The following is a 57,185-nucleotide window of genomic DNA, read 5'->3' as shown; positions in this document are numbered from 1 at the left end:
TGCGGCGTGCGCGCTGTTTCTCGGGCAGCGTGGGATCGAGCATCATCGCGTCGGCGCCCGTACGCTCCGAACGGCGCGTGCGGCGCTCGGTGCGGACCGTCTGACGCGAACCGCGCGAGGAATCGGAATATGCGTCGCGACCGGAGTCGTCTTTCTTGCCGAACGAAAAGAGTCCCATGTATCGCTTGGTGCCGACGGCCGACCGTCTGGATGATGCTGCTAGTTATGCTGCGTGCGACGGTAGGCCATAACGCCCGCTACCGTGTAGAAACTGCCGAAGACTAAAATTCTATCATTTTCGGACGCCCGCCTTAGCGCATCTTGAAAAGCCAGGGCCGGCGTCTCAAATCGACAAACGCTGCTGTCGGGGCCCTCGTTGACACCGGCGTCGCGCAACGCGTGCTCGAGTTGCTCCGTCGACGCGGCGCGCGGCGTGGGCAGCGCGGCGAGATTCCAGTGGTCGATCTCGCCCTTCAACTGCTTCACGACGCCTTCGATATCCTTGTCGCCCATCGCGCCGAACACCGCGTAAGTGTACGGAAAGTAGCCCATATTGCCGAGATTCTGGGACAAAACGGCGGCAGCGTGAGGATTATGCGCAACGTCTAGAATGATCTGCGGCTTCCCCGGCAGCACCTGGAAGCGGCCCGGCAGCTCGACGTTGGCGAGCCCGAGGCGGATATCCTGAGCCGAAACGGGCAGGCGCTCGCGCAACGATTCGAGCGCGGCCAGCGCCGCCGCCGTGTTGATCAGCTGATTCGCGCCGCGCAGCGCGGGGTACGCCAGCGCCGGGCGACGCTGCTCGCGGCCGATATAGCTCCATTGCTGGCGCTCGTTGCCGGGCTGCGCTTCGTAGCGGAAATCGCGTCCGACGAGCCACAGGTCCGCGCCGATCGCCTGAGCATGATCGATCAGGCTCTGCGGCGGCGACGGGTCGCCGCACACGGCGGGCTTGCCCGCGCGGAAGATGCCCGCTTTCTCGAAGCCGATCTTCTCGCGCGTGTCGCCGAGATAATCCGTATGGTCGATGTCGATGCTCGTGATCACCGCGCAGTCCGTATCGACGATATTCACCGCGTCCAGACGCCCGCCCAGCCCCACTTCCAGAATCACCGCATCGAGCCCGCGCGATGCGAAGAGATGCAGGATCGCGAGCGTCGTGAATTCGAAGTAGGTCAGCGAAACCGGCTCGGGCAGGCTCGCGCGCGCCTTTTCCACCGCCTCGAAATGTTCGAGCAGATCGGCATCGCTGGCCTCGGCGCCGTCGATGCGCGCACGCTCGTTGAACGAAAGCAGATGCGGCGAGGTGTGGCAGCCGACGCGATAACCCGCGCGCAGCAGGATCGTTTCGATGATCGCGCACGTCGACCCTTTGCCGTTCGTGCCGCCGACGGTGATGACCGGGCAATCGAAGTGCAGGCCGAGCGCGTCCTTCACCTTGCCGATGCGCGCAAGACCCATGTCGATGCCGACCGGATGCGCTGCTTCCAGATGAGCGAGCCAGGCGTCGAGGGTGGAGAAAGTGTTCATTTTCGAGATCGGTAAAGCAAAACGCCGCGCGGAACCTCAGGGCTCTCGCGCGGCGCAGCGCTGCATATCAGCAACTCAGGCGACGGAATCGGCGGGTTGCCGCGTCATCAGCGCCATCAATTGGGCGAGTTCTTCACGCATCTTGCGGCGATCCACGATCATGTCGATCGCGCCTTTCTGCAGCAGGAATTCGGCGCGCTGGAAGCCTTCCGGCAACTTTTCGCGCACGGTCTGTTCGATCACGCGCGGGCCGGCGAAGCCGATCAGCGCTTTCGGCTCGCCGATCACGACGTCGCCGAGGAAAGCGAAGCTCGCCGACACGCCGCCCATCGTCGGGTCGGTCAGCACGGAGATGAAGGGCAACTTCGCATCCGACAGCCGGGTCAGGAGCGCGGTGGTCTTGGCCATTTGCATCAGCGAAAGCAGGCTTTCCTGCATGCGCGCGCCGCCGGACGCCGTGAAGCAGATGAACGGCACGTTCTGCTCGATCGCATTGCGCGCGCCGCGCACGAAGCGCTCGCCAACCACCGAGCCCATCGAGCCGCCCATGAACGAGAACTCGAAGCACGCGACAACGCACGGAATCGTGTGGATCGCGCCGCCCATGACGACCATCGCGTCGGTTTCGTCGGTATCCTCCATCGCTTCCTTGATGCGATCCGGATACTTGCGGCTGTCCTTGAACTTGAGCGCATCGACCGGCACGACTTCCTGGCCGATTTCGTAGCGGCCTTCCGGATCGAGCAGGCGGTCGAGCCGTTCGCGCGCGCCGATGCGCATGTGATGGCTGCACTTCGGGCAAACATGCAGATTCGCCTCGACGTCGTTGCGATACAGCACCGCCTCGCACGACGGGCACTTCACCCAGAGCCCCTCGGGGATGCCCTTACGGCTTTTGGGATCGGTTTGCTTGATCTTCGGCGGCAGCAGTTTGTCGAGCCAGCTCATCGTTTTTCCTTGACTGATCGGTCGCCGCGCGGCGCACGTCCGGATCGGACGGCCCGCGGCGGCGCGTATTTTACTGTGCGGCGTCGAGCGCCTGACGAATTTCGGCGATGAAGCTCGTCAGCGATGCGGCCGCGGCATCCGGCTTCGCCTCCTCGAGCAACTGCACGAGGCGGCTGCCGATGACGACGGCGTCCGCGACATCGGCGACGGCGCGTGCGGTTTGGGCGTCGCGAATGCCGAAGCCGACGCCCACCGGCAGAGGCACATGCGACTTGATGGCCGGGATTTTACTCGCGATGCTGGAAACGTCCAGATTTGCCGCGCCGGTCACGCCTTTCAGCGATACGTAGTAGACATAGCCGCTCGCGATCTTGCCGACTGCCGCGACGCGCTCGTGCGTCGATGTCGGCGCGAGCAGGAAGATCGGATCGATGCCGGCCGCGCGCATCGTCGCACCGAAGCTTTCCGCTTCCTCGGGCGGGTAATCGACCACCAGCACGCCGTCGACGCCCGCTTCCTGCGCGGCTTTCGCGAAGGCGTCGGCGCCCATGCGCTCGATCGGATTCGCGTAGCCCATCAGCACGACGGGCGTCTTGTCGTCGGTCTGGCGGAAGCGTTTGACATCGGCGAGCACGCTTTTGAGCGTCACGCCGCGTGCGAGCGCGCGCTCGGACGAACGCTGGATCACGGGGCCGTCGGCCATCGGATCGGAAAACGGCACGCCCAGTTCGATGACGTCCGCGCCGCCTTTCGCCAGCGCGTGCATGAACTCCACGGTTTGCTCGGGGTTCGGGTCGCCCGCGGTGATGAACGGAATCAGCCCTTTTTTGCCCTGCGCGGCCAATGCCGCAAAAGTATTCTTGATACGGGACATGGGAATTCTCTTGATCGGATTCGTTAGCGTCAGATGCTTCGGTAGTCATCTGACGCGATTAGCGACGAAAAAGACGCTATTCGGTGGTTTGCGCAGCGGCATCGACCGTCACGAGCGCTTTGCGGCGCGAGCGGACCGGCTCCGCTGGCCTTAGTCGCGCGGCGCGGGCTTCGGCGATGCGATTTTCCGCAATCGCGCAATAATCCGCGTTGATCTCGTAGCCAATGAACTGGCGGTCGTGGCGCGCGCAAGCAACCGCCGTCGTGCCGCTGCCCATGAACGGATCGAGCACGCGGCCGCCCGGCGGACAACTCGCAAGCACCATGCGCTCGACGATTTCCAGCGGCTTTTGCGTCGGATGATCCACCCGCTCCGCGTGCTGCCGATGCAGACGCGACACGGACCAGACATCCTTCGGGTTATAGCCGAGTTCGAGCCACTTGCTGCCCTCGAAAATCTTGCGTGAGCGCGCCTTTTTCGTCTCTGCGTCGTAGGGGATGCGCACCGGATCGAGATCGAAGTAATAATCCTTCGATACCGCGAAATAACCGATGTTATCGTGCACTGACGTAAATTTGCGCGTCGTTCCGCCCATGCTCGGCACGCGCCGGTCCCAGACGATCTCGTTGATCATCAAAAGGCGGCGCTTCAGGAACACGAACAGCTCGGGCGAGTATTGCCAGGTGCAGAAGATGTACAGCGAGCCGCTCGGCTTGAGTTTCGGGATCGCCAGATCGAGCCAGCGATACGTCCACTCCAGAAAAGCGTCGCCGGACAGCATGTCCGAATCGTTCCCGTAGTCCTTGCCCAGACCATAGGGCGGGTCCGCGACGATCAGATCGATCGACGCATCGGGAATGTGTTCGGCATCGGCCAGAAAATCGCGGTTGCGAATGTCGCTGCCGGCGCCCTGAAGAGCGCCGACGGACAAGGGCTCGTCGATAACGGTGCGCATCGGTCAGCGGCTCAGAACTGGATGCCCGATCGCTCGGCGACCGTATGCATGTCCTTGTCGCCCCGGCCCGACAGATTCACGAGCAGCACCTTGTCGCGCGGCAGCGTCTTGGCGAGCTTCGCGCCGTAGGCAAGTGCGTGGCTCGACTCGAGCGCCGGGATGATGCCCTCGATGCGACAGCAGTCGTGGAACGCCTTGAGCGCTTCGTCGTCCGTGATGCCGACGTACTCCGCGCGCCCGATGTCCTTCAGCCATGCGTGCTCGGGGCCGACGCCCGGATAGTCGAGTCCCGCCGATATCGAATGCGTCTCGATGATCTGGCCGTTGTCGTCCTGAAGCAGATACGTCCGGTTGCCGTGCAGCACGCCAGGACTGCCGCCCATCAGCGACGCCGCGTGACGGCCCGTATCTATGCCGTCGCCCGCGGCTTCGACGCCGATCAGTTTGACGTCTTTGTCGTCGATATACGGATAAAAGATGCCCATCGCATTCGATCCGCCGCCAACGCACGCGATGACCGCATCGGGCTGACGACCGGCCATTTCGGGCATTTGCACGCGGCATTCGTCGCCGATCACGCGTTGGAAGTCACGCACCATCATCGGATAGGGATGCGGTCCCGCCACCGTGCCGATGATGTAGAACGTGTTTTCGACGTTCGTCACCCAGTCGCGCATAGCTTCGTTGAGCGCATCCTTGAGCGTCTTCGAGCCGGATTCGACCGGAACGACCGTCGCGCCGAGCAGCTTCATGCGATACACATTCGCCGCCTGCCGACGCACATCTTCCGCGCCCATATAGACCACACACTCCATGCCGAAGCGCGCGGCGATGGTCGCCGTCGCCACGCCGTGCTGGCCCGCGCCGGTTTCCGCGATCACGCGCGGCTTGCCCATCTTGCGAGCGAGCAGCGCCTGGCCGATCACGTTATTCACCTTGTGCGCGCCGGTGTGATTCAGATCCTCGCGCTTGAGATAAAGCTGCGCGCCTCCGAGCATCTCGCTCCAGCGCTTCGCGTGATAAATCGGCGACGGACGGCCCACGTAATGCTTGAGCTCGTACTCGTATTCGGCGAGAAATGCGGGATCTTTATGTGCCGCTTCATACGCGACGCGCAGTTCATCGAGCGCGTGGATGAGCGTTTCGGAGACGAACACGCCTCCATATTGGCCGAAGTGGCCTCTTTCGTCTGGCAAGTTGTACATTACGTCACTCTCTCGGTTACGTGGCCGGCAGCGCGGCACACGTCAACATCACCCGGCATCCGCTTCGCGCACCGCGCGTACGAATGCCGCCATTCGGGCGGGATCCTTCACGCCCTTGGCGCCCGGCACTTCGATGCCGCTCGAGACATCGACCGCGTACGGGCGCACACGCCGAATGGCGTCACTGACGTTTTGCGCGTTCAACCCACCACTCAAAACGGCCCGATGCCCGAGATCTGTTGGGATAAGTGACCAATCGAATACCTTTCCACCGCCACCGAAGCCCTCGACGAGAGCGTCGAGCAGAAGGCCGCCTGCGGCTTTGAACTTGATTGACGATTCTATCAAATGGCTTGTCTCCGCATCAGCCCCAATTCGCAGCGCGCGCCAATAGGATAAACCCGCAATCGCGGCGAGTTCCTCGCATTGTTCGGGGGTTTCGTCGCCGTGAAATTGCAGCAGCGAAAGCGGCACGTTGGATGTGACTTCGCGAATCCACTCGGGCGTTGCATTGACGAAGAGGCCCACGGCCGACACCAGCGGCGGCACGTGCCGCGCCAGTTCCACCGCCTGCGCGACGCTCACCGAGCGCGGACTCGGCGGATAGAACACGAAGCCCACAGCGTCGGCGCCCAGCGCGACGGCGTGCTGCACGTCCTCGACGCGCGATAGTCCGCATAGCTTGACGCGGGTGCGATGCAAATCTCGTTCGGTCATTTCGACTCTGCCCAAATGGCGCTCCAGGGCATGCTGGCGACATGCGGCGGCGGCACCGCGAAGTGTTCAGGATAGCCGACCTCGGCCAGATACAGCCCGTCCGGCATGAAGGTCGGCGCGGCGACACGGCGATCGCGGGCGGCGAGGACATCGGCCATCCACGAAGCCGGATGACGGCCGCGTCCGATCGCGACGAGGCATCCCATCAGATTGCGCACCATGTGATGCAGGAACGCGTTGGCGCGAAAGCGAAAGTGGATGAAGTCGCCCTGCTCGCGCACGTCGATCTGATAGAGATGCTTTACCGGCGTCTTCGACTGGCAATCGGCCGCGCGGAACGACGAAAAATCGTGCTCGCCGATCAGGCACGCGATCGAATCGCGCATCGCGTCGACGTCGAGCGGCGTATGCACCCAGCCTGCGCGTTTCGCCAGCATCGGTGAGCGCACCGGATTGACGTACAGAACGTAAAAGTAGGTGCGCTCGAACGCCGCGAAGCGGGCGTGGAAGTCGTCGGGCATCGGCTTCGCCCATTGCACGGCGACGGTATCGGGCAAAAACGCGTTCGTGCCGCGCACCCACGAGAATTCGGTGCGATCGAGCTCGGTGTCGAAATGGACGACCTGGCCGAGACCATGCACGCCCGTATCCGTGCGCCCGGCGACGACCGTCGGGAGCGGCGTCTGCGCGAATTCGGCGAGCGCGCGCTCCAGTTCGTTCTGCACCGTCTTGCCGTGCGGCTGAGACTGCCAGCCGCAAAACGCCGAGCCATCGTACTGAATGCCTAAAGCGATGCGCATCTCAGGAATGCGGGGCGAGCGTCGACAAGAGCGTGGCGGCCTGCTGACGTGTCGCCGGATCGTTCGATTCGATCACTTCCTGCAACAGCGTGCGTGCGCCGGAGAGATCGCCCAGCTCGATGTATTCGGCGGCGAGTTCCAGCTTGTTGCGCGCGATCGTCGCCAGTTGCGCGGGCGTCAGCGCGGGCATCGGCTCGGTCGCGCTCGACGCGCGCCCGAGATCGAAATCGAGGCTCAGCGGCCCGAATCGCGTCGCGCCGAGACCGGCGACCGAGGCCGCGCCAGCCGTTCCCGCCTCGATTTGCGAGGCCACGGACTGAGCTTGCGATTGCGTAGGCCGCGCCGAATCCGGCTGCGCCATCGGCTGCGGAATGAACGGCACCTGTTCGATCGGCTGCGGACCCGTCGGCGGCGGCTGCAAGGCTGCGGGACGCGACTCGCGCGGCACATCGGACGCCACCGACGATGCCGCCGCTGCCGGCTCCGCTGCGCCGGGCGGCTTGATCGACAGTTCCATGCGCGGCGGCAGTTCCATTTCGAGCGAGCCCAGCGCCTGAATCGCGTCCTGAGGGAATTTCGGCATCGGAAAACGATGCGCAAGCACCGGCTCCTCGTCCGGCGCGATACCCGATTTTTCGGCTTCGCGCGCCGCCTGTTCCTCGATGTCGCGCTGCTCCGCGGCGCGTTGCTCGGCGGCCTGCTCTTCGGCGGCACGCGCCTGCAGTTCGCGCAGTTCGGCTTCGCGCGCGATGATCTCGCGAGCCGCGGCCTCGCGCGCCTGATCTTCGCGCTCGGTCACCTGACGCAACTCGGCTTCGCGCTTCCCGGCTTCACGATCCGCCGACTCGCGCGCGAGCGCTTCCCGCGCGGCGGCTTCGCGCGCGCGAATCTCACGCTCTTCGGCTTCCCGTACGGCCGCCTGGCGCGCCGCGGCTTCGCGCTCCTCGTTTTCCCATTTCTCGGCTTCACGACGCGCCGCTTCGCGCGCCGCGATCTCGCGCGCGTGCTCGTCGTGCTGGTCCTGCGTTTCGGTGGCGCCGACCGGCGGCACGAAATCGGGATGGCGTGCCGCGGGCGCAACCGGCGCGAACGACGCTTCCTGTGCAGCGCGGTTCGCCTGGCCGGGCGCGACAGCGGGCCGGGGCTTCGCCTCGGTCGTCGGCGGCAGTTCGTCGTCGGACGGAACGGCGGGCGCGCGAGTCGCGTCGGCGTTGTCGATACTCGCGGCGGCAGCGGCAAGTCCCGACCGGTCAAGCTCGGATGACTTCTTCTCAGCGGCGACGGCCGATGCCGCAGCCGACGCCTCGCGCGCCTTGCGTATCGTTTCATTGCGCGCGTCGGCGTCGGCCTGGGCTTCCTCGAGACTTGCGAACGTCCTAGACGTGCGATCGACGCCTTCGTTGCTTGCAGCGGCACGTCGCTTCTTGCCGCTGCGCATTCTGAGCAGCAGGAAGCCGACCGCAGCGATCACGGCGGCGATGACGAATGGCGAAAGGCCGATAGTCGCCGCTGCCACGCCGTGGCTGCTCCTTTCGCTGCCGCTGGCAGGCGCGGGCGCTGCCAAGGCAGGCTCGCTCGCGGGCGCTACGGTGGCCGATGCGGGCGCGGGCGTCGGCTGCTCCTGCGTCGACGTGGCGCTCGCCTGCGGTTCGACCGCCGACGCAGGCGCGGTAGCGGACGCCATCGCGCTCTCCGATGCCTGCGCCGGCGCGGGCGTCTCGGCGGGCGGATTCGGTTGCGCCTCGGGTACCGAAGCAGCACTGGAAGCCGCTGAACCGATCAGATCGGCAGGCACGTTCAACACCGCGCCGAGCTTCAGCTTGTTGATATCGTGATTTCCGAACGCGTTCGGATTGGCGTCGAACAACGCACGCGCGGCCTTCGCGCGAACGTCACGATCTTTCGATCCGGTGAGTTCGCTCACGACATCGTTCAGCGACTGCCCCGGCTTGACCGCGTATGTCTGCCCCGTCGGGGCGGGGGCGACGCCGCTCGCCTGAGCGAGCGCATCGCCGGGATTCGCCCAGAACATCGCGCAAACCGCGAGACTTGCCGCGGCGCACGCCGCACGCGATGACGAAAGGAGAGACCGGCGTGGTCGTTGGATCATTGAGGCTCCGGGTCCGGCAAAAATTGAAACATACGGCGCAAAACCGTTCGATAAACCCGGTTTTGCAATAAAACTGCACAAAAACAAAAAGCGCCGCGAGAACCGCGACGCTTTTGGGTTTGGCACGCGCTTCCAGGCGCGTAGTTTACTTTACTTGTCGAGCAGAATGCGCAGCATGCGGCGCAGCGGTTCGGCCGCGCCCCACAACAGTTGATCGCCGACAGTAAATGCCGACAGATACTCGCCGCCCATCGCCAGCTTGCGCAGACGGCCGACCGGCACCGTCAGCGTGCCCGTGACGACCGCGGGCGAAAGATCGCGGATCGACGCTTCGCGCTCGTTCGGCACGACCTTCACCCAGTCGTTCGCGGACGCGAGGATGCCGTGCACTTCGTCGAGCGGCACGTCCTTCGTGAGCTTGATGGTCAGCGCCTGCGAGTGGCAGCGCATCGCGCCGATACGCACGCAAAGGCCATCGACGGGAACGGAGCCCGGCGTGCCCATCGCCGGCTTGCCGAGAATCTTGTTGGTTTCCGCGCCGCCCTTCCACTCTTCCTTCGACATGCCGTTGCCGAGATCCTTGTCGATCCACGGAATCAGCGAACCCGCGAGCGGCACGCCGAAGTTGTCGACGGGCATGCGCTCGCCGTTCATCGCGGCGAGCACGCGGCGGTCGATGTCGAGGATCGCCGACGACGGATCGGCCAGATCTTCCTTCGCGGAACCGTACAGCACGCCCATCTGCTGGAGCAGTTCGCGCATGTTCTGCGCGCCCGCGCCCGAAGCGGCCTGATAGGTCATCGCGGTCGTCCATTCGACGAGGTTCTCGCGGAACAGGCCGCCGAGCGCCATCAGCATCAGGCTGACCGTGCAATTGCCGCCGATGAAGTCACGGCCGCCCTTCACGAGCGAATCCTTGATGACGTTCAAGTTGACCGGATCGAGGATGATGACCGCGTCGTCCTTCATGCGCAGCGCCGAGGCCGCGTCGATCCAGTAGCCTTTCCAGCCCGCCGCGCGCAGCTTCGGATACACCTCGTTGGTGTAGTCGCCGCCCTGGCACGTGATGATGGCGTCGCACTTTTTCAGGTCGTCGATGCTTGTCGCATCCTTGAGCTTCGTCTCGTTTTTGGCGAACGACGGCGCGTTGCCGCCCGCATTGCTGGTGCTGAAAAACACCGGTTCGATCAAGTCGAAATCGCCTTCCTGCTGCATGCGCTGCATCAGGACGCTGCCGACCATACCGCGCCAACCAACGAGACCTACGTTCATGACTAACCCTTACTTGTGGAAGCTTCCCCGCATCTTTACCCGGCGTGGCCGCGCGGGGAAGACGCTCGGACACGAGGGACGATCAGCGAATCGTGATCGCTTTGATGGAGATTTTCGTAATGCGCGCGAGTTTGGAAAACCCGGCCGTGGCTTTAATAGCCACGATGCGCGTGTCGATGGCGAGTTCCGTCGCGACGGCAAATGAGCCGCGTCCGATGGAATCCAGAGAGAATTGAGAGTTCTTCGCCATGACCAAAGAATATACACGATAACCCGATGTTTTCGTCACGCGCTTGCGGCGCGCGTATGAAAATCGTGCGGATCGTGCGTGAACATCGGGAAAAAGAGACGATCGGCCGCGCTTTGGCTTGCAACCGCCGATCGTCTTTCCGGCGGTTACAGCGCCTTCAGCACCGCGTCGCCCATTTCCTTCGTGCCGACGATCTTTCCGTCCGCGGTCGCGATGTCGCCGGTGCGGTAGCCCTGCTCCAGCACCTTCTTCACCGCGCTTTCGATGCGGTCCGCCTGCTCCGTCTTGCCGAGCGAGTAGCGCAGCATCATCGCGGCGGAGAGGATGGTCGCGAGCGGATTGGCCACGCCCTTGCCCGCGATATCCGGCGCGGAGCCGTGCGACGGCTCGTACAAGCCCTTGTTGTTCTTGTCGAGCGACGCCGACGGCAACATGCCGATGGAGCCGGTGAGCATCGCGGCTTCGTCGGAGAGGATGTCGCCGAACATGTTGCCGGTCACGACGACGTCGAACGCCTTCGGCGCCTTCACCAGCTGCATCGCGGCGTTGTCGACGTACATGTGCGACAGCTCGACGTCCGGATATTCCTTCGCGACGTCGATCATTGTGTCGCGCCACAACTGCGACGTTTCCAGCACGTTCGCCTTGTCGACGCTCGTCAGCTTCTTCTCACGCTTCTGCGCGGCCTGAAACGCGACGTGCGCGATACGGCGCACTTCGGGCTCGGAATAGCGCATCGTGTCGAAGCCTTCCTTCGCGCCGGCGAACGGGCCGTCCGGCGCTTCGCGCAGGCCGCGCGGCGCGCCGAAATAGATGTCGCCGTTCAACTCGCGCACGATCAGGATATCGAGGCCCGAAACGATTTCCGGCTTCAGCGACGACGCGCCCGTCAGTTGCGGATAGCAGATCGCCGGACGGAAGTTCGCGAAGAGTTGCAGGTGCTTGCGCAGGCCGAGGATCGCCTGCTCGGGACGCAGCGCGCGCTCGAGCTTGTCGTATTTCCAGTCGCCGACCGCGCCGAACAGGATCGCGTCGGCTTCCTTCGCGAGCGCCAGCGTGGAATCGGGCAGCGGATGGCCCTTCGCCTCATAGCCCGCGCCACCGACCGGCGCTTCTTCAAGCTCGAACTTCTCGCCGAGCGCATTCAGCACCTTGACCGCTTCGGCGGTGATTTCCGGACCGATCCCGTCGCCGGGCAATACTGCAATCTTCATCGTCTCTTCCTTCTTGATCGTGTTTCGATTTATCCGACGAGCCGGTTATTCAGCCACGGCTGCTTCGCGAGGCGCTCGGCTTCGTATTGCTTGATCTTGTCCGCGTGACGCAGCGTGAGGCCGATATCGTCGAAGCCGTTCAGCAGGCAGTACTTGCGGAAGCCCGGCACCTCGAACGCGTACTCGGTGCCGTCGCCGGTGCGCACGACTTGCGCTTCGAGATCGATCGTCAGTTTGAAACCGACGAACGCGTAGGTTTCGTTGAACAGCTTGTCGACCTGCTGCTCCGTCAACACGACCGGCAGCAGACCGTTCTTGAAGCAGTTGTTATAGAAAATGTCCGCGAAGCTCGGCGCGATGATTGCACGAAAGCCGTACTGATCCAGCGCCCACGGCGCGTGCTCGCGCGAACTGCCGCAGCCGAAGTTCTTGCGCGTAAGCAGAATCGACGCGCCCTGATAACGCGGCTGATTCAGCACGAAGTCCGGATTGAGCGGGCGCTTGCTGCTGTCCTCGCCGGGCTGGCCGACATCGAGATATCGCCATTCGTCGAACGCGTTCGGGCCGAAACCGGTACGCTTGATCGACTTCAGAAACTGCTTCGGGATGATCGCGTCCGTATCGACGTTCTCGCGATCGAGCGGCGCGACGAGGCCGCTATGCACAACGAATTTTTCCATGATCTTTCTCTGTATCCCGGTTGATCACGCGAGCTTGCGCACGTCGACGAAATGGCCTTCGATCGCGGCGGCGGCGGCCATCGCGGGGCTCACGAGGTGCGTGCGACCGCCCGCGCCCTGACGGCCTTCGAAGTTGCGGTTCGACGTCGATGCGCAGCGCTCGCCCGCTTCCAGCCGGTCGGCGTTCATCGCGAGGCACATCGAGCAACCCGGTTCGCGCCATTCGAAGCCGGCGTTCGTGAAGATCTTGTCGAGACCTTCGCGCTCGGCCTGCGCCTTCACGAGACCCGAGCCCGGCACGACCATCGCGAGACGGATGTTCGACGCGACGCGCTTGCCCAGCGACTTCACGACATATGCGGCCGCGCGCAAATCTTCGATACGCGCATTCGTGCACGAGCCGATGAAGATCTTGTCCGGCTTGATCGATTCGATCGGCGTGTTCGGCTGCAGCGCCATATAGGTCAGCGCGCGTTCCATCGCGTCGCGCTTGACCGGATCCTTTTCCTTCTCGGGATCGGGCACGCGGCCATCGATCGACGTGACCATTTCGGGCGACGTGCCCCACGTCACTTGCGGCACGATTTCGGCTGCATTCAATTCGACGACGCGATCGAACTGCGCGCCTTCATCCGACTTGAACTGGCGCCAGTATTCGACGGCCTGATTCCACTCAACGCCCTGCGGCGAGTACGGACGATCCTTCAGGTAATTGATGGTCGTGTCGTCGACGGCGACCATGCCCGCCCGCGCGCCCGCTTCGATCGCCATGTTGCAGACGGTCATGCGCCCTTCCATCGACAACGCGCGGATGGTCGAGCCGCCGAACTCGATCGCGTAACCCGTGCCGCCCGCCGTGCCGATCTTGCCGATGATCGCCAGCACGATGTCCTTCGCGGTGCAGCCGCGCGGCAGCGAGCCTTCGACCTTGACGAGCATGTTCTTGCTCTTCTTCTGCAGGAGCGTTTGCGTGGCGAGCACGTGCTCCACTTCCGACGTGCCGATGCCGTGCGCGAGCGCGCCGAACGCGCCGTGCGTGGACGTATGCGAGTCGCCGCAGACGATGGTCATGCCCGGCAGCGTCGCGCCCTGCTCCGGCCCGATGATGTGCACGATGCCCTGGCGCAGATCGTTCATCTTGAACTGCGTGATTCCGAAGCTATCGCAGTTTTGGTCGAGCGTATCGACTTGCAGCTTCGAAACCGGATCGGCGATGCCGTGCGAGCGGTCCGTGGTCGGCACGTTGTGGTCGGATACGGCCAGATTCGCGCTGATGCGCCACACCGGGCGCTCGGCCAGCTTCAGGCCTTCGAACGCCTGCGGGCTCGTCACTTCATGCAGCAGGTGACGGTCGATATAGAGGATCGAGGTGCCGTCCTCTTCGGTGTGGATCACATGCGTGTTCCACAGTTTGTCGTAGAGAGTCTGTGCCATGGTGAGCGCTTTCGTATGTGACTGCGGGGATTTTGGGTGTGCAGCTTGTGCGATCGATTATGCCACCTTCGTATGCGGCGTGGGTACTAGGCTGAGAGAAAAAACCTCGTAAAAACAGATAGTTATGGTAGTGGTGTCAGTACCCGGATCAGGAGTACCCGTCTCGACGGACTGCCCGCTACGTCAATGCTGACGCATTGCATTGACGCCGAGTTCTTCGGCGACTTTGTGCAATCGCTTGTCCCGGGTCCAGATCTTTACGCCAGGCTGCAAATGCGCTGACGCCAGAAGAGATGTGTCGACATACCCGATCCCGCGATTGAAGAGTCGTTGTCTTTCGATCAGGAAGAATACTTCTTCGGGCGTCGCTACCGGCGCGACAGGAAGATCGCTCAAAGCGCCCAGCACGACGTCACGTTCGCGCAGACTTCCAAGCGAGATTTCGCCGATGACGAATGGATGAGCAAGCACGCGCTCCTCGCCGAGCAGATTCACCAGTAACGGTTCGGACGCGTTGATATGGTCGATCCACACCGAAGTGTCGACAAGGATCATTCGCGCTCCTGCCGATGACGCGGCGCGCCTTCGATGCCCGGTTGACTGCCGCCGAGATTCGCAAGTCGCCGAGCCGCTTCACGTTGGACGAGCGCTTTCAGTGCTTCGCGCACCAGCGCCGATTTTTCTGTGACGCCTGTATAGGCTTGAGCTTTTGCCAGCAGATCGTCATCGAGGGCGATGGTCGTACGCATATCCGTATCTCCGTTTCATTAGGCATTTATATTAGCATCAAATGATGGCGATTTTCATGCTTTCAACCCGTCGCCCAAAACGCAAAAAGCCCCGGCAGTCACCCGCCGGGGCCTTCACCTACCTTCAACCGTAAAACGGCTTAACGCTTCGCCAGCGGCTTCGCTTCACGCGGCGTCTGACCGATGAACAGCTGACGCGGACGGCCAATCTTCTGCTCCGGATCCGCAATCATCTCGTTCCACTGCGCGATCCAGCCGACCGTACGTGCCATCGCGAAGATACACGTGAACATCGACGTCGGGATGCCCAGCGCGCGCTGCACGATGCCCGAGTAGAAATCGACGTTCGGGTACAGCTTGCGCGACACGAAGTATTCGTCTTCCAGCGCGATCTTTTCGAGTTCCATCGCGAGCTTGAAGAGCGGATCGTCGTGCAGGCCGAGTTCGTTCAGCACTTCGTGACACGTCTCGCGCATCAGCTTGGCGCGCGGGTCGTAGTTCTTGTACACGCGGTGGCCAAAGCCCATCAGCTTCACGCCCGAGTTCTTGTCCTTCACCTGCTTGATGAACTCGGGAATGTGGTCGACCGAGCCGATCTCTTCCAGCATGTTCAAGGCGGCTTCGTTCGCGCCGCCGTGCGCCGGACCCCACAGACACGCGATACCGGCCGCGATACACGCGAACGGGTTCGCGCCCGACGAACCGGCGAGACGCACAGTAGACGTCGACGCGTTCTGCTCGTGGTCCGCGTGCAGGATCAGGATGCGGTCGAGCGCGCGCACGAGCACGTCGTTGACTTTGTACTCTTCGCACGGGTTCGAGAACATCATGTGCATGAAGTTCGCGCTGTACGACAGTTCGTTCTTCGGATACACGAACGGCTGACCGATGCTGAACTTGTACGCCATCGCGACGAGCGTCGGCAGCTTCGCGATCATGCGAATGGCCGACACTTCACGGTGGCGCGGATCGTTGATGTTCAGCGAGTCGTGATAGAACGCCGACAGCGCGCCCACGGCAGCCGTCAACACCGCCATCGGGTGCGCGTCGCGACGGAAACCGCGGAAGAAGAAGTGCATCTGCTCGTGCACCATCGTGTGACGCGTGACCGTGTCCACGAATTCCTTGTTCTGCGCTTCGTTCGGCAGTTCGCCCTTCAGGAGCAGGTAGCAGGTCTCGAGGAAGTCGGCATTCACGGCCAACTGCTCGATCGGGAAGCCGCGGTACAGCAGCTCGCCCTTGTCGCCGTCGATGTACGTGATCGCGGAATTGCACGCCGCCGTCGACATGAAGCCCGGGTCATACGTGAACTTGCCGGTCTGACCGTACAACTTGCGGATGTCGATCACGTCCGGGCCCATCGTGCCCTTGTAGATCGGCATTTCGACGCTCGGCGAGTTGTCGCTGAACGATAGCGTGGCTTTAACATCTGACGGGGTCATAGCACATCCTCAATCGAAGTATGGATACAGGTTTTCGATAATTTGCACGACGGAAGCTGCGCGGCAAAACTGTTCGATCGGCCTGTGTGCACTGCAACAGGCCTATTTTGCAAAAATCCGTGAGTTCCTGCTGAAATCACACGGTGCGCAGCAGTTCCAGCAAGCGGATTACGTCGGGCGTCGCGAGGTCACCCTCAGGCTCCGTGCGCGCCAGCAGCAAGTCCATCAGTTCGTTGTCGCTCAGTTCCAGCAGGCGGGTCAATGCGGCCACGTCGGCGTCACTGAGGTCATGCTCATATCGGCTGAAGAAGCGATCGAAGATCAGATCGTTTTCCAGCAGGCCGCGCCGCGCGCGCCAGCGAAGGCGCGCACGGCGAAGGGGATCGGACTGATGCGAGTTGTCTTGATTGTCGACCATCACATAGTCCATCTCAGACAGCGCGGCGCACCATCAATTCCTTGATCTTGCCGATCGCTTTGGTCGGATTGAGCCCCTTGGGGCACACGTCGACGCAATTCATGATCGTATGGCAACGGAACAGACGGTACGGATCTTCCAGGTTGTCGAGGCGTTCGCCCGTCGCCTGATCGCGGCTGTCCGCGATGAAGCGATAGGCTTGCAGCAAGCCCGCCGGGCCCACGAACTTGTCCGGATTCCACCAGAAGCTCGGGCACGACGTCGAGCAGCTCGCGCACAGGATGCACTCATAGAGTCCATCCAGTTCGTCGCGCTCCACCGGCGATTGCAGGCGTTCTTTCTCGGGCGGCGGCGTATCGTTGATCAGATACGGCTTGATCGAATGATACTGGTTGAAGAACTGCGTGAAGTCGCAGATCAGATCGCGCACCACGGGCAGCCCCGGCAGCGGGCGCAGCACGATCTTCTGCGGCAGTTCATTCAGATTCGTCAGACACGCCAGCCCGTTCTTGCCGTTGATGTTCATCGCGTCCGAGCCGCACACGCCCTCGCGACACGAGCGACGGAACGACAGCGTCTCGTCCACTTCCTTCAGCTTCACCAGCGCGTCGAGCAGCATGCGTTCATGCGTCAGATCGAGCTCGTACGACTGCATGCGCGGCGCCGCGTCCTTGTCCGGATCGTAGCGATAGACTTCAAAAATACGTTTTGCCATTTCGATTTCCTTGCGCTTTCCTTAGAAGGTACGCGCCTTCGGCGGCACCGATTCGACCGTCAGCGGCTTCATCTGCACCGGCTTGTAATCCAGCCGATCGCCCTCGCTGAACCACAGCGTGTGACGCATCCAGTTCTCGTCGTCGCGATGTTCGTAGTCGCTGTGCGCGTGCGCGCCACGGCTCTCTTTGCGCGCTTCGGCCGATACCATCGTCGCGCGCGCCACTTCGATCAGGTTCGCCAGTTCCAGCGCCTCGACCTTCGCCGTGTTGAACACCTTCGACTTGTCCTTCAGATGCACGTGCTTCACGCGCTCGGCCAGTTCCGCGATCTTGCCGACGCCTTCTTCGAGCAGCTTCGACGTGCGGAACACGCCCGCATGCGCCTGCATCGACGCGCGGATATCGTTGGCGATGTTCTGCGTGTACTCGCCCGAGGTCGATTTCTCCAGCACCGCGAGGCGTTCCATCGCGAAGTCGGCGGCATCGGCCGGCAGCGGCTTGTGCTCTTTCAGTTCCTTCGCGTGCTTGATGATGTGGTTGCCCGCCGCGCGCCCGAACACGACCAGATCGAGCAGCGAGTTCGTGCCCAGACGGTTCGCGCCGTGCACCGAAACGCACGAGCATTCGCCCACCGCATAGAAGCCGTTGACCGGATCGTCGTAGCCCTTGGCTGTTCCAACGACCTGACCGTGCATGTTGGTCGGAATACCGCCCATCTGATAGTGGATGGTCGGCACGACCGGAATCGGCTCCTTGATGCAATCGACGTTGGCGAACTTCAGCGCGATCTCGCGAATCGACGGCAGACGCTTCATGATCGTCTCGGCGCCGATGTGCGACAGATCGAGCAGCACGTGATCCTTGTTCGGACCGACGCCGCGGCCTTCCTTGATCTCCTGGTCCATCGAGCGCGAAACGAAGTCGCGCGGTGCCAGATCCTTCAGCGTCGGCGCATAGCGTTCCATGAAACGATCGCCGTTGGAGTTGCGCAGAATGCCGCCTTCGCCGCGCACGCCTTCGGTGATCAGCACGCCCGCGCCCGCCACACCGGTCGGGTGGAACTGCCAGAACTCCATGTCCTGCAGCGCGATGCCCGAGCGCGCGGCCATGCCGAGGCCATCGCCCGTATTGATGAACGCATTCGTCGATGCCGCGAAGATGCGGCCCGCGCCGCCCGTGGCGAACAGCGTCGTCTTGCCTTCGAGGATGTAGACGTCGCCCGTTTCCATTTCGAGCGCGGTCACGCCGAGCACGTCGCCGTCGGCGTCGCGGATCAGATCCAGCGCCATCCATTCGACGAAGAAGTGCGTTTTAGCCGCGACGTTCTGTTGATACAGCGTGTGCAAGAGCGCGTGGCCGGTACGGTCGGCGGCAGCGCAGGCGCGTTGTACCGGCTTCTCGCCGTAGTTCGCGGTGTGGCCGCCGAACGGACGCTGATAGATCGTGCCATCGGCGTTGCGGTCGAACGGCATGCCCATGTGTTCGAGCTCGTACACCGCGTTGGGCGCTTCGCGGCACATGAACTCGATCGCGTCCTGGTCGCCGAGCCAGTCGGAGCCCTTGATGGTGTCGTAGAAGTGATAGTGCCAGTTGTCTTCGCTCATGTTGCCAAGCGATGCGCCGATGCCACCTTGCGCCGCGACCGTATGCGAGCGCGTCGGAAACACCTTGGACAGCACCGCCACCGACAAGCCCGCGCGCGCGAGTTGCAGCGATGCGCGCATGCCCGAGCCGCCCGCGCCGACGATGACCACGTCAAAGCGACGACGCGGCAGGGAAGTCTTGATTGCAGCCATGTTCTTTAAACTCTCCAGAGAATCTGTGCGGCGTAGCCGGCGCATCCGATCAGCCACAGGATGGTCAATACCTGCAAGAGCAGGCGCAAGCTCATCGGCTTGACGTAGTCCATCCAGATGTCGCGAATGCCGACCCACGCGTGGTAGAAGAGGCAAAGCAAGGCCACGAAAGTCGCGAGCTTCATCCACTGGGTCGCGAAGATGCCCGCCCAGCCTTCATAGGAGAAGTTGTGCGCGCCGAAGAACCAGAACAGCAGAATGACGGTATAGACGGCCATCACGACCGCGGTGATGCGTTGCGCGAGCCAGTCGCGCAGACCGTAATGCGCGCCGACGACCAGGCGCTTGGGGCCGACTCGATTTTGCGTTGCCATGTTTAGAACACTCCGAAGATCTTGAGGGCCATCGCGAGCGTGAGCAACAGCGAAACGATCAGCACGATGAGGGCGGTCTGACGGCCGCCTTCCTTGTTCACCGCGACGTGGGTGTCGAGCAGCAGAAAGCGAATGCCCGCGCAGAAGTGATGCAGATACGCCCACGACAGCACGAGCGTGACGATCTTGACGATGGGGTTGGCGAGAAAGCCCTTGAACGCGTCGAACGAAATCTCCGACGTGAGGCTCTGATCGAGCAGGTACAGGATGAACGGCAGACACACGAAGAGCAAGAGCCCGCTCACACGATGCAGGATCGAGACCTTCCCTGCCAGCGGCAAGCGATACTTCGCGAGCTGGCCGATTCCGATGTTCCGGTATTCCGGCCTTGGTTTTTTTACGGCTTCAGCCATGCTAGACCCCAACTTGTTAAAACAACACTAATCCGCGATTTTAGCGCCTTTTTATTTCGCGCTGCAGCGAATAGCCGTCCAAAAGACTGTTGCTGCATGCGCGAAAATGGCCGTACCAACGTGCGTATTCAGCGAGCACTCAGCCAGTGCTCGCGACCCCGCTTCATTCGATCAACTCAAGTCGTTCTGATAGTAATAACCGGTCGTGACATACCATCCGCGCCGCACTTCGACAGGCCGATCGCCATAGGTATAGGACACGCGCTCCACCGATAAAAGCGGAAATCCCTGCGCCACATCGAGAAATTGCGCGACGGTCTCGTCGGCGGCGACGGCGCGGATCTTTTCCGTCGCGCGGATCATGCGCGTGCCGAACTCCGTCTCGAACATCGCGTAGAGCGGGCCCTTGTACTCGGCGAGTCGCTCGGCCGTGAGTCCGCGAAACACCGCGCCCGGCAGCCAGATTTCATCGAATACGGTGGTTACGCCATCAAACTGCAACAAGCGCTTGATAAGAACGACAGGGTCGGCGGGCTTCAGGTCCAGTTGACGCGCAATCTCGGCGGGCGCGCGCAGCCGTCTGCATTCGAGCAGGCGGCTCACATGGGGATGAACGTCGCCGTCGTCGGGCAGAAGGCGCAGGAAGCGGAACTGCACGCGGTCCTCGTTGTGCGTCGCAACGAACGTGCCTTTGCCCTGACGGCGAACGAGGAGGTTGTCGGCGGCGAGCTCGTCGATCGCTTTGCGGACCGTGCCCTGACTCACCTTGTAACGCGCGGCCAGTTCGACCTCGCTCGGGATGATCTCGCCAGGCTTCCATTCGCCGGACTCGAGCCCCTGCGTGATGAGCGCCTTGATCTGCTGATACAGCGGGCTGAACGTCGGCGACGGCGTGCTCGCGGCCTCAGCCGCCGGTGCAGTGCCGTTGGGGGTCGTCGTGCTCGCCGGGTTGGAATTCATGCCGCGCATTTCAACACAAGGGCCGCCGTGCGTCCAGACTTTTCCCGTAGATTCCTATGTCTTATATAAGACATAAGATAGTGTTGACTTTACCTCGGACCGATCCTACACTCTTTGTCGAGCAAGGGTTTGCGGGTCGTTGCGAGAGCGCAGGAACCGTCGGCCAGCGTGTTTTGCATGGCGGTTGTAGCCGCCAGAGCACTCTGGGTCGCGGCAGCCACGCATTGCGCAGCATACCGCCAGGCACGCCCTTTCGCTTTCGCCTCACGCCGATCGGCCACTCGATTCGCGCGCCGCTGCCTGCCCCACGCCTCGCAACGTCAAGCGCCGTCTCGTATGGGCGCGTTGCCGTCAGACCAAGCGAAATCATCGCGTCCTTCCAGATCATCCCGCACGCCTCTCGCTCGAAGAGAAGGATTCATGGCATGACAGTCACGCCGCTCGAACATTCATGCGACGCGAATCCATCAACGAACGCGCGCCACGGCACGTGGCGCCGCGTTCGGCGATTCGCACGCGGCATGGCCGGCATGTCTTCATCAACGCTTTGCGTAACGCGCATAAAATGGCGTTTTTCCCTAGCGTTCCACGCACTGTCCAGGAGAGTTCTCAATGGCTAAGTCCGCAAAGCGCGTTGCCGTAACCGGCGCCGCAGGTCAAATCGGCTACTCGCTGCTGTTCCGTATCGCCAACGGCGATCTGCTCGGCAAAGACCAGCCCGTGATTCTTCAGTTGCTCGATCTGCCGCAAGCGCAAGCCGCCGTGAAGGGCGTCGTGATGGAACTGGAAGACTGCGCGTTCCCGCTGCTCGCAGGCGTGGTCGTCACGGACGATCCCAAGGTCGCGTTCAAGGATGCCGACGTCGCGCTGCTCGTCGGTGCGCGTCCGCGTTCGAAGGGCATGGAGCGTAAGGACCTGCTGTCGGCGAACGCCGAAATCTTCACGGTTCAGGGCAAGGCGCTGAACGATGTCGCGAGCCGCGACGTGAAGGTGCTGGTCGTCGGCAACCCGGCGAACACGAACGCGTACATCGCGATGAAGTCGGCGCCGGATCTGCCGAAGAAGAACTTCACCGCCATGCTGCGCCTGGACCACAACCGCGCGCTGTCGCAACTGGCGGCCAAGTCCGGCAAGCCGGTCGCGTCGATCGAAAAGCTCGCCGTGTGGGGCAACCACTCGCCGACGATGTACCCGGACTTCCGCTTCGCGACCGCCGAAGGCCAGGACCTCACGAAGCTCATCAGCGACGACGAATGGAACCGCAACACGTTCATCCCGACCGTCGGCAAGCGCGGTGCGGCGATCATCGAAGCGCGCGGCCTGTCGTCGGCGGCATCGGCGGCCAACGCGGCCATCGATCACGTGCGTGACTGGGTGCTCGGCACGAACGGCAAGTGGGTGACCATGGGCATTCCGTCGGACGGCTCGTACGGCATTCCGGAAGACATCATCTACGGCGTGCCCGTCACGTGCGAAAACGGCGAGTACAAGCGCGTCGAAGGTCTGGAAATCGACGCGTTCTCGCGCGAAAAGATGGACGGCACGCTTAACGAACTGCTCGAAGAGCGTGACGGCGTCGCGCATCTGCTCGGCAAGTAAGCACGTTTCACAAGGGAAGCTCGCAAGGGCTTCCCGTCAGCGCGAACGCTTCGCCGCGTTCGCGCCTGATCCGATCGCGCTTGAAGTGTTCGAGCGCGGCCGAATCAGAAGCATGAGCAAGATCGAATTCACATCCCTCCAATCGGACCCGATGCCGACGATGCGCGATCTCACTCCCGCCGAAGTGCTGTTTGACGGCGAACCGCAGCCTGCCGTGCTTCCGCCCTGCGATCACTACGCGGGCAGCGAGAAGCTGATCAGGAAATCACTGGCGTTGCAGGCGCAACTGGGCCCGGTGTTCGACATCACGCTCGATTGCGAGGACGGCGCGCAAGTCGGTCACGAGACCGGCCATGCCGAGATGGTGGCATCGTTCGTCGGCGCCGAGGAAGACCGCTTCGGTCGCGTCGGCGTGCGCATCCACGACTTCCATCATCGAGCGTGGCGCGACGACGTGCGCATCATCCTGCGCAACGCGAAGCACGCGCCCGCGTTCATCATGCTGCCGAAGATCCGCAGCGCTTCCGATGCCGCCGAGATGGTGGCCTTCATCGAAGCAACGCGCAGCGAGCTCGGCATTGCGAAGCCGATTCCCTGTCATCTGCTGATCGAAACGCACGGCGCGCTCGCGCAGGCGTTCGAACTCGCCGCGCTGCCGGGCGTCGAATCACTGAGCTTCGGCCTGATGGATTTCGTGTCCGCGCACAACGGCGCCATTCCCGATACCGCGATGCGCTCTCCCGGCCAGTTCGATCATCCGCTCGTGCGGCGCGCGAAGCTGGAGATCGCCGCTGCGTGTCACGCGCATGGCAAGGTGCCGTCGCACAATGTATCGACGGAAGTGCGCGACATGAGCGTCGTCGCGAACGATGCCGCGCGCGCCCGCAACGAGTTCGGCTACACGCGCATGTGGAGCATCCATCCGGACCAGATCAGGCCGATCGTCGAGGCTTTCTCGCCGCGCGCCGATGAAATCGCGCTCGCCGCAGAGATCCTGCTCGAAGCGCAACGCGCGCGGTGGGGCCCGACGCGCCACGGCGACACGCTGCATGACCGCGCGAGCTATCGCTATTACTGGTCGGTGCTGCGTCGCGCGCACGCGACCGGCCAGACGTTGCCCGACCAATGCGCGCCGCTCTTCGACACGCCGGTTTCAGAGACATGAGCGCGGGCGCGTTCTTCAAGCACGACAAGTCACGCCGCCTGGCGAGCGTACGAAAGGAGACTGGAGAGCATGACTGATACCGCATCGACCGAAGCACCCGCAGCCGGTGGTTTCAAGCCGAAGAAATCCGTCGCACTGTCCGGCGTCACGGCGGGCAATACCGCGCTGTGCACGGTCGGCAAGACCGGCAATGACTTGCACTATCGCGGCTACGACATTCTCGATGTCGCGACCACTTCCGAATTCGAAGAGATCGCGCATCTGCTGGTGCACGGCAAGCTGCCGAATGCGGCCGAACTGAAGGCGTACAAGACGAAGCTGAAGGCGCTGCGCGGCCTGCCCGCGAATCTGAAGGCCGCGCTGGAATGGATTCCCGCGTCCGCGCATCCGATGGACGTGATGCGTACCGGCGTCTCCGTGCTCGGCACCATCCTTCCCGAGAAGGACGATCACAACGTGCCGGGCGCGAAGGATATCGCCGACAAGCTGATGGCCTCGTTCGGCTCGATGCTGCTGTACTGGTATCACTACTCGCACAATGGCAAGCGCATCGAAGTCGAAACCGATGACGATTCCATCGGCGGGCACTTCCTGCATCTGCTGCATGGCGTGGCGCCGTCGAAGTCGTGGGTCGATGCGATGCATGTATCGCTGAACCTGTATGCCGAGCACGAGTTCAACGCATCGACGTTCACGGCGCGCGTGATCGCCGGCACCGGCACCGACATGTACTCGGCGATCACCGGCGCGATCGGCGCGCTGCGCGGCCCGAAGCACGGCGGTGCGAACGAAGCGGCCTTCGACATTCAATCGCGCTATGAAACGCCCGACGAAGCGGAAGCCGACATCAAGCGCCGTGTGGAGAACAAGGAAGTCGTGATCGGTTTCGGCCATCCGGTGTACACGATCTCCGATCCGCGCAACAAGGTCATCAAGGAAATCGCGAAGAAGCTGTCGAAGGAAGCCGGCGACACGAAACTGTTCGATATCGCCGAGCGTCTCGAAACGGTGATGTGGGACGCGAAGAAGATGTTCCCGAATCTCGACTGGTTCAGCGCGGTTTCGTATCACATGATGGGCGTGCCCACGGCGATGTTCACGCCGCTGTTCGTGATCTCGCGCACGTCGGGTTGGGCGGCGCACATCATCGAACAACGCATCGACAACAAGATCATCCGGCCGAGCGCAAATTACACCGGACCGGAGAATTTGAAGTTCATCCCGATAAATAAGCGAAAATAGCGGGCTGCGCGATCGGATTTCACGAGGAAGAAGTCCACGCCGCGCGGCAATCGCCATTCAACCCCAATGTTTTTGAAAGGTTTTTTTCGATGAATAAACTTCTGATCGCTGCAATCGCCGGCACGCTGGCTACGACGAGCGTCTTCGTCAGCGCCGACGCCTTCGCTGCGACGGCCACCGATTCGAGCGCGGCCAAGGCCAAGCGCCCCGCTCCGGCTCGCCGCCTGATCAAGCGCAGCCCCAAGGCCGAAGCGGCCGCGGCGGCCAAGACTGATCCGATTCCCGAAGGTGCAGTGAAGTGGTCGTGCAAGGACGGTAACGCTTTCTACCTGAAAGGCGACATGAAGCGTGACGCCATCGTCACCGTGAACTGGGCCAAGAAGGATTACCGCCTGCCGCGCCAGGACACGACGACCGGTGCGGATCGTTTCCACGATTCGGCGTCGGGCATGGACCTCGTCGTGATCCCGTCGAAAGCGATGCTGTTCTCGGATAAGGACTCGTCGCGCCTCGCCGACGAGTGCATGACGCCCGACATGGCTGCGGGCGGCCCGGCTCCGACGCAGTCGAACGCGCTGATCAAGAACGCGGAGTAAGTTAGCTCAGCACTTAAATCAGGAATCCCTCGATGTCCGCACCGATTTCCAACGTCCGGCCCGATCCGGACAAGGTACTGGTAGACATAGTCGACTACGTGCTCGATTACAGCGTCGACAGCACGCTTGCACTCGAAACGGCGCGCAACTGCCTGATCGACACACTCGGCTGCGGACTCGAAGCACTCTCCTACCCCGCCTGCACCAAGCTGATGGGACCGATCGTGCCGGGCACGATCGTCCCCAACGGTGCGAAGGTGCCAGGCACCCCGTTTCAACTCGACCCGGTACAGGCCGCGTTCAATATCGGCGCGATGATCCGCTGGCTCGACTTCAACGACACATGGCTCGCCGCGGAGTGGGGCCATCCGTCCGATAACCTCGGCGGCATTCTCGCAACGGCCGACTGGCTTTCGCGTAACGCGATCGCATCGGGCAAGAAGCCGCTCGACATGAAAGACGTCCTGATCGCGATGATCAAGGCGCACGAAATTCAAGGCTGCATCGCGCTGGAGAACTCGTTCAACAAGGTCGGGCTCGATCACGTGCTGCTCGTCAAGCTCGCATCGACAGCGGTTGTCGGGCAGATGATCGGCCTCACGCGCGATGAACTGATCAACGCGGTGTCGCTCGCCTTCGTCGATGGCCATGCGCTGCGCACGTATCGTCATGCGCCCAACACGGGCTCGCGCAAGTCGTGGGCCGCGGGCGACGCCACCTCGCGCGCCGTGCGCCTCGCGTTGATCGCGAAGACCGGCGAGATGGGCTATCCGTCCGTTCTGAGCGCTAAAACATGGGGCTTTTACGACGTGCTCTTCAAGGGCGAGGCGTTCAGGTTCCAGCGCCCGTATGGTTCTTACGTGATGGAGAACGTGCTCTTCAAGATCTCGTTTCCCGCCGAGTTCCATGCGCAAACGGCCGTCGAAGCCGCGATGACCTTGCACGGCAAGCTGAAGCAAGCCGGCAGATCCGTCGATGACATCAGGAAGATCACGATTCGCACGCACGAAGCGGCGATTCGCATCATCGACAAGAAGGGGCCACTGAACAACCCCGCGGACCGCGATCACTGCATTCAGTACATGATCGCCGTGCCGCTGATCCACGGCCGTCTCACCGCCGCCGATTACGAAGATGCCATCGCGCAGGACCCGCGCATCGACGCGCTGCGCGCGAAAATGGAATGCGTGGAAGACTCGCAGTACACGAAGGATTATCACGATCCGGACAAGCGCTCGATCGCGAATGCGCTGACCGTCGAATTCAACGACGGCACGACGCTCGATGAAATCGCGGTCGAGTATCCGATCGGTCACAAGCGCCGGCGCGCGGACGGCATTCCGTTGCTCGTCGAGAAGTTCAGGACGAATCTCGCGCGCCGTTTTCCGCAAAAGCAGCAGCAGGCGATCCTCGCGGTATCGCTCGACCAGGCAAGACTCGAAGCGATGCCGGTCAATGAATATGTCGATCTGTACGTGATTTAGCCTCACAAAGAAGCAATTTCCTCGTCTTAGTCCAAGGAAAATAACCATGGCCCACAATCTCCACAACACGCTCAAGGAATTCGACAGCGGCTCCGGCAAAGGCAAGCTCTACTCGCTGCCACAACTCGGCGACGCGCTGAAGGTCAAGATCCAGCGTCTGCCGGTCTCGATCCGGCTGGTGCTCGAATCGGTGCTGCGCAATTACGACGGCAAGAAGATTTCCGAAGAGCACATCGAGCAACTGGCGAACTGGAAGCCCAACGCCGCTCGTGTCGATGAAATTCCGTTCGTGGTCGCGCGCGTCGTGCTGCAGGACTTCACGGGCGTGCCGCTGCTCGCCGACATCGCCGCGATGCGTGGCGTCGCCAAGCGCGCGGGCAAGGATCCGAAGGCGATCGAGCCGCTCGTGCCGGTGGATCTCGTCGTCGATCACTCGGTGCAGATCGATCACTTCCGTGAGCCGAACGCGCTCGACCTGAACATGAAGCTGGAATTCCAGCGCAATAACGAGCGCTACCAGTTCATGAAGTGGGGCATGCAGGCGTTCGACACGTTTAAGGTCGTGCCGCCGGGCATCGGCATCGTGCACCAGGTGAACCTCGAATACCTCGCGCGCGGCGTGCACAAGAAGACCGAAGGCAACGACACCGTCTACTATCCGGACACGCTCGTCGGCACGGACAGCCACACGACGATGATCAACGGTATCGGCGTGGTAGGCTGGGGCGTGGGCGGCATCGAAGCGGAAGCGGGCATGCTCGGCCAGCCGGTGTACTTCCTGACGCCGGACGTCGTCGGCGTCGAGCTGAAGGGCAAGCTGCGCGAAGGCTGCACGGCGACCGACCTCGTGCTGACCATCACCGAAATGCTGCGCAAGGAAAAGGTCGTCGGCAAGTTCGTCGAGTTCTTCGGCGAAGGCACGGCCTCGATCGGCGTGCCGGATCGCGCGACCATCGGCAACATGGCGCCCGAGTACGGCGCGACCATGGGCTTCTTCCCCGTCGATGAAAAGACCATCGACTACTTCAAGGGCACGGGCCGCACCGACGCGGAAATCGCCGCGTTCGAGCAGTACTTCAAGGCGCAGAAGCTGTGGGGCGTGCCGAAGGCCGGCGACATCGACTACACCAAGACGCTTTCACTCGACCTGGGCACGGTCGCGCCGTCGCTCGCGGGCCCGAAGCGTCCGCAGGATCGCATCGAAATCGGCAACGTGAAGAGCACGTTCGCCGACCTCTTCTCGAAGCCCGCCGGCGAAAACGGCTTCAACAAGAAGGCCGCCGATCTCGAAGCCGACTACAAAACCGCCGACGGCGTGAACCTGAAGAACGGCGACGTGCTGATCGCCGCGATCACGTCGTGCACGAACACGTCGAACCCGAGCGTGCTGCTCGCCGCCGGTCTGCTGGCGAAGAAGGCCGTCGAAGCGGGTCTGACGGTCGCGCCGCACATCAAGACGTCGCTCGCGCCCGGATCGCGCATCGTCACCGAGTATCTGACGAAGACGGGCCTCCTGCCCTATCTCGACAAGCTCGGCTTCACGCTCGCCGCGTACGGGTGCACGACCTGTATCGGCAATGCGGGCGACCTGACGCCGGAACTGAACGACGCGATCACGAAGAACGACGTCGTCGCGGCGGCGGTGCTGTCGGGCAACCGTAACTTCGAAGCGCGTATTCACCCGAACATCCGCGCGAACTTCCTGGCTTCGCCGCCGCTGGTTGTGGCATACGCGATCGCGGGCACCATCACGCGCGATCTGATGACCGAGCCTGTCGGCAAAGGCACGGACGGCCGCGACATCTATCTCGGCGACATCTGGCCGACGAGCGACGAAGTCCACGCGCTGCTCAAGTTCGCGCTCGACGCGAAGGCGTTCCGCGAGAACTACTCGCAGCTCACGAAGGACGGCGACCTGTGGAGCAAGATTGCGGGCGAAAGCGGTCAGGTGTATGACTGGCCGAAGTCGACGTACATCGCCGAGCCGCCGTTCTTCGGCAGCGACTTTTCGATGCAGCCGGCCGATTCGATCCCCGCGGTTACAGGCGCGCGCGCGCTCGGCATCTTCGGCGATTCCGTGACGACCGACCACATCAGCCCGGCGGGCTCGATCAAGGAAACGTCGCCGGCGGGCGTGTGGCTGAAGGCAAACGGCGTGCAGAAGGCCGACTTCAACAGCTACGGCTCGCGTCGCGGCAATCACGACGTGATGATGCGCGGCACCTTCGCGAACGTCCGTATCAAGAACCTGATGATTCCGGCGAAGGCCGACGGCACGCGCGTCGAAGGCGGCCTGACGATTCATCAGCCGAGCGGCGAACAGTTGTCGATCTACGATGCCGCGATGAAGTACATCGACGCCGGCACGCAGACCGTCATCTTCGCGGGCGAAGAATACGGCACGGGTTCGTCGCGCGACTGGGCGGCGAAGGGCACGCAACTGCTCGGCGTGAAGGCCGTGGTCGCGCGCAGCTTCGAGCGTATCCATCGCTCGAATCTCGTCGGCATGGGCGTGTTGCCGCTGCAGTTCAAGGGCGCGGACAGCGTCCAGTCGCTGAACATCACGGGCGAAGAGACCTACGACATCGAGGGTCTCGGCGACGACTTCAAGCCGCAGCAGGAAGTCACGCTGGTGATCCATCGCAAGGACGGCAAGGAAGATCGCGTGCAGGTGCTGCTGCGTATCGATACACCGATCGAAGTCGACTACTACAAGCACGGCGGGATTCTGCCGTTCGTGCTGCGCTCGCTGCTCGCGGCGTAAGCAAGCCTGTTTTGCAGGTGACCGCGCTCGAAAGAGCGCGGGAACATTGGACCCGGCCCCGGCCGGGTTTTTTTTCGTCCTAGGCCTTGGAGGTCGCGAGTTTCGTGGGCATCGCACGGCGCGCAAACCACGCGCGCGCGATTTCGCCCAGCCGCCGCGCACCGCCGTGAGACGAGTCGGACGCCAGCGAGAACCAGCTCGAATCTGCCGTTCCGCTGACCCAGATCGTCGTGTAAGGCTTCAGTTCGACGGACGCGCCCGCGTCCAGCCAGTAATCATCGGCTGTGCCTTCGATGGTCAGCCAGACTTGCCCGCGCTTCACGCGCAAGGTCTGTGGCCGATCGATCACCCAGCGCGTTGGCGCGTCGCGCCGATCGAGTTCGAATGTCCGGATTTCACGCATGATGCTGCTCCTTCGGATCGTGTAACTGGAAGGCCGCATTCGAATGCGAAAGCAGCCGTTGAGCGTATTATTCGCCCGATTCCGAACAGGTTGAATGAACAGTTATGAACAGTTGGAGCAGAACTGTTAAGCTGAATTGACCGAACAGTTCATGTCGATCCGACACTTTAAAAACACTTGATCTAGCCGTTCAGCTAGTCTTGACGCGGCTTTTCGGATGCGTTCGAATGACGCGAAGACACTGGTGAACAGCGAAATCGAACTGTTCACTTCGATTCACTGAACAGTTTCAGACATCATGAATGCACTTCCGCTCCACATCGACGGCGGCACCGGCGTGCCGCTGACCGAGCAGATCGTCAACCAGATCGAGGCGATGATCCGTTCTCGCCGCGTGCTCGCGGGTGCGAAGCTGCCGTCGATTCGTCAGCTCGCCGCCGAGCAGCGCATCAGCCGCTTTCCGGTGATCGAGGCGTACGACCGGCTCGCGTCGCGCGGGCTGATTCAGCCGAAACACGGTTCGGGCTTCTATGTGGCGAATCACGTCGACGAGCGCGAGAGCAACGCCGGCAATTGCGATCCGCGCCTCGCCGAAGAAGAATCGAACCAGATTCTTCAGCAGTTCAACTATCCCGGCGAGTCGCTGAAGCTCTCGAGCGGCTTCATCCCGGAGGCGTGGCGCGACGTAGAGGGTCTCACGCAGGCGATCCGTCAGGCGTCGCGCCTCGACGTATCGAGCGTGATCGATTACGCGATTCCGCACGGCGACACGAGCCTGCGCCAGCAGATCGCGATGCGCATCAACGCGCTCGGCATCGACGCCGATCTTCCGAACGTGATGATCACAACCGGGGCGAGTCAGGCGCTCGATCTCGTCGTGCGCTACATGCTGAAGCCGGGCGATACGGTGTTCGTCGAAGACCCCGGTTACTACAATCTCTTCGGACTTCTGAAGCTGCAAGGCGTGCGTCTCGTCGGCGTGCCGCGGCTCGCGAATGGTCCCGATATCGATATCGCGGAAGAACTGCTCAGGCAGCATCAACCGAAGCTCTTTTTCATCAACACGGTGTTCCAGAACCCGACCGCGACGAACGTCGCGCCGCAGGTCGCGTTCAGGCTGCTGCAACTCGCGACACAGCATGGCTTCATGATCGTCGAGGACGATATCTACGCCGATTTTCAGGCCGTGCCGACGCAACGCCTCGCATCGCTCGATCAACTCGATCGCGTGATCTATGTCGGCGGCTTGTCGAAGACGCTGTCGTCGTCGTTGCGTATCGGCTATCTCGCGGCGAATCGCGAGCTCGTGAAGAATCTCGTCGACGTGAAGGTGCTGACGAGTCTCGGCGGCACGCGATTCGCGGAGAGCGTCGCTGCGAGCCTGCTCGAACGCGGCACGTATCGCAAGTATCTGGAACGGCTGCGCAAGCGCGTGCGCGATTCGCTGTCGAGCGCGGTGCAAATGCTCGAAAGCTACGGCTGGGATGTGTTCGATGAACCGAGCGGCGGCAACTTCGTGTGGGCGAAAGTGCCGGGCATCGACGATTCGTCCGTGCTCGTCGACGAAGCGGTGAAGTTCGGTGTGACGCTCGCGCCGGGCAACTATTACCGCCCGAACGGCGAGGCGTGTGCGTGGGTGCGCATCAACTCCGCGTATGCGGGCGACCGGCGCGCGGCGCGCTTCTTCGAGCACATGAAGGAAGCCGCGGTCGCGCGCGTCTAGCGGCTTTTATCGAAGAAGCGTTCGAGCGCATCGGTCGCGTCGCTGTCTTGCGCAAGCCGTGCGTAAAGTCCCGCCGCGCCTTCGTAGATGCGATGCTCCGCGAAGTCATCGCCGATGAACTGCGCGATCTCTTCCATCTCCGCGACCCATCGATACGCTTTCGGCGGCATGCGCGGCACATTGCCCGCGAGCCACGCGGCAAGCGCGGGCTGACTCTCCGCGAGTTCGGCGAGAAGCGCATCGCCCGCGCCGTTGCGCATCGCGGCGAGCGACATGGCCGAGCCGAGCGCCGTCAGCCCCTTCGTGATGCCCGCATACGACATCTTGAGCGCGGATGCGGCGCCCACCGGTCCATCGAGCACACGCACGGCGAGGCCGGCATCGGCGAGCGGCTGAGTGCGCCGTGCATGCGGACCCGACATGTAGAACTTGGGCGAAGAAGGCATGCCGATGATCGCGCCATCGACGAATGGCGTGCCGGTCGGTTCGAGCACGCGCTCGATTTCCCTGACCGTATCGGGATTGATCGCGTTGCAGTCGATAAAGAGCGGCGGCACGCTTGCCCGTTCGAGCATGGGCGCCATGCGTTTCGCGGTGTCGATCGCGACCGCGGGCGGCACGATGGACAGAATGAATTCGCATGCCGCGAGGCCATCGAGGCTCGCGTCTTCCATGCCGGCTTCGCGAGCACGCGCGGCGCTCGCGGCGCTGCGGCCTTCGAGCGATGTCAGCACGCGCGCGCCCGATTGCGTCAATGCGCGGCCGATAGCCGATCCCATGCTGCCCGCGCCCAGAATCGCGACGGTGGGATGTTTCGATTGAGTCACTTGCAGGCTCCGTGTATCCGCGAACGAAACAGAATACGCTTGCGAACAGAGAAGCGCTCGGCCTATTCGCTGTCTTCGGTTTCGTTCGAGTGAAGATGCCAGAGCGCATCGAGTCTTTTCAGCACATCGAGTCCCTTCGGCGTGAGAAGCGGCATCGGCGCGCCAGTCGGCAGCCGCGTGATTTCGACGAGCGCCTCCTGAAGCAAACGCGCGGCGTGCTGGCCGAAGACTTCGACCTGATGAGGCGAGCGCTCAATCAGCAAGAGCGTGGAAATTTCGTGTGGACTCAGCATTCGATTCTCCAGGCGCGGGACGAGCGGAAGGGACGTATCGATACATGCTAGAGAGCGAAGCTGGCAATTCGGCTACGGATATTTTTCCGCGTGTTACGGGCGTTACATGCCTGAAACTGGTACTTATTTCACGATGGTTTCACGCATCTTTCGATTCGCCATCCTTATTATTCGCGTGCAATAAAAAAGGCGGCCTTCGAAGGGCCGCCTCTGGACTACTTCACCAACGCAACAATCAACGATGCTCCGTCACGAACTTCGTGACGAGATACGCTTCCATCGCTTCGCTGCCGCCTTCCGAACCGTAGCCCGAGTCCTTCACGCCGCCGAACGGCGTCTCCGGCAATGCGAGTCCGTGGTGATTGATCGAGAGCATCCCGCTTTCGATATCGTCCGATACCGCCGCCGACGTTGCCGCCGAGCTCGTGTAAGCGTACGCCGCGAGTCCGTAAGGCAGGCGATTCGCTTCGGCGATCACTTCGTCATACGACTTGAACGATGCGATCGGCGCGATCGGGCCGAACGGCTCTTCGGTCATGATGCGGGCGCTCATCGGCACATCGGTGAGCACCGTCGGCGCGAAGAAGTAGCCTTCGCGTCCGATGCGCTCGCCGCCCGTCAACACCTTCGCGCCCTGCTCGCGCGCATCCGCGACAAGACGTTCCATTGCTTCGAGACGGCGGCCGTTCGCGAGCGGGCCCATCTGCACGCCGTCGTCGAGACCGTTGCCGACCTTCACCGCGTTCGCGGTCGCGACGAAGTGCTGCACAAACTCGTCGTATGCAGCTTCTTCGACGAGAAAGCGCGTCGGCGAAATGCACACCTGGCCCGCGTTGCGGAACTTCGCCGATGCGAGCATCTTCGCCGCACGGGGGATGTCCGCGTCCTTGAACACGATGGCGGGCGCGTGGCCACCCAGTTCCATCGTCACGCGCTTCATGTGCTCGCCCGCGAGCGATGCGAGCAGCTTGCCGACCGGCGTCGAGCCGGTGAACGAAATCTTGCGGATCGCGGGATGCGCGATCAGATACTTCGAGACATCGGCGGGCACGCCGAACACGAGGTTCAGCACGCCGGCGGGCAGGCCCGCATCGGCATAAGCCTGCACGAGCGCCGCGCAGCTTGCGGGCGTCTCTTCGGGGCCTTTCAGCACGACCGAGCAGCCCGACGCGAGCGCGGCCGACACCTTGCGCACTGCCTGATTGATCGGGAAATTCCACGGCGTGAATGCGGCGACCGGACCGACCGGTTCACGCGTGACGATCTGGCGCACCGCATCCGTGCGCGACGGAATCACGCGGCCATACGTGCGGCGTCCTTCTTCCGCGAACCATTCGATGATGTCCGCCGCCGACAGCGTTTCGATGCGCGCCTCGCCGAACGGCTTGCCCTGCTCCATCGACATGATGGCGGCGATCTGCTCGGCGCGATCGCGGATATTCTGCGCCGCGCGACGCATCAGCTTGCTGCGCTCGTAGGGCGAGACCTTGCGCCATGCCTTGAAGCCGCGCGCGGCGGCGTCGGCTGCGAGCGAAAGCTCCGCTTCGCCTGCGAGCGCAAGACGGCCGATCTCGGCTTCGTTCGCGGGATTGATCACGGCGGTGTCGCGTGAGCCATCGCGCCAGGCGCCGTCGATATAAAGCTGGGTATTCGGATAAGCAGGAAAATCGGAACGCGTATTGCTCATGCATGTCTCCTTACAAGTGGCGTGGCCTGATGCTACGTTGCGCAACATCAAAAGATGCAAACGGCAATGTTATCCCGAACGCGTGGTATCTGCAGGTACGCACCGTGACGCCCGAATGACGAACGCCCGCCGGGACGATCCCGGCGGGCGCTCATGATGCACAGAACAGAACCGCGCGATTACATCGGCGGCGCGACGCCATCCTTCTCGACGACGATACGCTGCGCCGCGAAGTCCGAGCCCGCCGGACTCGCGACGACGAACACCTTCTTGCCCGGCTTCAGGTCGTCGTGCGTCGCGGGCGCGAAGGTCACGACAGGCACGTTTTCCGGCACCGTCACCGAGTTCGCGCCGCCCTTGTACGAGAGCTTCAGATCGCGGCCGCTCGTGCCCTGCACGACCTGATCGACATTCGCGTTGGTCATCGAGCTTTGCGGGCCCAGATCCCACGCGTAGTGGCCTTCACCCGTGCCGCGCGCGGATTCCGGGAACACAAGCACTTCGGTCGCGGTGAGCTTGCCGTCCGTGCCGGTGGTCGCTGCCGTGCCCACGAACGAGCCCGGCTTGATGTCCTGCAGCTTGATGTTCTTCAGCGCGGTGACGGGCGTATCCGGCTTGACGGCGATCTTCACCGTGTCGCCGCTGCGTCGATGGACGGTGAGCGTGTCGCCCGACAGCGACACGATATCGCCGCGAATGCGCGCGGGTTTCGCGGCGGGCGTCTGGGCGAAGGCTGCGGAAGCGAGTGCGAGCGTCACGATGCTGACGCCGAGTTTGATTCGAATCGACATGCAATCTCCTTGGAGTGATGAAAGCGGAAGCTTCAGGACCCGCCGAACCAGTTGTAACCCTGGTTCTCCCAATAGCCGCCGGGGTAGTCGTTCGTCACGGTGATCGCGACGATGTGCTTCGGGTTCTTGTAGCCGAGCTTGGTCGGCATGCGCAGCTTCATCGGGAAGCCGTATTTCGGCGGCAGAATCTGGCCGTCGTAAGTGAGCGTGAGCAGCGTCTGCGCGTGCAGCGCGGTCGGCATGTCGATGCTCGTCGAGTAGTTATCGGCGCAATGAAAGGCCACGTATTTCGCGCTCGTATCGGCACCTGCACGTGCGAGGACCTGCGCGAAGCGCACGCCGCCCCACTTGCCGATCGCGCTCCAGCCTTCGATGCAGATATGACGCGTCACCTGGCTTTCCTGCGGCATCGCGTGCAGTTCGTCGAGCGTCCAGACGCGCTTGCCTTTGACGAGGCCGCCGATTTCCAGCTTGTATGTCGACGGATCGACTTCGGGCACTTCGTCGATGTCATAGAACGCGTTGAACGGAAACGGGCGCGTGATCATCGATTCGGGATACGTCGGCGCGAGCTTGTTCGGATCGAACAGCAGCGCCTGCACGTCGTCGTTGAAGAACGAGATGCGGCGCAACATGGCGTTGACGGATTTGTCGTCGGTGATGTTGCAACCGGACAGCATCGCGAGCCCTCCGAGCGACAGAATGCGCTTGCCGAATAAACGTCGCGCGGGCGCCTTTAATTCCTTCGCCGCATCCTTGATGATGAGTTCGGCATCGGGTCTCGATTTGAATAGCTTGAGCGACATGGCTTAACGACCTCGAATCATCATCACGAGCGAGCGCGGCACGAGCGCCACCATCACGATATGCACCACGACGAACGCGACCAGAAAGCTCATGCCGAAGAAATGCACGACACGGGCATCGTCATAGCCGCCCATTAGCGTTCGAAGCAATGGAAACTGCACGGACTTCCATACCGCGAGACCCGACAGGATCACGATCACGATGTCCACGATCACCGCCAGATACGCGAACTTTTGTACGGCGTTGTAGTGCGTGAGATCGTCGTGGCCGAGCTTGCCCCGCAATGCGGCGAACGCGTCGGTGGCGATGCTCTTGATCGAGAGCGGGAACATGCGCCGACGCAGGCGGCCGGTGAGAAGGTTCATCGCAACATAGACGATGAAGTTCGCGACCAGCAGCCACATCGCCGCGAAATGCCATTGCAGCGCGCCGCCGAGCCAGCCGCCGAGCGTGACGGCGGGCGGGAACGTAATGGATTTGAAAATCGGCGATGCGTTGTAGATCTGCCAGCCGCTCGTCACCATGATCAACACGGCGAACGCGTTGAGCCAGTGCGTGATGCGCAGCCATAACGGTTGTACTTGCACGTCGTCGAGCCTCGCGATTCGATTGAGTTTTCGTCAGGCATGGTAGCGACGCGCCGCTGATCGATCGATGACCTCTCGATGACTTTTTTGTCATCTTTGGCGAGACACGCATGGGCTCTGGCTAGAATGACGGCAATCCATCGAACGCAACACGAGCATGACCATCCTCGTTATCGAAGACGACCGCAAGACCGGCGATTACCTGAAGAAAGGGCTCATCGAGTCCGGCTATCAGGTCGAGCTCGTGCGCAACGGCACGGACGGCCTGCATCAGGCGCTCGCGAACCCGTACGAGCTGATCGTGCTCGATGTGATGCTTCCGGGCATCGACGGCTGGCAGGTGATGTCGGCGTTGCGCGCGAAACGTGACCTGCCTGTCATTTTTCTCACTGCGCGCGATCACGTGACGGACCGCATTCACGGACTCGAACTCGGCGCGGACGATTATCTCGTCAAGCCCTTTTCCTTCACCGAACTCGTGCTGCGTATCCGCACGCTGCTCAGGCGCGGCGTGATGCGCGAATCGGATACGTTTCAGATCGCGGATCTGCATGTCGATGTCCTGCGCCGCAAGGTGACGCGCAAGGGCCTCGACATCGCGCTCACGAACAAGGAGTTCGCGCTCCTGCATCTCTTTTGCAAGCATCAGGGCGAGGCGCTGTCGCGCACGCTCATCGCATCGGAAGTGTGGGACATGAACTTCGACAGCGACACCAATGTCGTCGATGTCGCGGTGAAGCGGCTGCGCGCGAAGATCGATAACGCGTTCGATCCGAAGCTGATCCACACGGTGCGCAGCATCGGCTATTCGTTCGGGGAGAATCCTTGAACCGGCCTTCGCGTTCGCTTGCGGTACGTATTGCGCTTTCTTTCGCCGTGATCGTGTGTGTCGTGGTCGGGATGGTCGGCGCGTCGCTCTATCAGGCGACGAATCGCGCGCTGTCCACGCGTGCGGACTATCAGTTGATCGCACGCGTCGAGCATTTCCGCTCGCTGCTGCACGACCTCTACACGATCAAGGAAATCGAAGCGCGGCCGAAGCTTTTCGAAACGATGCTCGGCGACCGGCAGGACGTCATCTTCTTCCGGCGTGCGGGTTCGGCGCCTTTCATCAACGTGAATCCGGAACGGATGCCATTGCCGCCGTTGCATATCGTGCCGATGACGCGCGCTATCGGGCTCGACGATCTGTACGAAGGCTCGCGTGCGGATGGCGTGCGCATGCGCTGGGTCGGTGCGCAGGCGCGTATCGGCGAGAGTGGCGAAGTGGTCGAGATCATCGCGGCGCACGTGATGACGCAGGAAGCGATTGTCTTGTCGGCGTATCTGGAGCGCGTGTGGATCACGGTGATCGGCGCGGTGCTCGTGACGCTTCTGCTCGCGTACTGGGTGACGAGCCGCGGGCTCATGCCGCTCAAGGCGATGGCCGACAAGGCCGCGGAAATCACGCCTAACCGGCTTTCGGCACGGCTCGATGTCGCGCATGCGCCCGCCGAATTGCAGAGCCTTGCGGCATCGTTCAACGCGATGCTCGATCGTCTCGAACACGGTTATGAACGCCTGCTGCAATTTTCCGCGGATCTCGCGCATGAATTGCGGACGCCGATCGGCGTGTTGATCGGCGAGACGCAGGTTGCGCTCGCACATGAGCGCAATGTCGGCGAATATCGCGGTGTGCTGGAATCGAATCTGGAGGAGCTGGAGCGGCTCGCGCGCATCGCACAGAACATTCTGTTCCTTGCGCAGGCGGATCATGGGCAGCAGCGCATCGAGCGCGAACGGCTCGATATACGCGAGGAACTCGAAACCATCGGCGCGTACTTTGAAGGCATTGCCGATGAACGTCGCATCACCTTTGAAATCGACGCCGACGGCGAAATGTCTGCGAATGCAATCATGTGTCGCAGGGCCATCGGTAATGTGGTCGTGAATGCGGTGCGATATGCGACGGCTGGCACCGTTGTGCGGCTGAGCGGACATGCGGATCAATACGGCGCGCGTATCGTTGTGGGTAATCGCGGGCCGCGGATCGGGCAAGAGGAGCTTGCCAAGCTCTTCGACCGCTTTTATCGTGGCGATGCGGCGCGTAGTGAGTTCACGGAATCGAGCGGGTTGGGGTTGTCGATCGTTCAGGCAATCATGGGGTTGCATGGCGGTAGTGTGACCGCTGACTGCACTCGTGATGGATGGATCGAGTTTTCTTTGCTGTTTCCTTCTTTTCCTTCTTGAAGTTTTTTTTTCGGGGAATCCTGTGTTCGTGTCGGTTTATTGGCTCTGCCCCTGTGCGGGGCGGCAGTCACTTTCTTTGCTGCTGCAAAGAAAGTAACCAAAGAAACAGCTCGTTCAGGCCCGCGGTCACACGCACGTTGGCCATACTTGCCAGCCGTCGATGGCACTCGCCTAAGTGTCGTCCTCACAAGCATAACCGGGCTCGGCTCGCGCACGGTCTGCCGCACCGAATGTTTTAGCGCGCTGGTTCAGCACGAAAGAGTTCCGGCACTGCGCTTCGCGCTGCCGTTGGGTTCACCGGCTACGTTGATCCAGTGACCGAGGATATCGATGCGCACACGCATACGCTGTCTACTGCGGCCTTGCAAGTGCGCGGACCTCGTTGACTATTTCGCGCAGTTCGATTCGTTTCAATTTCAGGAAGTCACAACCGCAATATTGCCCGGCCCGACACTTCCTATGCGCCCTGCATTTTCGCGGCGTGTCTTACTTGCTCCACGTCGGCGGCAGCAAGCCAGTGACAATAGCCGCCCAGGGTATGCCGATCAATATCTTCCAACTTCGTTTCGGCATACTTCCCCTCACGAAAATGATGCTTTGACCAATAAGAGTCCGTGTGCCATGCATGGATGTGCAACACGTCACTTCCTATCCGTCTTTCTGCAGTGGTGAAGTGATCAAGCAAGCCAACAGAATTGGCTTGCGGGTAGGTCAACCTAAGCGCAAGTTCCCCGGCGTACATCGACAGGACTTGCTTCGACCAGTTGGGCCACTCGCCTCGAAAATCCTTAAACTCTTCCTCTAGCAGGCGGTCGCAGCACTCCATATGAGACTGCAGATAATTGCAGACCATTTCCGAAGGACCCAGCACCGAGGCCCCGACGTTATGCAAGCCGCTGTGCGGATAGCCCCATCGTCGACTACATTCAGCAAGCTTCACGCGAACAGAATCCTCGTAAGCATACGCACCGAAGCCGAAGCACAAGCCAGTCGGCTGGAATGATTTCATCGCCTGAGTTACGAATGTATCGCAGTCAGTTTTCAAAACTACGTCGAATTTTTTGCAGACGGCTAAGACTTCTGAATCCGCAAGATTGCCGACTGAATTGATGAATTTATAGTCGCCCCACCGTTCGTGAAGGCTGGAAAACGGAAGTTTCTCTATTGCAATAATTTTTGAATCGACCGGAAGTCGGTTGCGTACGGACGGATGACAAACTGCCACTATCATCGTTTAAAACTTTTGAGTAAATCAGACTCTTATAAAGCCAAAAGAACTCCTGAACCATTGCATCGTTATCGTCAACGTAAACCAAAACCCCTAGTCTGGGCAATCTCATATTCAGCTTCCTTAACCGTCGAGAACCCATCTTAACCACGCGAGCAGCCCGTGTATAGCGGGCCAAAGGATGAGCCATTGGTTATGAAAAAAATCGGAGTCATCTTATCCCACCCGTTTTTCAGCGCTCAAGGATGGGGCGGTAGATCGCTTCAACATTAACAGTGCAATGCCTTTCTGAAAACTAGCCTTAGGAACAGCAGAGCTGTCGCACTTCCATCAACAACAGTAGGTAAAAATAAGGGAGTCTGCAATGTTTACGGTAACGACCCGCACTAACGAAATGGTGCCGTTCAACGATGACTACAACGTTCATAATTTCACATGGGGCCTTGATAGAATTCGTTATGCCTTGATCGATCGCTGGAGAACTCGAAATTACGGCCGATAGGTAGTCCTTAGACGACTGCTTGAATTTGCAGTCCTTCACGATATTTCCTGTATCTTGGATTTAGCGCCGCGCGGATTGTCAAGTTCGGCGCCCACCAAAATCAGATGGCGGCGTCAGCAAGAGAGCACGCGCAGACCCGATAAACCAGTCGGCCGCGCAGCGGGCCGGAGCTATTTCGTGCTGAACCAGTGAAGCAAGCGATGCGACGAGTCAGACCGTGCGCGAGCCAAGCCCGAATGGGCCTTCGAGGGCGACACTTAGGCGAGGGCCACCGCGGGCTGGCAAGCATGGCCAAACTGCGTGTGACCGCGGGCGGTGAGAAGCTGCTTTCTTTGGTTACTTTCTTTGCAGCAGCAAAGAAAGTGACCCCCGCCCCGGGGAGGGGCAGTGCTAATAGACCACCGCGAAACCGGGATCCGGCGAAATCAAAAACAAAAACCCTCACATTACCGCCACACCCAACGCCTCCCGCCTCGCCAACAACCCATGAATCTGCGACACAACCGCCGCCCCCTCCCCCACCGCAGCCGCCACACGCTTCGTCGAACTCGACCGCACATCGCCGATGGCGAAAACCCCCGGCACGCTGGTTTCCAGCGCCATCACGCCTTCCGTGCGTCCCTCATGCGCCTCGGGCCCGGTCAGCACAAAACCCTTGCCATCGACATTCACATTGCAGTTGCGCAGCCAGTCGGTATTCGGGTCCGCGCCGGTAAAAAGAAACAGATGCCGCGAGTCGATCGTGAGCGGTCCATCCGGCGTCTTGCAATTGACGGCGGTCAGCGCGCGGCCGTCGCCATCGAGCGAAGTGATCTGCGTATGCGTGCGCACCGTGACGTTCGGCAACGAGCCGATACGCTCCACCAGATAATGCGACATGCTCGCCGAAAGCCCCGCGCCGCGAATCAGCACATGCACGTGCTTCGCATGCGTCGCGAGATAGACCACCGCCTGTCCCGCCGAATTGCCGCCGCCGACCAGCACGACTTCCGAGTTCTTGCACAGCTTCGCCTCGACCGGCGATGCCCAATAATACGTGCCGTGCCCTTCGTAACGCTCTAGCCCGGCGATGTCCGGCCGCCGATACGCCGCGCCCGACGCGATTACGACCGTCTGCGTCGTCACGCGCGTGCCGTTCTCCAGTTCGATCTGGATCGGATTGCAATCGCAATGCAGCGCCTTGATCTTGGTCGGAATCGCGATATGCGCGCCGAATTTCTGCGCCTGCACGAACGCGCGCCCGGCGAGCGCCTGCCCCGAGATGCCGGTCGGGAAACCGAGATAATTTTCGATGCGCGAACTCGCGCCCGCCTGCCCGCCCGGCGCGCGGCAATCGAACACCGCCACCGACAAGCCTTCGGACGCCGCATACACCGCCGTCGCGAGACCCGCTGGCCCCGCGCCGACGATCGCGACATCGTAGACATGCGCCGGATCGAACTCGGGCAGCCAGCCGAGCTGCGTCGCGATCTGATTCTCGGTAGGCGCGCGCAGCACCGTGCCGTCCGGGCAGATGACGAGCGGAAAATCGGACGTCGATGCCGAGATGCGTTCGAGCAGCGAGATCGCATCGGGATCGGTGCAGGCGTCGATCACCGTATGCGGATAACCATTGCGCCGCAGAAAGCCTTGCAGCGAAACCAGACGGCCATCGTCCGACTGGCCGAGCAGCACCGGCCCGCTGCCCTTTTCGATCAGCCCGACGCGCCGCAGGATCAGCGCGCGCATGATGCGCTCGCCCAGTTCCGCTTCGGCGACGAGCAGCGCCCGCAGACGCTCCGGCGGAATCACGATGCCGTCGACATCCTCGGCGGCGACGCCATCGACGAGACAGGGCTTGCCCGAAAGCTGAGCCACTTCCGCCAGAAAATGCCCCGGCCCGTGCTCGACGACGAGATGCTCCTGCCCGAGCGCGTTACGGCGCGTCACGCGCACGAGTCCCTTCAGGACGATCACCATGCCGCGCCCGGTCTCGCCCATGCGGAACATCCACTCGCCCTGACGCCAGTGCGACGCGGTGCCGAAGCGGCTCATGCGCTCTATCTCGTTGTCCGTCAGGCGCGGGAACATCTGGTGCGCGCGCGTTTCGAGCGGCGAGAACGGCGCGCTGTCGTCGGACGCGGCGGCAGCGGCCGGCGATGCCACGACGTTCGGATTGGAACTCTCCAGCGGCTCGCGCGCGCTCCACGCGACGACATTCGGCATGCCTTGACCAGGTTCGTTGAACGGCGTTGTGCTCATGCGCGATCTCCGTGTGGATAACCAGCTTCATGCAGGGATGCCGAACCCGCGGACGACGCCGCCGCCGATTTCACCGGCCAGGGGCACATCGCCGCCATTTCCGCGACCTCCTCGGGCGTGGTCGCCGCGAGCTCGCCGAACTCGGTCAGCGTCGCGACATCGAATCCGGCGAGCCGCCAGGCGTCCAGTCCGCCCGTGAGCGGCACGACGTCCCTAAAGCCCGCGTTGCGCATCGTCTTCGCCATCCACGCCGCCGACACTTCGTTCGGACACGAGCAGTAGATGACGACCTTGCGCGACTTGTCGTAGTTCTCGATGATCCTCGCGAGATCGCGCTCGTCGGCGAAGAGCGAACCGGGAATCGCGGCCGGATCGAGCATGCGCTTTTCCGGCGAGCGGATATCGAAGATCACGGGAAGCGGCTCGTCGTTCATCAGCGCATAAAGCTCGTCCACGCTGATGCGCGCCTTTTCCAGCGTCGCCATGAGCGCGCGGCGCCGCCACCAGCGATACGTGACATAGATGGCGAGCAACACCGCGAGGACGACCACCGCCTGCCGCCCGAGCTGCGAGATCATCGCGAACACCATTTCGAGCTGCGCCGCGAAGATGACGCCGACGGTCAGTCCGACCGCGCCCCACAGCGCGACGCCCCCGCCGTCGTGCGCGATGAAGCTGCGCAGCTTCACGCCCATCGCGCCGGCGAGCGGCACGGAGACGAGCGACAGACCGGGGATGAACTTCGCGACGAGCAGAATGCGCACGCCCCAGCGGCCGAAAAAACGCTCCGTCTTCTTCACGCAGGTATCGCGCGAAAGAGACAGCTTGCAGATGGTCTTGAGCGTCTTGTCGCCGTACTTGCGCCCGCCCTGGAACCAGACGAGATCGCCGAGCACGCCGCCCGCCACCGCGATGCACAGCACGCCCAGGAGCGGCGTCCAGAACGCGCCGCCGTTCACCGCCATCAGCGCGATGGACGCGCCGACGATGATCATCGTCGGCATCGCGGGCACGGGCAGCCCGAGTGCCGAGCCCATCACGTTGATGAAAACGATCGCCGGGCCGAATCGATCGACTAGCTGATGCAACAGCATGGGAATCTCCCGCGCGGGAAGGTGTGTTCACAGGACGACGGGACGCGCGCCGGGAAACCGGCGCTGCGAAGGCGCGAAAAGCACGAAAGCGAAAGAGATACGAGCTTGCGACCGCTCGTGGTTCAACGCGGTGCACGCGGCGCCCGGCCGACGTTCGTCACATTTAAGGGATAAGTGTAGCCCGGAAATGCGTATGTAAGCATGACCGGCGCGCGGGACGCGGGCATCGCGCGCGCGATGCCCGGTGCGGAAAGGATCGACCGCGCAAAGTGTGGGATTCAGCCGCGCTCGTCGGCGATATAGGCGCGGATCACATCGGCGAAATTCTTGTCGCCCGTGAGGCCCAGTTGCTCCGCGCGAGCCGTGTTCCACGCGCCCGGCCAACTGCCGACGATCTTCTCGATGCGCTCGTCGCGCTGCCAGTCGATGCGCTGCACGGCGTCCTCGCCCGCTACCTCGCGCAGCGCCGCGACCATCTCGTTCACGCTGACCGACAGGCCCGGCAGATTGATGACCGGCCGCAGCCCGAGCTTCGCGCGATCGATCTCGCAGCCCGCGATCAGCGCCTCGATCGCGCTCTTCGGCGAAAGCAGCCAGACGCGCGTGTCGCCATCGACAGGGCACGTCGAGCGCTCGCCGTTCAGCGGCTCGCGAATGATGCCGCTCGCGAACGACGAAGCCGCCGCGTTCGGCTTGCCGGGCCGCACGCTGATGGTCGGCAGGCGCAGCACGCGGCCATCGACGAAGCCGCGCCGCGCGTAGTCGGAGAGCAGCAGCTCGGCGATCGCTTTCTGCGTTCCGTACGACGATTGCGGATTGAGCGCGGTGTCGTCCTGCACGACATCGGGCAGCACGCCGCCGTACACCGCGACCGAGCTCGTGAACACGACGCGCGGCTTGTGGCCCGCCGCGCGGCACACTTCGAGCAGCGCGCGCGATGCGTCGAGATTGATCTTCATGCCGAGATCGAAGTCCGCTTCGGCCTGGCCGCTCACGATCGCGGCCAGATGGAAGATGGCTTCCGTCTGCGTGTCGATGTGGCGTTGCAGCACGGCGGGATCGGAGATATCGCCGGTTTCGGCGCGCACGCGTTTGTCGGCGAGCAGGCGTTCGTCGTTCGGGCGCGCGACATCGAGCAGCACCAGTTCGGTGACCGGCTTGCCGTTGAGTTCGTTGCGCTCGAGAAGGCGTTTCGCGAGACGCTGGCCGAGAAAGCCGGCGCCGCCGGTGATGAGAATCTTCATTGGGTCGCTTCCTCTCACAGATAAGGTTTGAGCCAGCCGAGTCCTTCGGACGTCCCCGCCTTCGGCTTGTATTCGCAGCCGATCCAGCCTTCGTAGCCGAGCGAATCGATCAGCTCGAACAGATACGGATAGTTGAGTTCGCCGATGCTCGGCTCGTGACGCTCCGGCACGCCCGCGATCTGGATATGGCCGATGCCCGCGTTCGGGCGCTTCATGTCGCGCTTCAGCTTTATCGCGATATCGCCCTCGACGATCTGGCAGTGGTAGATGTCGAACTGCACTTGCAGGTTCGGCGCGCCGATTTCGTCGCAGATGGCTTGTGCGTCGTCCTGACGGTTCAGGAAGAAGCCGGGGATGTCGCGGGTGTTGATCGGCTCGATCACAATGCCGATGCCCGCCTTCTGCGCTTCCTTCGCCGCGTATTCGAGGTTCTTTTTGTATACCGCGCGATGTTGCTCTCGCGGCTGATCCGGGGCGATCAGGCCCGCCATCACGTGCAGCTTCTTGTTGCCCAGCACGGCGGCGTATTCGAGGCCTTTCGCGACGCTCTGTCTGAACTCGTCTTCTCGTCCCGGCAATGACGCGATGCCGCGCTCGCCCTTCGACCAGTCGCCCGGCGGGGCGTTGAAGAGCGCCTGGGTCAGGTTGTTGTCCTTTAGGCGCTGCTCGATGTCTTTCGCTGCGAAGTCGTATGGGAACAGGAATTCAACCGCCTTGAAGCCGTCTTTCGATGCTGCTGCAAAGCGGTCCAGGAATGCATGTTCCGTGTACATCATCGTCAGGTTTGCGGCGAATTTTGGCATTTGCTTGTGCTCCTTCTTTCGGTTCGGGTTGTTTCGCGGAATCCTGTTTTCGTGTCGGTCTATTGGCTCTGCCCCTGTGCGGGGCGGCAGTCACTTTCTTTGCTGCTGCAAAGAAAGTAACCAAAGAAACAGCTCTCTCACGCCCGCGGTCACACGCACGTTAGACATGCTTGCCAGCCGACCTTGGTACTCGCCTAAGTGTCGCCCTCGAAGGACTTACCGGGCTTGGCTCGCGCACGGTCTGACGCGCTAAACGTTTTGGCGCGCTGGTTCGCAGTCATTCATCCGGCACCGCGCTTCGCGCTGCCGTCGGGTTTTCTTTTTGGTGCTCTTGCCTTTACCAGCGGGCGCCGAACGTGTTTCTCAAATCCTCTATCGCCGCTTCCTGCAACGGCTCGGGGCGCGGCATTGTCGATAGGTATAGCCGCGCCGTCTCTTCCAACTCCTCCAGCGCGTAGCTCGCGTGCGACACCGATTTTTCCCATACCACCGGTCCGAGTCGCTCCAGCAGCACCGCGCGTACGCTCGACGCCAGCGCCGCCACTTCCTCCGCCACAGCCGCGTCGCCCGGTCGGCGATACGCAATCAACGGAACATGTCCTACCTTCATCACGTAGTACGGCGTGATCGGCGGCAAGACATCGTCGTTTTTCCAGACGCCCGCGAGCGTCAGCGCGACCAGATGCGTCGAATGCGTATGCACCACGCCACGCGCTTCGGCATTGCTCTCGTAAATACGGCGATGCAGCGCCAGCGTCTTAGACGGCCGTCCGCCCGACACATGATTGCCCTCGCAATCCACCTTCGCAATGTCGTTCGGATCGAGGCGGCCAAGGCACGCGTCCGTCGGCGTAATCAGCCAGCCGTCATCCAGCCGCGCGCTGATGTTGCCCGCGCTGCCCACCGTATATCGACGCTCGTACAGGCTCCTGCCCGTGATGCAAATCTCTTCGCGAATGGAGTTTTCGGTCGTCGCCATCACAGTGCCTTCAGCGCCTTCTCGAAGAAATCGGTCGCGCCGAAATTGCCGGACTTGAGCGCGAGGGCGAGCGACCCATCAGCATTCGCGCCGATGGACTGCGTGGCCGGCACGCCCGGATCGATCTGCAGCCCGATGCGCAACGAACGCACGTCGAGCGCCTGCACCACCGCACCCGAGGTCTCACCACCCGCGACGACGAACTTGCGCACGCCATCGTCACGCAACTGACGCGCGATCGACGCAAGCGCATCTTCGACCAGTTGTCCCGCCTTCTCGACGCCCAGTTCCTTCTGCACCGCCTTCACTTCATCAGGCGATGAAGTCGCGTAAATCAACACCGGCTCGTCGTGTTTGCGCGCGAATTCGACGGCGTTTTGCACCACCGGCTCGCCGCGCGAAAGCGCCAGCGGATCGACTCGGAATCCCGGCTTCGATTCACGCCAGTGCGCAACCTGCGCATTGGTCGCCTTCGATGCGCTGCCCGCCAGCACCACCGACTTGCCCTCGATCTTCGGCAGGTCGGCAGCATGTTCCGCGTGTGCAAGCAGATTCGCCGCGCGGAAGTTCTCCGGAAGCCCGAGCGCGATGCCCGAGCCGCCCGTAATCAGCGCGAGATCGCGGCACGCAGCGCCCAGCGTGTGGAGATCGGCGTCGGACACGGCATCGGCGATGGCGAGGCGCACGCTATCCTTCTTCAACTCGTCGATGCGCGCGCGGATCGCGTCCGCGCCCTTCGCAATCGTGTCGTAGCGAATCAGGCCGACCTTCGATTTCGTCTGACGCTGCAACACGCGCACGAGGTTCGGATCGGTCATCGGCGTGAGCGGATGATTCTCCATGCCCGACTCGTTCAGCAGCACATCGCCGACGAACAGATTGCCGCGAAAGATCGTGCGGCCGTTCTCCGGGAACGCGGGGCAGGCGATCGTGAAATCGTCCTTCAGCGCATCGAGCAAGGCATCCGCAACGGGGCCAATGTTGCCGCGGTCGGTGGAATCGAACGTCGAGCAATACTTGAAGAAGAACTGGCGGCAACCCTGCGCGCGCAGCCATTCGAGCGCGTCGAGCGACTGGCGCACGGCGTCGTCGGCGGGAATCGTGCGCGACTTCAGCGCGACGACGATCGCGTCCGCGTCGATCCGCGCGCCCGCTTCGGGAATGCCGATGGTCTGCACCGTGCGCATGCCGCCGCGCACGAGCATGTTGGCGAGATCGGTCGCGCCGGTGAAATCGTCGGCGATACAGCCGAGCAGTGCCTGCGCCGCTTGCGTCATTGCTTCGCTCCCTTCGGAATTTCGATGCCCGGAAAAATCTTGATGACCGCGGAATCGTCCTCGCTGCCGTGGCCCGCCGTGGACGCCATCATGAACATCTGGTGCGCCGCCGCCGAAAGCGGCAGCGGGAATTTCGACGTGCGCGCGGTATCGAGCACGAGGCCGAGATCCTTCACGAAAATATCGACGGCGGAGAGCGGCGTGTAATCGCCCGACAGAATGTGCGGCACGCGGTTCTCGAACATCCACGAGTTGCCGGCGCTGTGCGTGATGACATCGTAGAGCGCATCGGGATCGACGCCCTCGCGCAGGCCGAGCGCCATCGCTTCGGCGGCCGCAGCGATATGCACGCCCGCGAGAAGCTGATTGATGATCTTCACCTTCGAGCCCGCGCCGTGCGCGTCGCCCAGGCGATAGACCTTGCCCGCGATCGCATCGAGCACGTCCTCGCACGCGGCATAGGCATCGGCAGGGCCGGAAGTCATCATCGTCATTTCGCCGGAATTGGCCTTGCCCGCGCCGCCGGACAAGGGCGCGTCGAGCAGCAGCACACCTTTTTCGCCGATGCGTTTGCCGAGGTCCGCGGCGACTTGCGGCGATACCGTCGCGCACGCGAGCACGACGCTGCCGGGCTTCATCGCGTCTATCGCGCCGTTCTCGCCGAACAGCACGGCTTCGGTTTGCGCCGCATTGACGACGACCGTCAGCACGACTTCACACTTCCCGCCCAACTCCGCCGGCGATGCGCACGCGATGCCGCCTTCGGCCGCGAACGCATCGAGCACGGGCTTTCTCACATCGCACGCGTGCACGGCGAAGCCCGCGCGCAACAGCGAGCGCGCGACGCCCATGCCCATTGCGCCCAGACCGATGACTCCCACGTTTCTCGTCATAGCGTTTCTCGTCCCGATGAATTAGCAGATGCCGGCTTCCGTCAGACGGCGCGCGGCGTTGATGAGATGGGTCTGCGCGGCGTTGCGCGCGGCAGCGGCATCGCGCGAGCGGATCGCCTCGACAATCGCCGCGTGCTCTTCGCGCACCTGCCGCATGAAGTCCTCGCGCAGCGCCTCGTTGCCGCGCGTGACGATCGTGCCGGCTTCGAGATACTGGTTCAGAAAGGTGAGGGTTTTCAGGAAGTACGGGTTGCCCGTCGCGTTCGCGATCTCGCGGTGGAACGCGACGTCTTCCTCGACGCCATTCCTGCCCGCACGCACCGCTTCGTCGATGCGCGCGAGCGTGTCTTCGATGACGGCGAGTTGTTCGTCGGTGCGGCGCTGCGCGGCTTCGGACGCGACTTCAGCCTCGATCGCCCGGCGCAGCGCGAGAATCTGCACGACCGCGCCCGGCTCGATCGCCTGCGCGTAATCGATGCGCAACGGCCGGATGCCCGCCCGCTCCACGATGAACACGCCGCTGCCCTGGCGCGGCTCGACCATGCCTTCGTTCTTCAGCCGCGAAATGGCTTCGCGGATCACCGTGCGGCTCACGCCGAATTCCTGCGCGAGCACAGCCTCGGTCGGCAGCTTGCCGGTCGCGGCGAAACTGCCCTTCTCGATCAACTTCTGCAATTGCTGCGCAACCGTGTCGGACAGCGCGCGCGGCGGAATCTTCTCGAACATTCGACTCGACGAGGCTCGTAAGGTCATCGGGTCATCATACAAGTTTCGATAAAGGCGTTGACCGGGGAATAACCCTCAGAGCGGTCTACTGCGCGAGCGGCTCGTCGATGAGCGCGAGCGCGTCGCGGATTTCGGAGACATCGCCGGGGCGCACGAGGCGCGCGACTTCCTTGCCGCCCAGCATGAAGACGAGCGTCGGCCAGAGCTTCACGCGAAACGAGCGGCCGAGCGGGCGGCCGCTGCCGTCTTCGATCTTCATGTGCTTCACCGCACCGTGACCCTGGAACGCCTGCGCGATCAGCGGCTGCGCCGCGCGGCAGAAGCCGCACCAGTCGGTGCCGAATTCGACGACCATCGGGCCGCTCAGCGCATCGATATCCGCGCGTCCGGGCGCGGTCTTCGCGTATTCGATATTCATGCTCATGACGCTCGTCCTTGCTCTCTTTCGTGCCGATGAAATTAGCAGAAAGCTTGCCTGCGTGCCAAAGCGGGCGGACGCGGAGCAGGGATATTACGATCCGATCGCGATCCCGGTGACCTCGTGATTGGCGCCGCCCGTGATCGTCACCGGGATGTTCATTCGCAGCGCCATCATGAAAAGGCTGTTTCGGTTGTCGTAGTTGTCCCTGTTGGGCCACATCTGCGCGCAGTACCGCGAGCCGTCGCTCGTCTGGAGCACATAGGTGATCGCCGAGATTTGATCCTTGTCGACGATTCTCACCACCATGCCGGTGCGGCTGTCCTGCAATTTCAGAAACGAGGAACTCAGGGACGGAATCGGCGAATCGCTCGGTGCAACGGCGAGTCCGGTGATGACTCCGGAATCGTCGCCGGAGAGCGCTACAGGCAGTCCGTAATCCAGCGCCATCATCAGGAGTTTGTTTCGGTTCTCGTGAGTGACGATATTCAATTGCCCGCAATACAAGACGCCCTCGCCTGTTTTGAGGACGAAATTGACCTTGTCGAAATCGTTTGAATCGATAATGCGGGTGAGAAATCCACCCTTGACACCCGTGAGTGGAATGCCACCCTGAACAATGCTGAGATTGACCGAACTATCAAACTGTCTCACTTGTAACCCTTCTCATTTATGAATATTGATTCGCGCGCGTCCGGATTATTTCACGACGCGGCACTGCATATTTACGGCCGATCCGTCCGCGCGTCGTTCGGCTGAGAATCGCCGCTGCCATCGACAAGCGCATGACCGGGAGCACCGACGACCGCCGTTCTCACATAGCTGTTTATTCCGCCGACCAGCATCACGAAACGTCCCGATTCAAGTGCGAGGCGCATCAGCGCGTGGCGGTTGTGCCGGCGCCGGACGTCCATCTGGGCGCAGTATTGCGTGCCGTCACGCGTTTGCACGAGGTAATTGACATAGACGGAGGCATCGGAGTCGATGATACGGACGATTACGCCGATCTGCGCGCCATTCAATGGCATTCCCGGGCAGATGAGCGAGGGAATCACCGGCGGACTTTTGCTTTTCATTTGATGTCTCTCTGACATGCAACGCCGCTCCTTGAAATCGAATTAATATCCCGGTTAAGAGGCTCTTCGTTTTTTTGAAATATTCTTCTCATTGTTTTACCGATCGACATATATCACGATTATTATGTAAATCTTTAAACACAAGTTTTAAAGCAAAGCGTCTTCGCGCGCATTGCTGAAAGCGTTGCGCGGTCGAAAGAGCGGGCTTTTAATAATAATAATCTAATCGGAATTATTTATCGACGCCGATCTTCTCGACTGTCACGAGCGTCAATCGACGTCAATGAACTTCAATCTACGTCAATATTTGGGCAGTCAATAATCCGAATTGTCATTTTTTGAGATGTCCAAGACACAAAAAAGCGCCGCCTTTCCGGCGGCGCTCGAGTGGCGAGGAGTGCGTGCTCAGGCGCGCGCCATGCGCGTCCGGCGTGCCTCGTAGGCCTTCAGATGCGCATAGGCCACCGCCAGCGCCGACAAGCCGCCGACCGCCGTGCGACGCCGCGCCAGCAAGTCCCCGACGATGTGATCCGCCTCGATCGGCGCGCCGTTCTCCAGATCGCGCAGCATCGACGCGGTCATCAGCGAGCCGCGCTCCGAGAAGAACGCACGGGCGCGCGCGACGACCGGCTCGCCCGGCGCGTGCGCGTTGTCGGCGGCGATGCCCGAGCATTCGTCGAAGAGCTGGACGAGCAACGCTTCGCCGCCCGGCGCCGCGAGAATGTCGCCGATGGGCGCGCGCATCAGGCACGTGCCGGTCGCGAGCGTCGCGAGGAACACCCATTTGTCCCACATCGATTGCAGGATTTCCTCGCTCACGTTCAGATCGAAGCCCGCGCCGCCGAGTTGCGCTGCGATCGCGTCGATGCGAGCGGAACGGCCGCCGCCGCGTTCGCCGATGGTCATCGAATGCATGTTGTTCAAATGCAGGATTTCACCTTCGGCGTCGAGCGTCGCGGCGATCACGCATTGGCCGCCGAGCACGTTCGCCGGATCGAAGCGCGCATCGAGCGCGTCGAGATGGCCCATGCCGTTCAGAAGCGGCAGGATCGCGGTGCCGGGACCGACCGCGGGCGCGAAGGAATCGATCGCGCCTTGCAGGTCGTAGGCCTTGCAGCTCAGCAGCACGAGATCGTATGGCTGGTCGATGTCCTTCGCGAGCACCATCGGCGGACAGGCGAACGCGAGATCGCCCTCCGGGCTCTTCACTTTCAGGCCGCATTGCCGCAGCCGCTCGGCGCGCCGCTCGCGCACGAGGAAGGTCACGTCCCTGCCCGCTTCGAGCAACCGCGCGCCGAAATATCCGCCGATGGCCCCCGCGCCCACTACCAGAATCCGCATGTCTTGCTCCTTGTTGGTCAGATGCACCGCTTCACGCCTGCCACACGCCATAGCCCGCTTCGCGCAAGCCGATCGCCAGTTCCACTTCCATGTCGCGTGCGCCGTCGTAAGGCATCGGGTTGTACATCTCGTACAGCTGCGGCAGGAGCCGCAGCCCGAACTCGCGCACGTAGCGGTTCGACTGGATGCCCGCCTTGTGCTTGTCGAAGCGCACGTCGGGATCGATGCCCGTCATGCCCACGTAGACGAACGGCATGCCGACCACGTAGTCCGGATTCGCGCGGCGAAAGCGCGCTTCGTTCCAGACGGCGCCGGCGAGTTCGATCACGTAGACGGAGTAATGATGGCTGCGCGCGCGCCGGGAGGGCGGCATGTTTCAAGTGGCCTTCGCGGCGTGCTCGTTGCGGGCGTTCATTCTAAGACGGCGAGGCGCCACGCGCTCGATCGTCCGGCGCGCGCCCTGCCGGATGCGGCTCGAAGTGGTAAATTCGGGGCGGTCTGCGCTCGCGCAAGACGATTGGATCGCCGCACGGCCCGTCGAGCCGCCGATCGAACCCGAGACGACCTCTCACGCGAGCGCCGCTCCCATCGACACGTTTTCATCCCGAAGCCGCGCCACGAGCCGCGTCCGCTTCGGTCATCCGGAGATCAAGCATGAGCAAACAAGCTATCGGCGTGGTGGGCCTCGCCGTCATGGGCCGCAATCTGGCCTTGAACATCGAGAGCCGCGGTCACGCCGTTTCGGTCTACAACCGCAGCCGCGCCAAAACCGACGAACTGATTGCCGAACATCCCGACAAGAAGCTCGTACCGACCTATACGCTCGAAGAGTTCGTCGAGTCGCTCGAAAAGCCGCGCCGCATCCTGATGATGGTGAAGGCGGGCGCCGGCACCGACGAGACCATCGCTTCGCTGCGTCCGCTGCTGGAGAAGGGCGACATTCTCATCGACGGCGGCAACACGCATTTCACCGACACCATCCGCCGCAATCAGGATCTCGCGAAGTCGGGCCTGCATTTCATCGGCACGGGCGTGTCGGGCGGCGAGGAAGGCGCGCTGAAAGGCCCGTCGATCATGCCGGGCGGACAGAAGGAAGCCTACGAACTCGTCGCGCCGATTCTCACCGAGATCGCGGCGAAGGCGCCGGACGGCGAGCCGTGCGTCGCCTACATGGGTCCGGACGGCGCGGGCCATTTCGTGAAGATGGTGCACAACGGCATCGAGTACGGCGACATGCAACTGATCGCCGAGAGCTATGACGTGCTGAAGCGCGTCGCCGGTTTGTCGAACGAAGAGCTCGGCAAGGTGTATGTCGAGTGGAATCAGGGCGAGCTGGACAGCTATCTGATCGAGATCACGTCGAAGATCTTCGCGAAGAAGGACGATGAAACCGGCAAGGATCTCGTCGATGTGATTCTCGACCGCGCCGCGCAAAAAGGCACCGGCAAGTGGACAAGCCAGAATGCGCTCGATCTCGGCGCGCCGCTGCCTTTGATTACCGAAGCCGTGTTCGCGCGCGTGCTTTCTTCGCTGAAGGATCAGCGCGTGGCGGCGAGCAAGGTGTTGAGCGGCCCCGCGCCCAAGTTCGATGGCGATCGCACGGCGTTCGTCGAGTCGGTGCGGCGCGCGTTGTATCTCAGCAAGATCGTGTCGTATGCGCAAGGGTTCGCGCAATTGCGCGCGGCATCGGAGGAATACAAGTGGGATCTGCATTACGGCGAGATCGCGAAGATCTTCCGCGCGGGCTGCATCATCCGCGCGCGCTTCCTGCAGAAGATCACGGATGCGTATGACAAGAACGCGCAGCTCGCGAATCTGCTGCTCGATCCGTATTTCAGCGATATCGCCGCGAAGTATCAGGACGCATTGCGCGATGTGATCGTCGCGGCGGTGAAGGCGGGGATTCCGGTGCCCGCGTTCTCGTCGGCGATTGCCTATTTCGATGCGTATCGCTCGGAGCGGCTGCCCGCGAATCTCGTGCAGGCGCAGCGGGACTTCTTCGGCGCGCATACGTTCGAACGCGTGGACAAGGCGGGGAGTTTTCACGCGAACTGGGCGTGACGGACTGACGGCGTGACGGTGTGAATGAAACGGGGCAACTCATCGAGTTGCCCCGTTTTGTTTTCAGATCACCCTAGCGTCACCCACTCGGCATTCCTCTCGCTGCTCCTCAACACCGCATCCACGAACCTCAATCCCGCCACCCCGTCCTCGACAGTCGTAAGCCAGTCATCCCCCTGCGTGGTTCCGCTCGCGATGCACGCCGCCGCATCCGTATAAACCTGCGCGAACGCTTCCAGATACCCTTCCGGATGCCCGGCCGGCACGCGCGTCGCGTGCAGCGCTTCGGGGCTTTGCACGCGGCCGCGCGTGATCCGCTCCGACGCCCCGCCTATCGGCGTAAACCACAACTCGTTCGGCGTCTCTTGATCGAACGCGATGCCCGCCTTCGTGCCGTACACACGCAGGCGCAGCGCGTTCTCCTCGCCCGCCGCGACCTGGCTCGCCCACAGCATCCCGCGCGCGCCGCCGGCATAGCGGAACATCGCCTGCACGTGATCGTCGACACGGCGATTCGGCACGAACGTCGTCACATCCGCCGACAACTCCGCCGGCCGCATGCCTGTCACGTATTCGGCGAGCTGATACGCATGCGTGCCGATATCGCCGAGACAGCCCGCCGGACCGGCCAGCGCCGGATCGGTGCGCCACACCGCCTGCCGGTTCGCCTGCGTCTCGACGGGCAGCGACAGCCAGTCCTGCGCGTACTCCACCTGCACGACGCGGATATCGCCGAGCAACCCGCGCCGCACCATCCCGCGCGCGTGACGCACGAGCGGATAGCCCGTGTACGTATACGTCACCGCGAACACGCGATCCTTCTCGCGCGCGAGTTTGGCCAGCGCCTCGCCTTCATCGAGCGATACGGCCAGCGGCTTGTCGCAGATCACGTGTATGCCGGCCTCGAGAAACGCCGTCGCGATCGGCGCATGCAGATGATTCGGCGTGACGATCGCCACCGCCTCGATGCCGTCCGAACGCCCGGCCTCGGTGCGCGCCATCTCGCGATAATCGTCGTAGCTGCGCGTCAGGCCGATAGCCGCCGCGCTCGCAGCCGCACGCCGCGCATCCGACGACAACGCGCCCGCCACCAGCTCGTAACGATCATCGAGCCGCGCGGCCATGCGATGCACCGCGCCGATGAACGCGCCCTCGCCGCCGCCGACCATGCCCAGTCGCACGCGGTTCATCGCTTGTCTCCCGCTTTGTCTCCGACTTTGTCTTCGACACCGAGCACGCCGCGCAACTGCTCGCGGCTTGCGCCGCTGCCGGCGAAGTCATCGAACGCACGCTCGGCCACGCGGATGATGCGATCGCGGATAAACACCGCGCCCTCGCGCGCGCCGTCTTCCGGATGCTTCAACGCGCACTCCCATTCGAGCACGGCCCAGCCGGGAAAATCGTATTGCGCCATCTTCGAGAAGATCGCCTTGAAGTCGATCTGGCCATCGCCCAGGGAACGAAAACGTCCCGCGCGATCGGTCCATCCCGAATAGCCGCCGTACACGCCCTGCTTCCCGTTCGGCCGGAACTCCGCGTCCTTCACATGAAACGCCTTGATGCGCGGGTGATAGATATCGATGAACGCGAGGTAATCGAGTTGCTGCAGCACGAAGTGACTCGGATCGAACAGGATGTTCGCGCGCGGATGATCGTCCACCGCCGCGAGAAAGCGCTCGAACGTGACGCCGTCGTGCAGGTCCTCGCCGGGATGCAGTTCGTAGCACACGTCGATGCCCGCGCGATCGAACTCATCGAGAATCGGACGCCAGCGTTTCGCGAGCTCGTCGAATGCGGCTTCGACGAGTCCCGCCGGACGTTGCGGCCACGGATAGACATACGGCCACGCGAGCGCGCCCGAAAACGTCACGTGCGCACTCAGGCCCAGACGCTTCGACGCGGCCGCCGCGAGCTTCAGTTGCGATATCGCCCATTCCGTGCGCGCCGCGGGATTGCCGCGCACGTGCGGCGCGGCGAAGCCATCGAACAATGTGTCGTAGGCGGGATGCACCGCGATCAACTGCCCTTGCAGATGCGTGGACAATTCCGTGATCGCCACGCCCGCGTCGTCCACCGTGCGGCGGATGTCATCGCAATAGGCATCGCTCGATGCGGCTTGTTCCAGATCGATCAGACGCGGATCGGCGGGCACCTGTATGCCCTCGTAACCGAGCGAACCCGCCCACGACGCGAGGTTCTTCAACGTATCGAACGGCGGCCGATCGCCCATGAACTGCGCGAGAAATAT

General features: G+C 62.4%; 56 protein-coding genes (2 of these 56 only partly in view). 10 read left to right on the top strand and 46 right to left on the bottom strand.

What is annotated here, in order from left to right; genetic code table 11:
* From IAG25_RS14895 to IAG25_RS14785, 23 genes are all read right to left on the bottom strand, one after another.
* Positions 1-178: the beginning of an SPOR domain-containing protein gene (locus IAG25_RS14895; RefSeq protein WP_187605520.1), read on the bottom strand. 665 nt of this gene lie to the left of the window's left edge; the window shows 178 of its 843 coding nt (coding positions 1-178); the start codon lies at positions 176-178; the stop codon falls past the left edge of the window.
* A 41-nt stretch (positions 179-219) separates the two neighbouring features.
* A complete protein-coding gene (gene folC, locus IAG25_RS14890; protein WP_187605519.1) occupies positions 220-1,530 on the bottom strand; it encodes a bifunctional tetrahydrofolate synthase/dihydrofolate synthase in 1,311 nt (436 codons plus the stop codon).
* Positions 1,531-1,605: 75 nt separating this feature from the next.
* Positions 1,606-2,478, bottom strand: coding sequence for an acetyl-CoA carboxylase, carboxyltransferase subunit beta (accD, locus tag IAG25_RS14885; protein ID WP_035511203.1), 873 nt, complete (start codon positions 2,476-2,478; stop codon positions 1,606-1,608).
* A 70-nt stretch (positions 2,479-2,548) separates the two neighbouring features.
* A complete protein-coding gene (trpA, locus tag IAG25_RS14880; protein WP_187605518.1) occupies positions 2,549-3,352 on the bottom strand; it encodes a tryptophan synthase subunit alpha in 804 nt (267 codons plus the stop codon).
* A gap of 76 nt (positions 3,353-3,428) precedes the next feature.
* Entirely contained in the window at positions 3,429-4,307 is an 879-nt protein-coding gene (locus IAG25_RS14875) for a DNA-methyltransferase (protein ID WP_187605517.1), read from the bottom strand.
* Between the two features lie 11 nt (positions 4,308-4,318).
* Positions 4,319-5,512 carry a tryptophan synthase subunit beta gene (gene trpB / locus IAG25_RS14870; protein WP_187605516.1) on the bottom strand — a complete coding sequence of 398 codons (1,194 nt, stop codon included), beginning with the start codon at positions 5,510-5,512 and terminating at the stop codon, positions 4,319-4,321.
* Positions 5,513-5,560: 48 nt separating this feature from the next.
* Entirely contained in the window at positions 5,561-6,229 is a 669-nt protein-coding gene (locus tag IAG25_RS14865) for a phosphoribosylanthranilate isomerase (RefSeq protein ID WP_187605515.1), read from the bottom strand.
* Positions 6,226-7,029, bottom strand: a complete 804-nt coding sequence (gene truA / locus IAG25_RS14860; protein WP_187605514.1) for a tRNA pseudouridine(38-40) synthase TruA — start codon at positions 7,027-7,029, stop codon at positions 6,226-6,228. Before truA ends, IAG25_RS14865 begins: the two co-directional genes overlap by 4 nt.
* Position 7,030: 1 nt before the next feature.
* Positions 7,031-9,139: a FimV/HubP family polar landmark protein gene (locus IAG25_RS14855; protein ID WP_187605513.1), complete on the bottom strand. Its 2,109-nt coding sequence runs from the start codon at positions 9,137-9,139 to the stop codon at positions 7,031-7,033.
* Between the two features lie 150 nt (positions 9,140-9,289).
* Positions 9,290-10,411, bottom strand: coding sequence for an aspartate-semialdehyde dehydrogenase (asd, locus tag IAG25_RS14850; protein ID WP_187605512.1), 1,122 nt, complete (start codon positions 10,409-10,411; stop codon positions 9,290-9,292).
* Between the two features lie 82 nt (positions 10,412-10,493).
* Positions 10,494-10,661, bottom strand: a complete 168-nt coding sequence (locus tag IAG25_RS14845; RefSeq protein WP_187605511.1) for a hypothetical protein — start codon at positions 10,659-10,661, stop codon at positions 10,494-10,496.
* A gap of 146 nt (positions 10,662-10,807) precedes the next feature.
* Positions 10,808-11,875 (bottom strand): 3-isopropylmalate dehydrogenase, encoded by a 1,068-nt coding sequence (gene leuB / locus IAG25_RS14840; RefSeq protein WP_035511187.1) that lies wholly within the window; start codon positions 11,873-11,875, stop codon positions 10,808-10,810.
* A gap of 29 nt (positions 11,876-11,904) precedes the next feature.
* A complete protein-coding gene (gene leuD, locus IAG25_RS14835; RefSeq protein ID WP_187605510.1) occupies positions 11,905-12,555 on the bottom strand; it encodes a 3-isopropylmalate dehydratase small subunit in 651 nt (216 codons plus the stop codon).
* Between the two features lie 24 nt (positions 12,556-12,579).
* Entirely contained in the window at positions 12,580-13,989 is a 1,410-nt protein-coding gene (leuC, locus tag IAG25_RS14830; protein WP_187605509.1) for a 3-isopropylmalate dehydratase large subunit, read from the bottom strand.
* Positions 13,990-14,172: 183 nt separating this feature from the next.
* Complete coding sequence (locus IAG25_RS14825) at positions 14,173-14,544, bottom strand: type II toxin-antitoxin system VapC family toxin (protein WP_187605508.1); 372 nt, start codon at positions 14,542-14,544, stop codon at positions 14,173-14,175.
* Positions 14,541-14,738: a type II toxin-antitoxin system VapB family antitoxin gene (locus IAG25_RS14820; protein WP_187605507.1), complete on the bottom strand. Its 198-nt coding sequence runs from the start codon at positions 14,736-14,738 to the stop codon at positions 14,541-14,543. The genes IAG25_RS14825 and IAG25_RS14820 overlap by 4 nt, the downstream gene beginning before the upstream one ends.
* 140 nt (positions 14,739-14,878) lie before the next feature.
* Complete coding sequence (gene gltA, locus IAG25_RS14815) at positions 14,879-16,180, bottom strand: citrate synthase (RefSeq protein WP_187605506.1); 1,302 nt, start codon at positions 16,178-16,180, stop codon at positions 14,879-14,881.
* Positions 16,181-16,316: 136 nt separating this feature from the next.
* Complete coding sequence (locus IAG25_RS14810; RefSeq protein ID WP_187605505.1) at positions 16,317-16,610, bottom strand: FAD assembly factor SdhE; 294 nt, start codon at positions 16,608-16,610, stop codon at positions 16,317-16,319.
* Position 16,611: 1 nt separating this feature from the next.
* Positions 16,612-17,313, bottom strand: coding sequence for a succinate dehydrogenase iron-sulfur subunit (locus IAG25_RS14805; RefSeq protein WP_008354056.1), 702 nt, complete (start codon positions 17,311-17,313; stop codon positions 16,612-16,614).
* Positions 17,314-17,334: 21 nt separating this feature from the next.
* Positions 17,335-19,110 carry a succinate dehydrogenase flavoprotein subunit gene (sdhA, locus tag IAG25_RS14800; protein ID WP_187605504.1) on the bottom strand — a complete coding sequence of 592 codons (1,776 nt, stop codon included), beginning with the start codon at positions 19,108-19,110 and terminating at the stop codon, positions 17,335-17,337.
* A 5-nt stretch (positions 19,111-19,115) separates the two neighbouring features.
* Entirely contained in the window at positions 19,116-19,484 is a 369-nt protein-coding gene (sdhD, locus tag IAG25_RS14795; RefSeq protein ID WP_187605503.1) for a succinate dehydrogenase, hydrophobic membrane anchor protein, read from the bottom strand.
* Positions 19,485-19,486: 2 nt separating this feature from the next.
* A complete protein-coding gene (gene sdhC, locus IAG25_RS14790) occupies positions 19,487-19,897 on the bottom strand; it encodes a succinate dehydrogenase, cytochrome b556 subunit (protein WP_187605502.1) in 411 nt (136 codons plus the stop codon).
* 171 nt (positions 19,898-20,068) lie between these two features.
* Positions 20,069-20,866: a GntR family transcriptional regulator gene (locus IAG25_RS14785; RefSeq protein ID WP_062256789.1), complete on the bottom strand. Its 798-nt coding sequence runs from the start codon at positions 20,864-20,866 to the stop codon at positions 20,069-20,071.
* Between the two features lie 603 nt (positions 20,867-21,469).
* Between IAG25_RS14785 and IAG25_RS14780 the strand changes: the two genes are divergently transcribed.
* From IAG25_RS14780 to acnA, 6 genes are all read left to right on the top strand, one after another.
* Positions 21,470-22,456 carry a malate dehydrogenase gene (locus tag IAG25_RS14780; protein ID WP_035511232.1) on the top strand — a complete coding sequence of 329 codons (987 nt, stop codon included), beginning with the start codon at positions 21,470-21,472 and terminating at the stop codon, positions 22,454-22,456.
* 160 nt (positions 22,457-22,616) lie between these two features.
* On the top strand, positions 22,617-23,621 hold the full coding sequence (locus IAG25_RS14775) for an HpcH/HpaI aldolase/citrate lyase family protein (RefSeq protein ID WP_187605631.1): 1,005 nt from the start codon (positions 22,617-22,619) through the stop codon (positions 23,619-23,621).
* Between the two features lie 69 nt (positions 23,622-23,690).
* Entirely contained in the window at positions 23,691-24,863 is a 1,173-nt protein-coding gene (gene prpC / locus IAG25_RS14770) for a bifunctional 2-methylcitrate synthase/citrate synthase (RefSeq protein ID WP_187605501.1), read from the top strand.
* Between the two features lie 89 nt (positions 24,864-24,952).
* Entirely contained in the window at positions 24,953-25,459 is a 507-nt protein-coding gene (locus tag IAG25_RS14765) for a hypothetical protein (protein ID WP_035511237.1), read from the top strand.
* Between the two features lie 32 nt (positions 25,460-25,491).
* A complete protein-coding gene (locus IAG25_RS14760; RefSeq protein WP_187605500.1) occupies positions 25,492-26,943 on the top strand; it encodes a bifunctional 2-methylcitrate dehydratase/aconitate hydratase in 1,452 nt (483 codons plus the stop codon).
* 46 nt (positions 26,944-26,989) lie between these two features.
* Positions 26,990-29,707, top strand: coding sequence for an aconitate hydratase AcnA (gene acnA / locus IAG25_RS14755; RefSeq protein WP_187605499.1), 2,718 nt, complete (start codon positions 26,990-26,992; stop codon positions 29,705-29,707).
* Positions 29,708-29,786: 79 nt separating this feature from the next.
* Here the strand turns inward: acnA and IAG25_RS14750 are convergent, their stop codons facing one another.
* Entirely contained in the window at positions 29,787-30,110 is a 324-nt protein-coding gene (locus tag IAG25_RS14750; RefSeq protein WP_187605498.1) for a DUF2917 domain-containing protein, read from the bottom strand.
* A 298-nt stretch (positions 30,111-30,408) separates the two neighbouring features.
* Between IAG25_RS14750 and IAG25_RS14745 the strand changes: the two genes are divergently transcribed.
* On the top strand, positions 30,409-31,833 hold the full coding sequence (locus IAG25_RS14745) for an aminotransferase-like domain-containing protein (protein ID WP_187605497.1): 1,425 nt from the start codon (positions 30,409-30,411) through the stop codon (positions 31,831-31,833).
* On the opposite strand, the gene IAG25_RS14740 is transcribed toward IAG25_RS14745, so the two are convergent.
* From IAG25_RS14740 to IAG25_RS14715, 6 genes are all read right to left on the bottom strand, one after another.
* A complete protein-coding gene (locus tag IAG25_RS14740; protein ID WP_187605496.1) occupies positions 31,830-32,660 on the bottom strand; it encodes an NAD(P)-dependent oxidoreductase in 831 nt (276 codons plus the stop codon). The two genes, IAG25_RS14745 and IAG25_RS14740, sit on opposite strands and share 4 nt — an antisense overlap.
* Before the next feature lie 62 nt (positions 32,661-32,722).
* Entirely contained in the window at positions 32,723-32,953 is a 231-nt protein-coding gene (locus IAG25_RS14735; RefSeq protein ID WP_187605495.1) for a hypothetical protein, read from the bottom strand.
* A 235-nt stretch (positions 32,954-33,188) separates the two neighbouring features.
* Positions 33,189-34,640, bottom strand: coding sequence for an NAD-dependent succinate-semialdehyde dehydrogenase (locus tag IAG25_RS14730; RefSeq protein ID WP_187605494.1), 1,452 nt, complete (start codon positions 34,638-34,640; stop codon positions 33,189-33,191).
* Positions 34,641-34,819: 179 nt separating this feature from the next.
* Positions 34,820-35,431, bottom strand: coding sequence for a hypothetical protein (locus tag IAG25_RS14725; protein ID WP_187605493.1), 612 nt, complete (start codon positions 35,429-35,431; stop codon positions 34,820-34,822).
* Positions 35,432-35,463: 32 nt separating this feature from the next.
* Positions 35,464-36,237: a molybdopterin-dependent oxidoreductase gene (locus IAG25_RS14720; protein WP_187605492.1), complete on the bottom strand. Its 774-nt coding sequence runs from the start codon at positions 36,235-36,237 to the stop codon at positions 35,464-35,466.
* A 3-nt stretch (positions 36,238-36,240) separates the two neighbouring features.
* Positions 36,241-36,825 (bottom strand): cytochrome b/b6 domain-containing protein, encoded by a 585-nt coding sequence (locus tag IAG25_RS14715; RefSeq protein WP_187605491.1) that lies wholly within the window; start codon positions 36,823-36,825, stop codon positions 36,241-36,243.
* A 157-nt stretch (positions 36,826-36,982) separates the two neighbouring features.
* Here IAG25_RS14715 and IAG25_RS14710 point away from each other — a divergent pair, with 157 nt between their 5' ends.
* Entirely contained in the window at positions 36,983-37,654 is a 672-nt protein-coding gene (locus tag IAG25_RS14710) for a heavy metal response regulator transcription factor (RefSeq protein ID WP_035511262.1), read from the top strand.
* Positions 37,651-39,054, top strand: coding sequence for a heavy metal sensor histidine kinase (locus tag IAG25_RS14705; RefSeq protein WP_187605490.1), 1,404 nt, complete (start codon positions 37,651-37,653; stop codon positions 39,052-39,054). Before IAG25_RS14710 ends, IAG25_RS14705 begins: the two co-directional genes overlap by 4 nt.
* Before the next feature lie 457 nt (positions 39,055-39,511).
* Here the strand turns inward: IAG25_RS14705 and IAG25_RS14700 are convergent, their stop codons facing one another.
* The 14 genes from IAG25_RS14700 to IAG25_RS14635 all read right to left on the bottom strand — a co-directional run bounded on the left by IAG25_RS14700 (position 39,512) and on the right by IAG25_RS14635 (position 53,249).
* Positions 39,512-40,285 (bottom strand): DUF7164 domain-containing protein, encoded by a 774-nt coding sequence (locus IAG25_RS14700; RefSeq protein WP_255503698.1) that lies wholly within the window; start codon positions 40,283-40,285, stop codon positions 39,512-39,514.
* A 940-nt stretch (positions 40,286-41,225) separates the two neighbouring features.
* Positions 41,226-43,025, bottom strand: a complete 1,800-nt coding sequence (locus IAG25_RS14695; RefSeq protein ID WP_187605489.1) for an FAD-dependent oxidoreductase — start codon at positions 43,023-43,025, stop codon at positions 41,226-41,228.
* Complete coding sequence (locus IAG25_RS14690; RefSeq protein WP_375336523.1) at positions 43,022-44,116, bottom strand: DedA family protein/thiosulfate sulfurtransferase GlpE; 1,095 nt, start codon at positions 44,114-44,116, stop codon at positions 43,022-43,024. Before IAG25_RS14690 ends, IAG25_RS14695 begins: the two co-directional genes overlap by 4 nt.
* Before the next feature lie 281 nt (positions 44,117-44,397).
* The gene (gene denD / locus IAG25_RS14685) at positions 44,398-45,363 is read right to left on the bottom strand and encodes a D-erythronate dehydrogenase (protein ID WP_187605487.1); all 966 of its coding nucleotides are present in this window, start codon (positions 45,361-45,363) and stop codon (positions 44,398-44,400) included.
* Between the two features lie 14 nt (positions 45,364-45,377).
* A complete protein-coding gene (gene otnI / locus IAG25_RS14680) occupies positions 45,378-46,166 on the bottom strand; it encodes a 2-oxo-tetronate isomerase (protein WP_187605486.1) in 789 nt (262 codons plus the stop codon).
* 337 nt (positions 46,167-46,503) lie between these two features.
* Entirely contained in the window at positions 46,504-47,145 is a 642-nt protein-coding gene (otnC, locus tag IAG25_RS14675) for a 3-oxo-tetronate 4-phosphate decarboxylase (protein ID WP_187605485.1), read from the bottom strand.
* Complete coding sequence (gene otnK, locus IAG25_RS14670; RefSeq protein ID WP_187605484.1) at positions 47,145-48,422, bottom strand: 3-oxo-tetronate kinase; 1,278 nt, start codon at positions 48,420-48,422, stop codon at positions 47,145-47,147. The genes otnC and otnK overlap by 1 nt, the downstream gene beginning before the upstream one ends.
* Positions 48,419-49,315 carry an L-threonate dehydrogenase gene (gene ltnD, locus IAG25_RS14665; protein ID WP_187605483.1) on the bottom strand — a complete coding sequence of 299 codons (897 nt, stop codon included), beginning with the start codon at positions 49,313-49,315 and terminating at the stop codon, positions 48,419-48,421. The genes otnK and ltnD overlap by 4 nt, the downstream gene beginning before the upstream one ends.
* Before the next feature lie 21 nt (positions 49,316-49,336).
* Complete coding sequence (locus IAG25_RS14660; protein ID WP_187605482.1) at positions 49,337-50,041, bottom strand: FadR/GntR family transcriptional regulator; 705 nt, start codon at positions 50,039-50,041, stop codon at positions 49,337-49,339.
* 85 nt (positions 50,042-50,126) lie between these two features.
* Entirely contained in the window at positions 50,127-50,465 is a 339-nt protein-coding gene (locus IAG25_RS14655; protein ID WP_187605481.1) for a thioredoxin family protein, read from the bottom strand.
* Between the two features lie 87 nt (positions 50,466-50,552).
* Positions 50,553-51,113: a hypothetical protein gene (locus IAG25_RS14650; protein ID WP_187605480.1), complete on the bottom strand. Its 561-nt coding sequence runs from the start codon at positions 51,111-51,113 to the stop codon at positions 50,553-50,555.
* A 71-nt stretch (positions 51,114-51,184) separates the two neighbouring features.
* Complete coding sequence (locus IAG25_RS14645; RefSeq protein ID WP_222946500.1) at positions 51,185-51,514, bottom strand: hypothetical protein; 330 nt, start codon at positions 51,512-51,514, stop codon at positions 51,185-51,187.
* A 426-nt stretch (positions 51,515-51,940) separates the two neighbouring features.
* Positions 51,941-52,876 carry a 2-dehydropantoate 2-reductase gene (gene panE, locus IAG25_RS14640; protein WP_187605478.1) on the bottom strand — a complete coding sequence of 312 codons (936 nt, stop codon included), beginning with the start codon at positions 52,874-52,876 and terminating at the stop codon, positions 51,941-51,943.
* 31 nt (positions 52,877-52,907) lie between these two features.
* Complete coding sequence (locus tag IAG25_RS14635) at positions 52,908-53,249, bottom strand: hypothetical protein (protein ID WP_187605477.1); 342 nt, start codon at positions 53,247-53,249, stop codon at positions 52,908-52,910.
* 281 nt (positions 53,250-53,530) lie between these two features.
* Between IAG25_RS14635 and gndA the strand changes: the two genes are divergently transcribed.
* On the top strand, positions 53,531-54,937 hold the full coding sequence (gene gndA, locus IAG25_RS14630) for an NADP-dependent phosphogluconate dehydrogenase (RefSeq protein ID WP_187605476.1): 1,407 nt from the start codon (positions 53,531-53,533) through the stop codon (positions 54,935-54,937).
* Between the two features lie 68 nt (positions 54,938-55,005).
* On the opposite strand, the gene IAG25_RS14625 is transcribed toward gndA, so the two are convergent.
* Both IAG25_RS14625 and IAG25_RS14620 read right to left on the bottom strand, forming a co-directional pair.
* Positions 55,006-56,127, bottom strand: a complete 1,122-nt coding sequence (locus tag IAG25_RS14625) for a Gfo/Idh/MocA family protein (RefSeq protein WP_187605475.1) — start codon at positions 56,125-56,127, stop codon at positions 55,006-55,008.
* A protein-coding gene (locus IAG25_RS14620) for a sugar phosphate isomerase/epimerase family protein (protein WP_187605474.1) crosses the window boundary here: on the bottom strand, positions 56,124-57,185 show its 3' portion. It continues 24 nt past the right edge of the window; 1,062 of the gene's 1,086 nt are visible here — the last part of the coding sequence; its start codon lies beyond the right edge, outside the window — the gene reads right to left on this strand; the stop codon is at positions 56,124-56,126. Before IAG25_RS14620 ends, IAG25_RS14625 begins: the two co-directional genes overlap by 4 nt.

It is taken from the genome of Caballeronia sp. EK (assembly GCF_014384845.1).
Lineage (GTDB): Bacteria > Pseudomonadota > Gammaproteobacteria > Burkholderiales > Burkholderiaceae > Caballeronia > Caballeronia jiangsuensis.
This window is presented reverse-complemented; position numbering and strand designations above follow the sequence as displayed.

Excerpts from the sequence above, each read along its gene's own strand:
- folC (WP_187605519.1), bottom strand. The coding sequence starts at position 1,530 with ATGAACACTTTCTCCACCCTCGACGCCTGGCTCGCTCATCTGGAAGCA.
- accD (WP_035511203.1), bottom strand. The coding sequence starts at position 2,478 with ATGAGCTGGCTCGACAAACTGCTGCCGCCGAAGATCAAGCAAACCGAT.
- trpA (WP_187605518.1), bottom strand. The coding sequence starts at position 3,352 with ATGTCCCGTATCAAGAATACTTTTGCGGCATTGGCCGCGCAGGGCAAA.
- IAG25_RS14875 (WP_187605517.1), bottom strand. The coding sequence starts at position 4,307 with ATGCGCACCGTTATCGACGAGCCCTTGTCCGTCGGCGCTCTTCAGGGC.
- trpB (WP_187605516.1), bottom strand. The coding sequence starts at position 5,512 with ATGTACAACTTGCCAGACGAAAGAGGCCACTTCGGCCAATATGGAGGC.
- IAG25_RS14865 (WP_187605515.1), bottom strand. The coding sequence starts at position 6,229 with ATGACCGAACGAGATTTGCATCGCACCCGCGTCAAGCTATGCGGACTA.
- truA (WP_187605514.1), bottom strand. The coding sequence starts at position 7,029 with ATGCGCATCGCTTTAGGCATTCAGTACGATGGCTCGGCGTTTTGCGGC.
- IAG25_RS14855 (WP_187605513.1), bottom strand. The coding sequence starts at position 9,139 with ATGATCCAACGACCACGCCGGTCTCTCCTTTCGTCATCGCGTGCGGCG.
- asd (WP_187605512.1), bottom strand. The coding sequence starts at position 10,411 with ATGAACGTAGGTCTCGTTGGTTGGCGCGGTATGGTCGGCAGCGTCCTG.
- IAG25_RS14845 (WP_187605511.1), bottom strand. The coding sequence starts at position 10,661 with ATGGCGAAGAACTCTCAATTCTCTCTGGATTCCATCGGACGCGGCTCA.
- leuB (WP_035511187.1), bottom strand. The coding sequence starts at position 11,875 with ATGAAGATTGCAGTATTGCCCGGCGACGGGATCGGTCCGGAAATCACC.
- leuD (WP_187605510.1), bottom strand. The coding sequence starts at position 12,555 with ATGGAAAAATTCGTTGTGCATAGCGGCCTCGTCGCGCCGCTCGATCGC.
- leuC (WP_187605509.1), bottom strand. The coding sequence starts at position 13,989 with ATGGCACAGACTCTCTACGACAAACTGTGGAACACGCATGTGATCCAC.
- IAG25_RS14825 (WP_187605508.1), bottom strand. The coding sequence starts at position 14,544 with ATGATCCTTGTCGACACTTCGGTGTGGATCGACCATATCAACGCGTCC.
- IAG25_RS14820 (WP_187605507.1), bottom strand. The coding sequence starts at position 14,738 with ATGCGTACGACCATCGCCCTCGATGACGATCTGCTGGCAAAAGCTCAA.
- gltA (WP_187605506.1), bottom strand. The coding sequence starts at position 16,180 with ATGACCCCGTCAGATGTTAAAGCCACGCTATCGTTCAGCGACAACTCG.
- IAG25_RS14810 (WP_187605505.1), bottom strand. The coding sequence starts at position 16,610 with ATGGACTATGTGATGGTCGACAATCAAGACAACTCGCATCAGTCCGAT.
- IAG25_RS14805 (WP_008354056.1), bottom strand. The coding sequence starts at position 17,313 with ATGGCAAAACGTATTTTTGAAGTCTATCGCTACGATCCGGACAAGGAC.
- sdhA (WP_187605504.1), bottom strand. The coding sequence starts at position 19,110 with ATGGCTGCAATCAAGACTTCCCTGCCGCGTCGTCGCTTTGACGTGGTC.
- sdhD (WP_187605503.1), bottom strand. The coding sequence starts at position 19,484 with ATGGCAACGCAAAATCGAGTCGGCCCCAAGCGCCTGGTCGTCGGCGCG.
- sdhC (WP_187605502.1), bottom strand. The coding sequence starts at position 19,897 with ATGGCTGAAGCCGTAAAAAAACCAAGGCCGGAATACCGGAACATCGGA.
- IAG25_RS14785 (WP_062256789.1), bottom strand. The coding sequence starts at position 20,866 with ATGCGCGGCATGAATTCCAACCCGGCGAGCACGACGACCCCCAACGGC.
- IAG25_RS14780 (WP_035511232.1), top strand. The coding sequence starts at position 21,470 with ATGGCTAAGTCCGCAAAGCGCGTTGCCGTAACCGGCGCCGCAGGTCAA.
- IAG25_RS14775 (WP_187605631.1), top strand. The coding sequence starts at position 22,617 with ATGCGCGATCTCACTCCCGCCGAAGTGCTGTTTGACGGCGAACCGCAG.
- prpC (WP_187605501.1), top strand. The coding sequence starts at position 23,691 with ATGACTGATACCGCATCGACCGAAGCACCCGCAGCCGGTGGTTTCAAG.
- IAG25_RS14765 (WP_035511237.1), top strand. The coding sequence starts at position 24,953 with ATGAATAAACTTCTGATCGCTGCAATCGCCGGCACGCTGGCTACGACG.
- IAG25_RS14760 (WP_187605500.1), top strand. The coding sequence starts at position 25,492 with ATGTCCGCACCGATTTCCAACGTCCGGCCCGATCCGGACAAGGTACTG.
- acnA (WP_187605499.1), top strand. The coding sequence starts at position 26,990 with ATGGCCCACAATCTCCACAACACGCTCAAGGAATTCGACAGCGGCTCC.
- IAG25_RS14750 (WP_187605498.1), bottom strand. The coding sequence starts at position 30,110 with ATGCGTGAAATCCGGACATTCGAACTCGATCGGCGCGACGCGCCAACG.
- IAG25_RS14745 (WP_187605497.1), top strand. The coding sequence starts at position 30,409 with ATGAATGCACTTCCGCTCCACATCGACGGCGGCACCGGCGTGCCGCTG.
- IAG25_RS14735 (WP_187605495.1), bottom strand. The coding sequence starts at position 32,953 with ATGCTGAGTCCACACGAAATTTCCACGCTCTTGCTGATTGAGCGCTCG.
- IAG25_RS14730 (WP_187605494.1), bottom strand. The coding sequence starts at position 34,640 with ATGAGCAATACGCGTTCCGATTTTCCTGCTTATCCGAATACCCAGCTT.
- IAG25_RS14725 (WP_187605493.1), bottom strand. The coding sequence starts at position 35,431 with ATGTCGATTCGAATCAAACTCGGCGTCAGCATCGTGACGCTCGCACTC.
- IAG25_RS14720 (WP_187605492.1), bottom strand. The coding sequence starts at position 36,237 with ATGTCGCTCAAGCTATTCAAATCGAGACCCGATGCCGAACTCATCATC.
- IAG25_RS14710 (WP_035511262.1), top strand. The coding sequence starts at position 36,983 with ATGACCATCCTCGTTATCGAAGACGACCGCAAGACCGGCGATTACCTG.
- IAG25_RS14700 (WP_255503698.1), bottom strand. The coding sequence starts at position 40,285 with ATGATAGTGGCAGTTTGTCATCCGTCCGTACGCAACCGACTTCCGGTC.
- IAG25_RS14695 (WP_187605489.1), bottom strand. The coding sequence starts at position 43,025 with ATGAGCACAACGCCGTTCAACGAACCTGGTCAAGGCATGCCGAATGTC.
- denD (WP_187605487.1), bottom strand. The coding sequence starts at position 45,363 with ATGAAGATTCTCATCACCGGCGGCGCCGGCTTTCTCGGCCAGCGTCTC.
- otnI (WP_187605486.1), bottom strand. The coding sequence starts at position 46,166 with ATGCCAAAATTCGCCGCAAACCTGACGATGATGTACACGGAACATGCA.
- otnC (WP_187605485.1), bottom strand. The coding sequence starts at position 47,145 with ATGGCGACGACCGAAAACTCCATTCGCGAAGAGATTTGCATCACGGGC.
- otnK (WP_187605484.1), bottom strand. The coding sequence starts at position 48,422 with ATGACGCAAGCGGCGCAGGCACTGCTCGGCTGTATCGCCGACGATTTC.
- ltnD (WP_187605483.1), bottom strand. The coding sequence starts at position 49,315 with ATGACGAGAAACGTGGGAGTCATCGGTCTGGGCGCAATGGGCATGGGC.
- IAG25_RS14660 (WP_187605482.1), bottom strand. The coding sequence starts at position 50,041 with ATGTTCGAGAAGATTCCGCCGCGCGCGCTGTCCGACACGGTTGCGCAG.
- IAG25_RS14655 (WP_187605481.1), bottom strand. The coding sequence starts at position 50,465 with ATGAGCATGAATATCGAATACGCGAAGACCGCGCCCGGACGCGCGGAT.
- panE (WP_187605478.1), bottom strand. The coding sequence starts at position 52,876 with ATGCGGATTCTGGTAGTGGGCGCGGGGGCCATCGGCGGATATTTCGGC.
- IAG25_RS14635 (WP_187605477.1), bottom strand. The coding sequence starts at position 53,249 with ATGCCGCCCTCCCGGCGCGCGCGCAGCCATCATTACTCCGTCTACGTG.
- gndA (WP_187605476.1), top strand. The coding sequence starts at position 53,531 with ATGAGCAAACAAGCTATCGGCGTGGTGGGCCTCGCCGTCATGGGCCGC.
- IAG25_RS14625 (WP_187605475.1), bottom strand. The coding sequence starts at position 56,127 with ATGAACCGCGTGCGACTGGGCATGGTCGGCGGCGGCGAGGGCGCGTTC.